54 protein-coding genes, 2 tRNA genes and 1 pseudogene (2 of these 57 cut by a window edge) are annotated in these 56,636 nt (G+C 58.4%); 25 read left to right on the top strand and 32 right to left on the bottom strand.

Annotation, left to right across the window (positions count from 1 at the left end):
* Window positions 1–2,025, top strand: the 3' portion of a protein-coding gene (locus tag BLS87_RS28640; RefSeq protein WP_074758092.1) for a penicillin acylase family protein. The gene continues 375 nt to the left of window position 1, outside the view; 2,025 of the gene's 2,400 nt are visible here — the last part of the coding sequence; its start codon lies beyond the left edge, outside the window; it ends in the stop codon at window positions 2,023–2,025.
* Window positions 2,026–2,301: 276 nt separating this feature from the next.
* On the opposite strand, the gene BLS87_RS28635 is transcribed toward BLS87_RS28640, so the two are convergent.
* The 8 genes from BLS87_RS28635 to BLS87_RS28600 form a co-directional block, all read right to left on the bottom strand.
* Entirely contained in the window at window positions 2,302–3,192 is an 891-nt protein-coding gene (locus tag BLS87_RS28635) for an ABC transporter permease subunit (protein ID WP_074758090.1), read from the bottom strand.
* Window positions 3,189–4,109, bottom strand: a complete 921-nt coding sequence (locus BLS87_RS28630; protein WP_074758088.1) for an ABC transporter permease subunit — start codon at window positions 4,107–4,109, stop codon at window positions 3,189–3,191. Before BLS87_RS28630 ends, BLS87_RS28635 begins: the two co-directional genes overlap by 4 nt.
* Window positions 4,106–5,248, bottom strand: a complete 1,143-nt coding sequence (gene potA / locus BLS87_RS28625) for a polyamine ABC transporter ATP-binding protein (RefSeq protein WP_074758086.1) — start codon at window positions 5,246–5,248, stop codon at window positions 4,106–4,108. The genes BLS87_RS28630 and potA overlap by 4 nt, the downstream gene beginning before the upstream one ends.
* A 55-nt stretch (window positions 5,249–5,303) precedes the next feature.
* On the bottom strand, window positions 5,304–6,398 hold the full coding sequence (locus tag BLS87_RS28620; protein ID WP_074758084.1) for a polyamine ABC transporter substrate-binding protein: 1,095 nt from the start codon (window positions 6,396–6,398) through the stop codon (window positions 5,304–5,306).
* Window positions 6,399–6,665: 267 nt separating this feature from the next.
* Window positions 6,666–7,763 carry a polyamine ABC transporter substrate-binding protein gene (locus BLS87_RS28615; protein ID WP_074758082.1) on the bottom strand — a complete coding sequence of 366 codons (1,098 nt, stop codon included), beginning with the start codon at window positions 7,761–7,763 and terminating at the stop codon, window positions 6,666–6,668.
* A 242-nt stretch (window positions 7,764–8,005) separates the two neighbouring features.
* Entirely contained in the window at window positions 8,006–9,370 is a 1,365-nt protein-coding gene (locus tag BLS87_RS28610) for an aspartate aminotransferase family protein (protein ID WP_074758080.1), read from the bottom strand.
* 72 nt (window positions 9,371–9,442) lie between these two features.
* Window positions 9,443–10,801 carry a glutamine synthetase family protein gene (locus BLS87_RS28605; RefSeq protein ID WP_074758078.1) on the bottom strand — a complete coding sequence of 453 codons (1,359 nt, stop codon included), beginning with the start codon at window positions 10,799–10,801 and terminating at the stop codon, window positions 9,443–9,445.
* Between the two features lie 42 nt (window positions 10,802–10,843).
* Complete coding sequence (locus tag BLS87_RS28600; protein WP_074758076.1) at window positions 10,844–11,638, bottom strand: gamma-glutamyl-gamma-aminobutyrate hydrolase family protein; 795 nt, start codon at window positions 11,636–11,638, stop codon at window positions 10,844–10,846.
* 277 nt (window positions 11,639–11,915) lie between these two features.
* Here BLS87_RS28600 and BLS87_RS28595 point away from each other — a divergent pair, with 277 nt between their 5' ends.
* Both BLS87_RS28595 and BLS87_RS28590 read left to right on the top strand, forming a co-directional pair.
* Window positions 11,916–13,292 (top strand): glutamine synthetase family protein, encoded by a 1,377-nt coding sequence (locus tag BLS87_RS28595; protein WP_074758074.1) that lies wholly within the window; start codon window positions 11,916–11,918, stop codon window positions 13,290–13,292.
* Between the two features lie 279 nt (window positions 13,293–13,571).
* Entirely contained in the window at window positions 13,572–14,210 is a 639-nt protein-coding gene (locus BLS87_RS28590) for a TetR/AcrR family transcriptional regulator (RefSeq protein WP_074758072.1), read from the top strand.
* A 200-nt stretch (window positions 14,211–14,410) separates the two neighbouring features.
* Here BLS87_RS28590 and BLS87_RS28585 read toward each other — a convergent pair whose 3' ends face one another.
* From BLS87_RS28585 to BLS87_RS28560, 6 genes are all read right to left on the bottom strand, one after another.
* Window positions 14,411–14,626 (bottom strand): TOBE domain-containing protein, encoded by a 216-nt coding sequence (locus BLS87_RS28585; RefSeq protein WP_062379390.1) that lies wholly within the window; start codon window positions 14,624–14,626, stop codon window positions 14,411–14,413.
* Between the two features lie 51 nt (window positions 14,627–14,677).
* Complete coding sequence (gene ssuB / locus BLS87_RS28580) at window positions 14,678–15,487, bottom strand: aliphatic sulfonates ABC transporter ATP-binding protein (RefSeq protein ID WP_074758070.1); 810 nt, start codon at window positions 15,485–15,487, stop codon at window positions 14,678–14,680.
* Window positions 15,484–16,272 carry an aliphatic sulfonate ABC transporter permease SsuC gene (ssuC, locus tag BLS87_RS28575; RefSeq protein ID WP_074758068.1) on the bottom strand — a complete coding sequence of 263 codons (789 nt, stop codon included), beginning with the start codon at window positions 16,270–16,272 and terminating at the stop codon, window positions 15,484–15,486. The genes ssuB and ssuC overlap by 4 nt, the downstream gene beginning before the upstream one ends.
* A 27-nt stretch (window positions 16,273–16,299) precedes the next feature.
* The gene (locus BLS87_RS28570; protein WP_074758066.1) at window positions 16,300–17,265 is read right to left on the bottom strand and encodes a sulfonate ABC transporter substrate-binding protein; all 966 of its coding nucleotides are present in this window, start codon (window positions 17,263–17,265) and stop codon (window positions 16,300–16,302) included.
* 278 nt (window positions 17,266–17,543) lie between these two features.
* Window positions 17,544–18,182 carry a peroxiredoxin gene (locus tag BLS87_RS28565; protein WP_074758064.1) on the bottom strand — a complete coding sequence of 213 codons (639 nt, stop codon included), beginning with the start codon at window positions 18,180–18,182 and terminating at the stop codon, window positions 17,544–17,546.
* A 174-nt stretch (window positions 18,183–18,356) separates the two neighbouring features.
* Window positions 18,357–19,691, bottom strand: a complete 1,335-nt coding sequence (locus tag BLS87_RS28560) for an OprD family porin (protein WP_074758062.1) — start codon at window positions 19,689–19,691, stop codon at window positions 18,357–18,359.
* A 946-nt stretch (window positions 19,692–20,637) separates the two neighbouring features.
* On the opposite strand from BLS87_RS28560, the gene BLS87_RS34305 reads away from it, so the two are divergent.
* Both BLS87_RS34305 and BLS87_RS33895 read left to right on the top strand, forming a co-directional pair.
* Window positions 20,638–20,781: a hypothetical protein gene (locus BLS87_RS34305; RefSeq protein ID WP_167362115.1), complete on the top strand. Its 144-nt coding sequence runs from the start codon at window positions 20,638–20,640 to the stop codon at window positions 20,779–20,781.
* Window positions 20,782–21,041: 260 nt separating this feature from the next.
* Window positions 21,042–21,113, top strand: a pseudogene (locus BLS87_RS33895) (hypothetical protein); the annotation flags it as partial.
* 411 nt (window positions 21,114–21,524) lie between these two features.
* Here the strand turns inward: BLS87_RS33895 and BLS87_RS28555 are convergent.
* On the bottom strand, window positions 21,525–21,965 hold the full coding sequence (locus BLS87_RS28555; protein ID WP_074758060.1) for a hypothetical protein: 441 nt from the start codon (window positions 21,963–21,965) through the stop codon (window positions 21,525–21,527).
* Here BLS87_RS28555 and trmL point away from each other — a divergent pair.
* Window positions 21,964–22,419, top strand: a complete 456-nt coding sequence (gene trmL, locus BLS87_RS28550) for a tRNA (uridine(34)/cytosine(34)/5-carboxymethylaminomethyluridine(34)-2'-O)-methyltransferase TrmL (protein ID WP_074758058.1) — start codon at window positions 21,964–21,966, stop codon at window positions 22,417–22,419. The genes BLS87_RS28555 and trmL overlap by 2 nt on opposite strands.
* A 290-nt stretch (window positions 22,420–22,709) precedes the next feature.
* Here trmL and secB read toward each other — a convergent pair whose 3' ends face one another.
* The 3 genes from secB to BLS87_RS28535 are packed head-to-tail and all read right to left on the bottom strand — an operon-like array spanning window position 22,710 to window position 23,910.
* On the bottom strand, window positions 22,710–23,195 hold the full coding sequence (gene secB, locus BLS87_RS28545; protein ID WP_074758056.1) for a protein-export chaperone SecB: 486 nt from the start codon (window positions 23,193–23,195) through the stop codon (window positions 22,710–22,712).
* Between the two features lie 45 nt (window positions 23,196–23,240).
* Window positions 23,241–23,495 carry a glutaredoxin 3 gene (grxC, locus tag BLS87_RS28540; RefSeq protein ID WP_074758054.1) on the bottom strand — a complete coding sequence of 85 codons (255 nt, stop codon included), beginning with the start codon at window positions 23,493–23,495 and terminating at the stop codon, window positions 23,241–23,243.
* Window position 23,496: 1 nt separating this feature from the next.
* Window positions 23,497–23,910, bottom strand: a complete 414-nt coding sequence (locus tag BLS87_RS28535; protein ID WP_074758052.1) for a rhodanese-like domain-containing protein — start codon at window positions 23,908–23,910, stop codon at window positions 23,497–23,499.
* Between the two features lie 145 nt (window positions 23,911–24,055).
* On the opposite strand from BLS87_RS28535, the gene gpmI reads away from it, so the two are divergent.
* The 4 genes from gpmI (at window position 24,056) to BLS87_RS28515 (ending at window position 29,218) form a co-directional block, all read left to right on the top strand.
* Window positions 24,056–25,591 (top strand): 2,3-bisphosphoglycerate-independent phosphoglycerate mutase, encoded by a 1,536-nt coding sequence (gene gpmI / locus BLS87_RS28530; RefSeq protein WP_074758049.1) that lies wholly within the window; start codon window positions 24,056–24,058, stop codon window positions 25,589–25,591.
* A 140-nt stretch (window positions 25,592–25,731) separates the two neighbouring features.
* Window positions 25,732–27,042, top strand: a complete 1,311-nt coding sequence (locus BLS87_RS28525; protein WP_074758047.1) for a murein hydrolase activator EnvC family protein — start codon at window positions 25,732–25,734, stop codon at window positions 27,040–27,042.
* Window positions 27,043–27,072: 30 nt separating this feature from the next.
* Window positions 27,073–28,404 (top strand): S41 family peptidase, encoded by a 1,332-nt coding sequence (locus BLS87_RS28520; protein WP_074758045.1) that lies wholly within the window; start codon window positions 27,073–27,075, stop codon window positions 28,402–28,404.
* Between the two features lie 43 nt (window positions 28,405–28,447).
* Complete coding sequence (locus BLS87_RS28515; protein WP_425262256.1) at window positions 28,448–29,218, top strand: divergent polysaccharide deacetylase family protein; 771 nt, start codon at window positions 28,448–28,450, stop codon at window positions 29,216–29,218.
* A gap of 201 nt (window positions 29,219–29,419) precedes the next feature.
* Here BLS87_RS28515 and BLS87_RS28510 read toward each other — a convergent pair whose 3' ends face one another.
* The 7 genes from BLS87_RS28510 to BLS87_RS28480 form a co-directional block, all read right to left on the bottom strand.
* Window positions 29,420–30,175: a substrate-binding periplasmic protein gene (locus tag BLS87_RS28510; RefSeq protein ID WP_074758041.1), complete on the bottom strand. Its 756-nt coding sequence runs from the start codon at window positions 30,173–30,175 to the stop codon at window positions 29,420–29,422.
* A 280-nt stretch (window positions 30,176–30,455) separates the two neighbouring features.
* Window positions 30,456–31,226, bottom strand: a complete 771-nt coding sequence (gene hisF / locus BLS87_RS28505) for an imidazole glycerol phosphate synthase subunit HisF (protein WP_074758039.1) — start codon at window positions 31,224–31,226, stop codon at window positions 30,456–30,458.
* 121 nt (window positions 31,227–31,347) lie between these two features.
* Window positions 31,348–32,085 (bottom strand): 1-(5-phosphoribosyl)-5-[(5-phosphoribosylamino)methylideneamino]imidazole-4-carboxamide isomerase, encoded by a 738-nt coding sequence (gene hisA, locus BLS87_RS28500; RefSeq protein WP_074758037.1) that lies wholly within the window; start codon window positions 32,083–32,085, stop codon window positions 31,348–31,350.
* A 23-nt stretch (window positions 32,086–32,108) separates the two neighbouring features.
* Entirely contained in the window at window positions 32,109–32,366 is a 258-nt protein-coding gene (locus tag BLS87_RS28495; RefSeq protein WP_074758035.1) for a DUF2164 domain-containing protein, read from the bottom strand.
* Window positions 32,366–33,004 carry an imidazole glycerol phosphate synthase subunit HisH gene (gene hisH, locus BLS87_RS28490; protein WP_074758033.1) on the bottom strand — a complete coding sequence of 213 codons (639 nt, stop codon included), beginning with the start codon at window positions 33,002–33,004 and terminating at the stop codon, window positions 32,366–32,368. Before hisH ends, BLS87_RS28495 begins: the two co-directional genes overlap by 1 nt.
* A complete protein-coding gene (hisB, locus tag BLS87_RS28485; RefSeq protein WP_062379429.1) occupies window positions 33,004–33,597 on the bottom strand; it encodes an imidazoleglycerol-phosphate dehydratase HisB in 594 nt (197 codons plus the stop codon). The genes hisH and hisB overlap by 1 nt, the downstream gene beginning before the upstream one ends.
* Window positions 33,598–33,881: 284 nt before the next feature.
* Window positions 33,882–35,543, bottom strand: a complete 1,662-nt coding sequence (locus BLS87_RS28480) for an OFA family MFS transporter (protein ID WP_074758031.1) — start codon at window positions 35,541–35,543, stop codon at window positions 33,882–33,884.
* A gap of 321 nt (window positions 35,544–35,864) precedes the next feature.
* Here BLS87_RS28480 and BLS87_RS28475 point away from each other — a divergent pair, with 321 nt between their 5' ends.
* The 6 genes from BLS87_RS28475 to BLS87_RS28450 all read left to right on the top strand — a co-directional run bounded on the left by BLS87_RS28475 (window position 35,865) and on the right by BLS87_RS28450 (window position 41,081).
* Window positions 35,865–38,102, top strand: a complete 2,238-nt coding sequence (locus BLS87_RS28475) for an AsmA family protein (RefSeq protein ID WP_074758029.1) — start codon at window positions 35,865–35,867, stop codon at window positions 38,100–38,102.
* A gap of 183 nt (window positions 38,103–38,285) precedes the next feature.
* Window positions 38,286–39,353, top strand: a complete 1,068-nt coding sequence (gene mutY, locus BLS87_RS28470) for an A/G-specific adenine glycosylase (RefSeq protein WP_074758027.1) — start codon at window positions 38,286–38,288, stop codon at window positions 39,351–39,353.
* Complete coding sequence (locus tag BLS87_RS28465; protein WP_074758025.1) at window positions 39,350–39,622, top strand: oxidative damage protection protein; 273 nt, start codon at window positions 39,350–39,352, stop codon at window positions 39,620–39,622. The genes mutY and BLS87_RS28465 overlap by 4 nt, the downstream gene beginning before the upstream one ends.
* A gap of 102 nt (window positions 39,623–39,724) precedes the next feature.
* Window positions 39,725–39,800 (top strand) — tRNA-Phe (locus BLS87_RS28460).
* 156 nt (window positions 39,801–39,956) lie between these two features.
* Complete coding sequence (locus tag BLS87_RS28455; protein ID WP_074758023.1) at window positions 39,957–40,448, top strand: hypothetical protein; 492 nt, start codon at window positions 39,957–39,959, stop codon at window positions 40,446–40,448.
* A gap of 15 nt (window positions 40,449–40,463) precedes the next feature.
* On the top strand, window positions 40,464–41,081 hold the full coding sequence (locus tag BLS87_RS28450) for a cytochrome b (RefSeq protein WP_244165914.1): 618 nt from the start codon (window positions 40,464–40,466) through the stop codon (window positions 41,079–41,081).
* 73 nt (window positions 41,082–41,154) lie between these two features.
* Here BLS87_RS28450 and gabP read toward each other — a convergent pair whose 3' ends face one another.
* Entirely contained in the window at window positions 41,155–42,546 is a 1,392-nt protein-coding gene (gene gabP / locus BLS87_RS28445) for a GABA permease (RefSeq protein WP_074758021.1), read from the bottom strand.
* A gap of 422 nt (window positions 42,547–42,968) precedes the next feature.
* Between gabP and BLS87_RS28440 the strand changes: the two genes are divergently transcribed.
* From BLS87_RS28440 to BLS87_RS28415, 6 genes are all read left to right on the top strand, one after another.
* Window positions 42,969–43,742, top strand: a complete 774-nt coding sequence (locus BLS87_RS28440) for an ABC transporter ATP-binding protein (protein WP_074758019.1) — start codon at window positions 42,969–42,971, stop codon at window positions 43,740–43,742.
* Between the two features lie 13 nt (window positions 43,743–43,755).
* Window positions 43,756–44,520, top strand: a complete 765-nt coding sequence (locus BLS87_RS28435; protein ID WP_074758017.1) for an ABC transporter substrate-binding protein — start codon at window positions 43,756–43,758, stop codon at window positions 44,518–44,520.
* A gap of 69 nt (window positions 44,521–44,589) precedes the next feature.
* On the top strand, window positions 44,590–45,285 hold the full coding sequence (locus BLS87_RS28430) for an ABC transporter permease (RefSeq protein WP_074758015.1): 696 nt from the start codon (window positions 44,590–44,592) through the stop codon (window positions 45,283–45,285).
* On the top strand, window positions 45,282–45,971 hold the full coding sequence (locus BLS87_RS28425; protein ID WP_074758013.1) for an ABC transporter permease: 690 nt from the start codon (window positions 45,282–45,284) through the stop codon (window positions 45,969–45,971). Before BLS87_RS28430 ends, BLS87_RS28425 begins: the two co-directional genes overlap by 4 nt.
* Window positions 45,972–46,131: 160 nt before the next feature.
* The gene (locus tag BLS87_RS28420; RefSeq protein WP_074758011.1) at window positions 46,132–47,367 is read left to right on the top strand and encodes a methyltransferase; all 1,236 of its coding nucleotides are present in this window, start codon (window positions 46,132–46,134) and stop codon (window positions 47,365–47,367) included.
* Between the two features lie 266 nt (window positions 47,368–47,633).
* Window positions 47,634–47,709: transfer RNA gene (locus BLS87_RS28415), tRNA-Thr, on the top strand.
* A 491-nt stretch (window positions 47,710–48,200) separates the two neighbouring features.
* On the opposite strand, the gene BLS87_RS28410 is transcribed toward BLS87_RS28415, so the two are convergent.
* From BLS87_RS28410 to BLS87_RS28390, 5 genes are all read right to left on the bottom strand, one after another.
* Entirely contained in the window at window positions 48,201–49,532 is a 1,332-nt protein-coding gene (locus BLS87_RS28410) for an IS4 family transposase (protein WP_074758010.1), read from the bottom strand.
* 264 nt (window positions 49,533–49,796) lie between these two features.
* On the bottom strand, window positions 49,797–50,405 hold the full coding sequence (locus BLS87_RS28405) for a GAD-like domain-containing protein (protein WP_074758008.1): 609 nt from the start codon (window positions 50,403–50,405) through the stop codon (window positions 49,797–49,799).
* 13 nt (window positions 50,406–50,418) lie between these two features.
* Window positions 50,419–51,756 carry a DUF6861 domain-containing protein gene (locus BLS87_RS28400; protein WP_074758006.1) on the bottom strand — a complete coding sequence of 446 codons (1,338 nt, stop codon included), beginning with the start codon at window positions 51,754–51,756 and terminating at the stop codon, window positions 50,419–50,421.
* Between the two features lie 223 nt (window positions 51,757–51,979).
* On the bottom strand, window positions 51,980–52,360 hold the full coding sequence (locus tag BLS87_RS28395; RefSeq protein ID WP_074758004.1) for a hypothetical protein: 381 nt from the start codon (window positions 52,358–52,360) through the stop codon (window positions 51,980–51,982).
* A 156-nt stretch (window positions 52,361–52,516) separates the two neighbouring features.
* Window positions 52,517–53,158, bottom strand: coding sequence for a BRCT domain-containing protein (locus tag BLS87_RS28390; protein ID WP_074758002.1), 642 nt, complete (start codon window positions 53,156–53,158; stop codon window positions 52,517–52,519).
* A gap of 796 nt (window positions 53,159–53,954) precedes the next feature.
* Here BLS87_RS28390 and BLS87_RS28385 point away from each other — a divergent pair.
* The 3 genes from BLS87_RS28385 (at window position 53,955) to BLS87_RS28375 (ending at window position 56,094) form a co-directional block, all read left to right on the top strand.
* Window positions 53,955–54,254 carry a DUF6124 family protein gene (locus BLS87_RS28385; protein ID WP_074758000.1) on the top strand — a complete coding sequence of 100 codons (300 nt, stop codon included), beginning with the start codon at window positions 53,955–53,957 and terminating at the stop codon, window positions 54,252–54,254.
* Between the two features lie 134 nt (window positions 54,255–54,388).
* A complete protein-coding gene (locus tag BLS87_RS28380) occupies window positions 54,389–55,726 on the top strand; it encodes an SPFH domain-containing protein (RefSeq protein WP_074757998.1) in 1,338 nt (445 codons plus the stop codon).
* Between the two features lie 71 nt (window positions 55,727–55,797).
* Window positions 55,798–56,094, top strand: a complete 297-nt coding sequence (locus tag BLS87_RS28375) for a hypothetical protein (protein ID WP_074757996.1) — start codon at window positions 55,798–55,800, stop codon at window positions 56,092–56,094.
* An 80-nt stretch (window positions 56,095–56,174) separates the two neighbouring features.
* Here the strand turns inward: BLS87_RS28375 and BLS87_RS28370 are convergent, their stop codons facing one another.
* A protein-coding gene (locus BLS87_RS28370; protein WP_074757994.1) for an MFS transporter crosses the window boundary here: on the bottom strand, window positions 56,175–56,636 show its 3' portion. 876 nt of this gene lie beyond the right edge of the window; 462 of the gene's 1,338 nt are visible here — the last part of the coding sequence; the start codon falls outside the window, past its right edge — the gene reads right to left on this strand; the stop codon is at window positions 56,175–56,177.

Here is a 56,636-nt window from a genome sequence, read left to right as displayed (position 1 = left end):
CCTGCCTGGAAGGCCCTAGAAGCCTATCTGGATGGCGTGAACCAGTTTCAGGCGACTCACCCCAGACCCGTCGAATTCGACGTGCTGGGCATCGACAAGCGTCCTTTTACCGCAGAAGACACCCTGAGCATTGGCGGCTATCTGGCGTACAGTTTTGCGGCCGCGTTTCGTACCGAACCGCTGCTGACTTATGTGCGCGATCAGCTCGGGCCGCAGTACTTGAAGGTCTTCGATCTCGACTGGCAAACCCAAGGCGCGTTGGGCCAGGGGCCTGCGCTGAGCAGCAAGGACTGGAGAGGCCTGAGCGACCTGGCGCTGCTCAGCCAGCAAGCGCTGGAGGATGCAGGCCTGCCGCAATTCGAGGGCAGCAATGCCTGGGCGGTGTCAGGCAGTCGCACGCAGAGCGGCAAGCCGTTGCTGGCGGGCGATCCGCACATTCGGTTCTCGGTGCCCGCAGTGTGGTACGAAGCGCAGCTGTCCGCTCCCGGCTTCGAGTTATACGGCCACTTTCAGGCGCTCAATCCGTTCGCCCTCCTCGGCCACAACATGGATTTCGGCTGGAGCCTGACCATGTTCCAGAACGACGACGTCGACCTGATCGCCGAGAAGGTCAACCCCGAGAACCCCAATCAGATCTGGTACCACGGCGCGTGGGCAGAGATGACCTCGCGGCCCGAGCAGATCAAGGTCAAAGGCGAATCGCCGATTACCTTCACGCTGCGCCAGTCGCCCCACGGCCCGATCGTCAACGACGTACTGAACGCCAGAGGTATTCAAGAGCACGCCGATACGCCGGTTGCCATGTGGTGGTCGTTCCTGGAGTCCGAGAACCCGATCCTGCAAGGCTTCTACGAAGCCAACCGCGCCGACACGCTGGACAAGATGCGCAGCGCCGCCGAGAAGATCCAGTCACCGGGCCTGAACGTGGTCTACGCCAACGCCAAAGGCGATATCGGCTGGTGGGCAGCCGCTCAGTTGCCCAAGCGTCCGGCAGGCGTAAACCCGGCCTTTCTTCTCGACGGCAGCACCAGCCAGGCCGACAAGGACGGGTTCTATCCTTTCAGCGCCAACCCTCAGGAAGAAAACCCGGCGCGGGGTTATATCGTGTCGGCCAACTTCCAGCCCGTGTCGCCAACGGGAATGGAAATTCCGGGCTACTACAACCTCGCCGAACGCGGTCGTCAGTTGAACAGGCAACTGAGTGATCCGTCGGTGAAGTGGAACCTGGAAAACAGCCAGGCGCTGCAATTGGGCACCCGGACTGACTATGCCGCGCAGATTCTCAAACCCTTGATTCCCGTGCTGCGTCGGGTCATCACCGATCCTGAAGAGCACGATCTGATCGAACGCCTGGCTGCCTGGAAAGGCGATTATTCAGTCGATTCGGTAGGCGCGACGCTCTTCAACCAGTTCCTCTACAACCTCTGCGACCAGACCTTTCGCGATGAACTGGGAGACGGGCTGTTCGCAACCCTGCTCTCGACGCGCGTGATCGACATGGCGCTGCCGAAACTTGCCGCCGATGCCAATTCCCCCTGGTGGAACAACCGTAACTCGCCCGAACCGGAAAGCCGCGACAACACCGTGAAAGTGGCGTGGCATGCGACGGTGTCTCATTTGAAGTCGCTCTACGGGCTGAACGCAGACGAGTGGACCTGGGGCAAGGCGCACACATTGACACACGAACATCCGCTGGGCCGGCAGCCGCCGCTGGACATGCTGTTCAACGTCGGCCCGTTTGCCGCGCCCGGGACCCATGAAGTGCCGAATAACCTGTCGGCGAGCATCACCACTGCCCCCTGGCCTGTGACCTATGGCCCGTCGACTCGGCGCCTGATCGACTTCGCCGACCCGGCCCATGCGCTGGGCATCAACCCGGTTGGGCAAAGCGGCGTGCTGTTCGATAAGCACTACGCCGATCAGGCACAGCGCTACATCGCCGGCCAGTACGTGCCGGAGCAGTTCAGTGAGGGGGATGTGGCGGGGAACAGCAAAGAGGAGTTGCGGTTGGTGCCGAGTCACTGACGACATCGATCACACGTAGGAGTGTGGCGTGTCCCACGATTAGCGGGGAACCCGTCGCAAACCCGGTACATACGGCCTGTCTGGCAGATCGCATTCACAGGGTTTGCTGCCGGTCCCCGTCAGATCGCGGGACAAGCCACGCTCCTACAGGCTCAACATCAGCTGTGATCTTTGATCGTTCCCACGCTCCGCGTCCACCGATCAACGACGCAAAGCGTCAGCGGATGCATTCCCACGCGGGGCGGGGGAATGATCATGACTTGCTGCTGGACCCGCTCAAACTGACTCAACCACCTGAGCACGGCGCACATCCGGCTGTTTCCAGCCATCCGCCGCTGCCTCTTCGATGGCTTGCTGGATCGCCTTTCTGCGCTTCTCTTCTGCACGACGGCTGAAGAACCACACCAGGAACGTCGCGATCGACACGGCCAGCAGAATCAGGCTGGCAATGGCGTTGATCTCTGGCTTCACACCCAGGCGCACGGCCGAGAACACTTCCATCGGCAAGGTCGTCGAACCAGGGCCCGACACGAAGCTCGCCAACACCAGGTCATCCAGCGACAGCGCGAAGGACATCATGGCGCCCGCGGCCAGCGACGGTGCGATCATCGGGATGGTGATCAGGAAGAACACCTTCCACGGTCGCGCGCCCAGATCCATCGCCGCTTCCTCGATGGACATGTCGAGCTCACGCAGACGGGCCGACACCACTACCGCCACATACGCCGCACAGAACGTCGTGTGGGCGATCCAGATCGTGACGACGCCACGCTCCTGCGGCCAGCCGATCCACTGCGCCATCGCCACGAACAGCAGCAACAGTGACAGACCGGTGATGACCTCAGGCATGACCAACGGCGCGGTCACCAGACCGCCGAAGAACGTACGCCCTTTGAAGCGCGTCACGCGGGTCAGCACGAACGCCGCCATGGTGCCGAGGGCAACCGCCGCGACTGAGGTGTAGCAGGCGATTTCCAGCGAACGGGCCACTGCGCTCATCAGTTGGGTGTTGTCGAGCAGGCCGACGTACCACTTCACCGACCAGCCGCCCCAGACCGTCACCAGTTTGGAGGCGTTGAACGAGTAAATCACCAGGATGACCATGGGCGCGTAGATGAAGACCAGCCCCAGTACCAACATCAGGTTCGAGAATCGGAAGCCTCTCATGCTTTGCCCTCCAGTTCTTTGGCCTGGCTACGGTTGAACAGAATGATCGGCACGATAAGGATCAACAGCATCACCACCGCCAGCGCAGACGCCACCGGCCAGTCGCGGTTGTTGAAGAACTCCTGCCACAGGACTTTACCGATCATCAGCGTCTCGGGGCCGCCCAGCAATTCAGGGATAACGAACTCACCCACCACCGGGATGAACACCAGCATGCAGCCAGCGATGATGCCGTTTTTCGACAGCGGCACGGTGATCTTCCAGAAGCTGTTGAAGGTGCTCGAACCGAGGTCCGACGCGGCTTCCAGCAGGCTTTGATCGTGCTTCACCAGGTTGGCGTACAGCGGCAGAATCATGAACGGCAGGTACGAGTACACCACGCCGATGTAGACCGCCAGGTTGGTGTTGAGAATCTGCAACGGCTCGTGGATCACGCCGAGCCACATCAGGAACGCATTGAGCAGGCCGTTGTTGCTGAGGATGCCCATCCAGGCATACACGCGGATCAGGATGGCCGTCCAGGTTGGCATCATGATCAGCAGCAACAGCACCGTCTGCATTTCCTTGCGGGCGATAGAGATGCCGTAGGCCATCGGATAGCCGATCAACAGGCACAGCAAGGTGCTGAAGAAGGCCATTTTCAGCGAGCCCAGGTACGCCGAAATGTACAGGTCGTCCCCGGTCAACAACGCGTAGTTGGCGAAGTTGAGCACGATGTCGAGCTTCTGCTCGGCGTACGTGAAGATCTCGGTGTACGGCGGAATCGCGACGTCGGCTTCGGCGAAACTGATTTTAATAACGATCAGAAACGGCAGCGCGAAAAACAGGAACAGCCAGAGGAATGGAACCCCGATGACCGCCTGACGGCCATTGGGCGTTATTCGGTTGAGCGCACGTTTGATTTTTCGAATTTTCATGACCGCAGTACCACGCCGCTGTCGTCTTCCCACCAGACGAACACTTCGTCGTCCCAGGTCGGCCGCGCGCCACGGCGCTCGGCGTTGGCAACAAAGGACTGAACCAGCTTGCCGCAGGCCAGTTGCACGTAGAACACCGAGTGACCGCCCAGATAAGCGATGTCGTGGACCTTGCCGCGCGACCAGTTGTATTCGTAGGCCGGCTGCTCGGTGGTGATCAGCAGTTTTTCCGGGCGAATAGCGTAGGTAATGTGCTTGTCTTCCACCGAGGTGCTGACCCCGTGGCCGACGTAGATATTGCGCTCAAGCTCGGGGCTGCGAATCAGCGCGTGACCTTCCATGTCCTCGATGACTTCACCGTCGAACAGGTTGACGTTGCCGATGAACTCACAGACCAGACGGCTGGTAGGTGTTTCGTAGATGTCGACCGGGCTGCCGATCTGGGCGATCCAGCCCAAGTGCATGATCGCGATGCGCTGGGCCATGGTCATGGCCTCTTCCTGGTCGTGGGTCACCATCACGCACGTCACACCGACGCGCTCGATGATCTCCACCAGCTCCAGTTGCATCTGCGAACGCAGCTTCTTGTCCAGCGCGCCCATCGGCTCGTCGAGCAACAGCAGCTTCGGCTTCTTGGCCAGCGACCGCGCCAGCGCCACACGCTGACGTTGACCACCGGACAGTTGGTGCGGCTTGCGCTTGGCGTACTGGGTCATCTGCACCAGCTTGAGCATCTCGGCGACACGAGCCTCGACCTCGGCCTTGGGCAGCTTGTCCTGCTGCAGACCGAAGGCGATGTTCTGCGCCACGGTCATGTGCGGAAAGAGCGCGTAGGACTGGAACATCATGTTGATCGGACGTTCGTACGGCGGCATGTCGGTGATGTCGACGCCGTCGAGGAAGATCCGGCCCTCGGTCGGTCGCTCGAAACCGGCCAGCATGCGCAGGAGCGTGGACTTCCCTGAACCAGAACCGCCAAGCAAGGCGAAGATCTCGCCCTTGTTGATCTGCAGAGACACATCGTCCACAGCAACCGTCTCATCGAACTTCTTCGTGACCCGATCGATTTTGACCAGCACCTGTTTCGGTTGCTGACCACCCTCAAGGGCTTTTTTGTAGGCGCCGGAGGCAACTGCCATGGGTGAAACTCCCAACTGTTTTTGCGCCCGGCCAATACGGCCGGGCGCCAGGTCTTTATTTACCGGATTTGATCTTGGTCCAGCTGCGCGTCATCACACGCTGAATTTTCGGTGGCAACTCGGAGTTCACGTACAGACGCTGCTGTACTTCCTTCGAGGGGTACACCGATTCGTCGTTGCGAATGTCCTGATCCATCAGCTCGCCCGAAGCCGGGTTCGGGTTGGCGTAACCCACCTGGTCGCTGACTTTGGCAATGACGTCAGGCTTGAGGATGTAGTTGATGAAGGCGTGGGCTGCTTTGACGTCTGGCGCATCGGCCGGGATCGCCAGCATGTCGAACCACAGGTTGCCGCCCTCTTTGGGAATCGAATACGCGATGTTCACGCCCTTGCCCGCCTCTTCAGCACGCGCCTTGGCCTGGAACACGTCACCCGAGAAACCGGCTGCGATACAGATGTCGCCGTTGGCAAGGTCCGTGATGTATTTCGAGGAGTTGAAGTAGGTGACGTAAGGACGGACTTTCAGCAGCTTGTCTTCGGCTTTCTTGTAGTCTTTTTCGTCGGTGCTGTTGGGGTTCAGGCCCATGTAATTCAGCACGGCCGGCATCATTTCATCTGCCGAGTCCAGGAAGGCAACACCGCACTTCTTCAGCTTCTTGATGTTCTCCGGCTCGAACAGCACGGCCCAGGAATCGATCGTGTCGACGCCCAGCACTTCCTTGATCTTGTCGACGTTGTAGCCGATTCCGTTAGTGCCCCACAGATAAGGCACGGCGTACTGATTGCCGGGATCGTTCTTCTCCAGGCGCTTCATCAGCTCGGGGTCGAGGTTGGAATAATTGGGGAGTTGCGACTTGTCCAGCTTCTGAAACGCACCGGCCTTGATCTGCTTGCCAAGGAAGTGGTTGGACGGCACGACCACGTCATAGCCTGTGTGCCCGGCCAGCAGCTTGCCTTCCAGGGTTTCGTTGGAGTCGAACACGTCGTATTTGGTCTTGATCCCCGTGCTGGATTCGAAATCCGCCAGGGTCGTGGTGCCGATGTAATCGGACCAGTTATAAATGCGGACGGTGGACTCCGCGTAAGCGCCGACGGCGAACGTCAGGCCGGCTCCCAGTAGCAAGCCTTTGGAAAATAAAGAAATAGACACGTGTGCAGTCCTTTTTTAGTAGGTGGGCCTGTTGCCCGTGCCGACGACAGTAACGACTGCCTGTGACAAATCCGGCGCGCAACTTACCTTCGATAAACCCTGCTCGCAAAAAAACTTTCGTTATGGCTGTCCCGACTTGGGACCTGTAGGAGCGCGCTTGCCCGCGAAAGCGGTGTGTCAATGACGCATCCGATTGCGGCCCAGATCAAGCTCACTCCTACACAGCTATGCACGTGCCGCTGATAAGGCGGCACGCTTTGACCAGGCTTATTTGCCCGATTTGATGTTGGTCCAGGCGCGAGTCATTTCACGCTGGGTCGCTGCCGGCAAATCGGCGATCGCGTACAGCTTGGCCAGAACATCGGCTGGCGGGTAAACGCCTGGGTCAGAGGTGATGTCCTTGTCGACGAACTCGGTCGCCGCCGCGTTACCGTTCGGGAAGTGAACGGCGTTGGTGATTTCAGCCATGACTTTAGGCTGCAGCAGGAAGTTCATGAACTTGTAGGCGCCTTCGACGTTTTCGGCGTCTTTAGGAATGGCGACCATGTCGTAGAAGCTGCCAGCACCTTCTTTCGGAATGTTGTAGCTGACCTTGACCTTGCCGCCTGCTTCTTCAGCACGGGCCTTGGCCTGGTAGATGTCACCCGAATAACCCACGGCGACGCAGATGTTGCCGTTGGCCAGGTCCGAAATGTATTTGGACGAGTGAAAGTACGTGACCGAAGGACGAATTTTCAGGAAAAGATCCTGAGCCTTCTTGATGTCTTCTTTCTTCTGGCTGTCGGTTGGCAGACCCAGGTAATGCAGCGCCACTGGCAGCATTTCGGTCGGCGAATCCAGGAAGCTCACACCGCAGCCTTTGAGCTTGGCGATGTTTTCAGGCTTGAACAGCAGGTCCCAGGAATTGACCGGCGCATCGGCGCCCAATGCGGCCTTGACCTTGTCCGGGTTGAAGCCGATACCGATCGAGCCCCACATGTACGGGAAGGCGTGCTTGTTGTCCGGGTCGCTGACCGAGACGGCCTTGAGCAGCTTCTCGTTCAGGTTTTTGTAGTTGGAAAGCTTGGACTTGTCCAGCTCCTGGTAAACGCCGGCCTTGATCTGTTTGGCCAGGAAGTTGTTCGACGGAACGACGATGTCGTAACCGGACTTGCCGGCCAGCAATTTGGCTTCCAGGGTCTCGTTGCTGTCGAAGACGTCATACACCACTTTGATGCCCGATTCCTTTTCGAAATCAGCGATGGTGTTCGGCGCGATGTAATCGGACCAGTTGTAGACATGCAGAACTTTGTCATCGGCGTGTGCCGCAGCGGACACCACGCCCATCAAGGACAACGCGAGGAGGGTTTTGCCAAATTTCTTCATTCGTACAGCTCCAATGTTTTTTATGTTAGCGGCGACTAAAACAACCGTTAGTCTGGCAATTTCCTGGGCGGGCTTACAAGCGGACCGGCCTGCCTTATTGCATAACTTTCAAAGATTTCATCTGCACGCCAACAACCTCACCCTTCTATGGGAGTGGGCTTGCTTACGATTGCGGTCTGCCTGTGCCGGATACAGTGACTGACACTCCGCTTTCGTGAGCAAGCTCACTCCCACATCCGCCCTCAGCTTTGAAGTGCCTCAAGGGTCAGGTCCAGGCATTTGCGTGCTTTTTCCACCAACTCATCGATCTCGGCGAAGCTGATCACCAGCGGCGGCGAAATGATCATCGTGTCACCCACCGCTCGCATGATCAGTCCGTTATTGAAGCAGAACGTTCGGCAAATCATGCCCGCGCCTTGACCGACATAACGCTCGCGAGTGGCTTTGTCTTTCACAAGCTCGATGGCGCCCAGCATGCCGACGCCACGAACTTCACCCACCAACGGATGATCGCTCAACTCACGCAAACGCTTTTGCAAGTATGGTGCCGTTTCCGATTTCACACGCTCGACAATCTTTTCATCACGCAGGATGCGGATGTTTTCAAGACCGACCGCTGCCGCCACCGGATGACCCGAATAGGTAAAGCCGTGGTTGAAATCGCCGCCTTCGTTCAGCACTTTCACCACCTCATCGCGCACGATCACGCCGCCCATGGGGATATAGCCCGAGGTCAGGCCCTTGGCGATGGTCATCAGGTCAGGCTTGAGGTCGTAGAAATCGCTACCGAACCACTCACCGGTACGACCAAAGCCACAAATCACCTCATCGGCGACGAACAGGATGTCGTACTTGGCGAGGATCTCCTTGATCTTCGGCCAGTAGGTGTCAGGCGGAACGATCACACCGCCCGCGCCCTGGATCGGCTCGGCGATGAACGCGCCGACGTTGTCTTCGCCGACTTCGAGGATTTTCTTTTCCAGCTGCTCGGCCGCCCAGACGCCGAACGCGTCAGGGGTCATGTCACCACCTTCACCGAACCAGTAAGGCTGCGGGATGTGGACGATGCCCGGAATCGGCAGATCGCCTTGCTCATGCATATACGTCATGCCGCCCAGACTGGCGCCCGCCACGGTAGAGCCGTGGTAGCCGTTGATGCGGCTGATGATGACTTTCTTGTTCGGCTTGCCTTTGACCGCCCAGTAGTGGCGAACCATCCGCAAGACAGTGTCGTTGCCTTCGGAGCCGGAACCGGTGAAAAACACGTGGTTCATGCCCTCAGGGGCGACGTCGGAAATGGCTTTGGCCAGTTGCAACGCTGGCGGGTGAGCGGTCTGGAAGAACAGGTTGTAATACGGCAGTTCGCGCATCTGCTTGCTGGCGGCATCGGCCAACTCGTCCCGACCGTAACCGATGGCCACGCACCACAGGCCCGCCATGCCGTCGAGGATCTTGTTGCCTTCGCTGTCCCACAGATAAACGCCCTTGGCGCGGGTGATGATGCGCGGGCCTTTCTCTTTGAGCTGCTTGAAGTCGCTGAACGGCGCCAAGTGATGCTCGCTACTGAGCGCTTGCCATTCGCGGGTTTGCGGGTTGTTGGAACTCATGAAACCACTCCATTGACGGATATCGCGTGTCAGGCGCCACGGACCTTGCAAGGCCGCGTGGCGCCCGTTTCTTCAGACGGCGAAGAGCAGGAATTCCCGCTCCCACGAACTGATCACACGCTTGAAGTTTTCGTGCTCGGCGCGCTTGACCGCGACGTAGCCGGTGATGAATTTCTGCCCCAGGTACTTCTCGATGGTCTTGCTGTTTTCCATCCGCTCCAGCGCGTCTTCGATGGTCAACGGCAGGCGCAGGTTACGACGTTCATAACCGCGACCCACGACAGGCGCGCTCGGGTTGAGGCCTTCGACCATACCGATGAAACCGCACAGCAGGCTCGCGGCAATCGCCAGATACGGGTTGGCATCGGCGCCCGGCAGGCGGTTTTCCACACGGCGGTTTTGCGGGCCGGCATCCGGGACGCGCAGGCCGACGGTGCGGTTTTCTTCGCCCCACTCCACGTTCACCGGCGCCGAGGTGTCCGGCAGGAAGCGGCGGAACGAGTTCACGTTCGGCGCAAACAGCGGCAACAGCTCGGGAATCAGTTTCTGCAGACCACCAATGTGCTGCAGGAACAGCTGGCTCATGGTGCCGTCTTCATTAGAGAAGATGTTCTTGCCGGTCTCGATGTCGATGATGCTCTGGTGCAAGTGCATGGCGCTGCCCGGCTCACCGGTCATGGGCTTGGCCATGAAGGTTGCGGCCACGTCATGCTTGAGCGCTGCTTCGCGCATGGTGCGCTTGAACACCAGGATCTGATCGGCCAGCGACAGCGCATCGCCGTGACGGAAGTTGATTTCCATCTGCGCGGTGCCGTCTTCGTGGATCAGCGTGTCGAGGTCCAGGTTCTGCAGTTCGCACCAGTCATAGACGTCTTCGAACAGCGGGTCGAACTCGTTGGCCGCTTCAATAGAGAAGGACTGACGGCCTGTTTCCGGACGGCCCGAACGACCGACCGGCGGCTGCAACGGATAATCCGGGTCGTCGCTGCGCTTGGTGAGATAGAACTCCATCTCCGGCGCCACGATGGGCTGCCAGCCTTGATCGGCGTAGAGCTTGAGTACTTTCTTCAACACGTTTCGCGGCGACAGCTCGATGGGGTTGCCTTGCTTGTCGTAGGTGTCGTGGATCACCTGCGCAGTGGGCTCTATGGCCCAGGGCACCAGATACACCGCGTTCTGGTCAGGACGGCAGAACATGTCGATGTCTGCGGGGTCCAGCAACTCATAATAAATGTCGTCTTCGACGTAATCGCCGGTCACGGTCTGAAGCAATACGCTTTCCGGCAAGCGCATGCCCTTCTCGGCAATGAACTTGTTGGTCGGAGAGATCTTGCCGCGCGTGATACCGGTGAGGTCGGAGATCATGCACTCGACTTCGGTAATCCTGTGTTCTTTCAACCAATCGGTGAGCTGGTCGAGGTTGGTACTCATAAATACCTCAGGGGTGTTATTTCCTTGTCGCCATCATGGCGATCAGGCGTTCTTTAACGCTTGTGCGTCGCGTTGTGCTGCCCGTTTTCGACAGGCATCGCCAAATGCCTTGAAGATAGAAAGATAGTCGGGGTTTTGCGTGACCTGCCACTCCGGATGCCACTGAACGCCCAATGCGAACACATTGGCTGTAGCAAAAGGCGCGCCTTCCGGCACCGAGATCGCTTCAATCAGGCCATCTGGTGCGGTCGCTTCGACCCGCAGACCCGGCGCGAGACGCTCGACGCCCTGACCATGAATTGAATTGACACGAATTTCTTCTCGCAACCCCAGACCTGCCAAGACACCACCCGGCTCGATGTGCATCGGATGGCTGGGAGCGTATTGAATTTCAACAGGTTCGTTGTCTGGCTCACGATGATCCATGAAGGTTCCCGTCTCGTGAACCTTCTGATGCAGACTGCCGCCAAACGCCACATTCAGCTCCTGAAACCCACGGCAAATGCCCAGTACAGGCACGCCCGCGGCCACAGCTGCACGAATTAGAGGTAAGGTGGTGTGGTCGCGTGCAGGATCATGAGCAGTTCCCGGCGCGCTGGCAGGACCACTATAGTGATAGGGTTCGACGTTGGATGGAGAACCGGTGAAGAGCAAACCATCGACCGCTGCGAGTATGTCGGCTGGATCGATCAGCTCTGCCAGTGACGGCAGAATCAGCGGCAGGCCCTTGGCAGCGACGGCGACTGCGCGGACGTATTTGTCACCACTGATGTGATAGGCATGCGAGCCGATTGGCTGAGTGCAGGCGGTGACGCCGATCAGCGGAAGGCGAGACATGTGACCCCCGGTATTATTGCTGTTATGGGTTGCGACCGAGCTTAGCGTTGTTCATTTTTTTACACAACAGCCCCGTAAAAAATAAAATACGCCCCGCTCAAGATCGCAGTTCCCAACACCTCCAACGGCTGAAATCCGCCCTAAAGTGCGGCAAAAACGGCCTCACGGCGCCTTTTTAGGGCAAAACAGGGCTCTCTTGACTTCATCTGGGCTTTCGGATTGACTGAACCCCGTAATGCTCGATGATTGATATTTTCAACAACAAAGGTGTTGCATCATGTCGGTACCCCCGCGTGCCGTTCAGCTCAACGAAGCGAACGCGTTCCTTAAGGAACATCCTGAGGTTCTATACGTTGACCTTCTGATTGCAGATATGAATGGAGTGGTGCGCGGCAAGCGCATTGAACGCACCAGCCTCCATAAGGTTTACGAAAAAGGCATCAACCTCCCAGCTTCTCTTTTCGCACTGGATATCAATGGCTCGACGGTGGAAAGCACCGGCCTTGGCCTGGACATCGGTGACGCTGACCGAATCTGTTATCCAATCCCCGACACTCTCTGCAACGAACCGTGGCAGAAGCGTCCTACCGCACAACTGCTGATGACCATGCACGAACTGGAAGGCGAGCCGTTCTTCGCCGATCCTCGTGAAGTGCTACGCCAAGTGGTCAGCAAGTTCGACGAGATGGGTCTGACCATCTGCGCGGCATTCGAGCTTGAGTTCTACCTGATCGATCAGGAAAACGTGAACGGCCGTCCACAGCCTCCGCGCTCGCCGATCTCCGGCAAACGCCCGCACTCGACACAGGTCTACCTGATCGACGACCTCGACGAATACGTCGATTGCCTCCAGGACATTCTGGAAGGTGCGAAAGAGCAAGGCATCCCTGCCGACGCGATCGTCAAGGAAAGTGCTCCGGCGCAGTTCGAAGTGAACCTGCACCACACCGCTGACGCGCTGAAAGCCTGCGACTACGCGGTTCTGCTCAAGCGACTGATCAAGAACATCGCCTACGACCATGAGATGGACACCACCTTCATGGCCAAGCCTTACCCAGGCCAGGCGGGCAACGGACTGCACGTCCACATCTCGATCCTGGATCGCGATGGCAAAAACATCTTCACCAGTGAGGATCCCGAGCAGAACGCCGCATTACGTCATGCGATCGGCGGTGTGCTCGAGACCCTACCGGCGCAGATGGCGTTCCTTTGCCCGAACGTCAACTCGTATCGCCGGTTCGGTGCTCAGTTTTACACGCCCAACTCGCCTACCTGGGGTCTGGACAACCGTACAGTGGCCGTTCGTGTCCCTACCGGCACCGCGGACGCCGTGCGTATCGAACACCGGGTTGCCGGTGCAGACGCCAACCCTTACCTGTTGATGGCATCGGTTCTGGCAGGCATCCACCACGGCATGACCAACCAGATCGAACCGGGCGCGCCTGTTGAAGGCAACTCCTACGAGCAGAACGAGCAGAGCCTGCCGAACAACCTGCGCGATGCATTGCGTGAGCTGGACGACAGCGAAGTCATGGCCAAGTACATCGATCCGAAGTACATCGATATCTTCGTCGCGTGCAAGGAAAGTGAGCTGGAAGAGTTCGAACACTCCATCTCCGACCTTGAATACAACTGGTATCTGCACACGGTTTGACGGTGTGAAATAGCGGTGTGAAATAAAAAGAACGCCCCCAACCGAACGGCTGGGGGCGTTTTTTATTTTAGACGGGGAGTTTGAATCGATTTCGGTAGCAGTCTGGCTTGCCGGGACTGCGAAACACTGTAGGAGCACGCTTGCCCGCGATGGCGTTGCGTCAGGCATGACGCATCAACGGACATCACGCTATCGCGGGCAAGCGCGCTCCTACACCGAACATAATCTGCTCAATGATCTCGCGTACAATGCCCGGACTTTCGCCCTCGAGACGCTTCGATGACCCGCCCCGCCACACCCCGCAAACCCCGCGCACGCAGTCAGGCCCGGATCGATTCGATCCTTGAGGCCGCGCGTACGTTATTGGCGTCTGACGGTGTGGCGAGCCTGTCGATTTACAGTGTGGCCGAGCGCGCAGAAATTCCGCCGTCCTCGGTCTATCACTTTTTCGCCAGCGTCCCGGCATTGCTGGAAGGGCTGACCGCCGATGTACACGCCGCCTTTCGCGAAAGCCTGCAACAACCGATCGACCACGCCCGACTCAACCACTGGCAAGACCTGTCACGCCTGGTCGAGGCACGCATGCTCACGATCTACAGTGAAGACGCTGCCGCTCGCCAGTTGATCCTGGCGCAGCACGGCTTGACCGAAGTCACCCAGGCGGATCGTCAGCACGACGTCGAACTGGGCAACCTCATGCACGCACTGTTCGCCAAACACTTCCAGCTGCCCGCCTTGCCAGACGACATCGAAGTGTTCGCCCTCGCCCTCGAACTCGCCGACCGGGTCTATGCACGCTCGGTACAGCTGCACAACGCGATCACGCCGCGCATGGCCGAAGAAGGCCAACGGGTGTTCGACGCTTATCTTGGCCTTTACCTGCCGCCCTTCTTGCCCAAGCGCGTGCTTGAGTCCTGACGCATATCCCTGTGGGAGCGAATTCATTCGCGAGACGCCCGTGCAGCCCCCGCATATCTGGCGCCCGATAAATACCATCGCGAATGAATTCGCCCCCTCAAGAAAGCGCCTCGGCCTGCCGAGCAAGCTGCCGCGTCAAATCCCACACAGCAAAAACCCCGAAGGGCTCGCACCCTTCGGGATTGATCACACCGCATCGATCACAACTTGGCGATCGACACCTCGGTGGATTTCACGAAGGCAATCACTTCGCTGCCGACCACCAGCTCAAGTTCTTTCACTGAACGCGTGGTGATCACCGAAGTGACGATGCCAGACGCGGTCTGCACGTCGATTTCGGACAGCACGTCGCCAGTGACGATTTCCTTGATGGTGCCTTTGAACTGGTTACGAACGTTGATGGCTTTGATAGTCATGGTCTGTCTTCCTTTGAGTGATCAGTTCCAGAGGCAACATTGCACCTGGATTCAATTGGCCCAACGCAGTTGCGTGGGCAGGGGTGATGACGGTTCGGGTTCGGGCGGGCTGCCTGGCAGCGACAGCACGCGGTTAAGGACTTCGGTTTCCAGCGCGGCAAGCCGGTGTGAGCCACGTGCACGAGGTCGCGCCAGATCGACCTGTAAATCAAGCCCGATGCGGCCTTCTTCGATCAGCAACACACGGTCAGCAATCGCCACGGCCTCGCTGACGTCGTGCGTCACCAACAGCACCGTGAAGCCGTGCTTCTGCCAGAGGTTTTCGATCAATTGCTGCATCTCGATACGGGTCAAGGCATCGAGCGCGCCCAACGGTTCGTCCAGCAGCAACAGGCGCGGTTGGTGAATCAACGCACGCGCCAGCGCCACACGTTGTTTCTGGCCGCCGGACAACGACGCGGGCCACTCATTGGCGCGCTCGGCCAAGCCGACGGCCTCCAGTGCTTCCAGCGCTTTGCCACGCCAGTCTCCGCTGAGCCCCAGCCCGACGTTGTCGATGATCTTTTTCCATGGCAGCAGACGCGCTTCCTGGAACATCAATCGTGTGTCTTCTCGTGCATCGGCCAGCGAAGCGGACCCTGCGAGCAACTGACCGCTCGAGGGTTGATCAAGGCCGGCAAGCAAGCGCAGCAAGGTACTTTTGCCACAGCCGCTGCGACCGACTACGGCCACGAATTGCCCGGCCGGAATGTGCAGGTCGATGTCTTTGAGGACTTCCCGCGAGCCAAAGGTTTTCTTGAGCTTGCGCACTTGCAGGGGAATCCCGCGCAACAGGTTTGCCGGTTGTTGGAGATTGCTCATCGCGCGCCACCTTTTGCCACTTGATACGCCGGGTGCCAACGCAGGCAGACCCGCTCCAGACCCCGCGCGGCGAGGTCCGCCAATTTACCGAGCACGGCGTACAACACGATCGCCAGCACCACCACGTCAGTCTGCAAAAACTCCCTGGCATTCATCGCCAGATAGCCGATGCCGGAGCTGGCGGAGATGGTTTCAGCCACGATCAGCGTCAGCCACATGAAGCCCATTGCGAAGCGCACACCCACCAGAATCGAAGGCATCGCACCCGGCAATATGACGTGCCAGAACAACGCAAAACCGGACAAACCATAACTGCGCGACATCTCCACCAGCGCCGGGTCGATATTGCGAATCCCGTGATACGTGTTCAGATAAATCGGGAACAGCGTGCCCAACGCCACCAGAAAAATCTTGGCGCTTTCATCAATGCCGAACCACAGGATGACCAGCGGGATCAGCGCCAGATGCGGCACATTGCGGATCATCTGCACCGAGCTATCGAGCAGGCGTTCGCCCCATTTCGACAAGCCTGTGATGAACCCCAGGGCCAGACCGATACCACCGCCGATGGCAAAGCCGATACCGGCACGCCAGCCACTGATTGCCAGATGGGTCCAGATCTCGCCACTGCGCACCAGCGTCACGCCGGCTTCGATCACCGCACTGGGCGCGGGCAGAATTCGGGTCGACAGCCAACCGGCGCTGACCGCCAGTTGCCAGATCGCGAGCAATACAACCGGTAGCAGCCAGGGCGCCAGTTTGTGGGTTACTTTTTCCACGCTCATGGAGTTGTCTCCTCTCAAGGCCCAGGCTTACTGCGCTTTCGCAACAGCAGCGGGTGGCGTCCAGATCACATCGGCGATGCTGAGCGGTTTGGGGATCAGCTTGAGCTGATAAAACGTGTCGACGATCTTCTGTTGCGCCGCGACGGTTTCAGGCGTGATGAACAGCGCACCGTAACCTTGTCGCTTGACCGGAATCCTGGTGATGTCTTCCGGCAGGCCCAACAATGGCGCGACCTGTTGTGTAACCGCGTCGGGGTTGGCCTTGGACCACTCACCCACGGCGCGAACTTCTTCGACCAGGGTCTGAATCACTTTGGTGTGCTGTTGTGCGTAGGGCTTGGTCGCCAGATAAAACTGGTTGTTGTCGACGATGCCTTTGCCATCACGCAGCGTGCGCGCTTGCAACTGTTGTTCGGCGGCGGCCTGGTACGGGTCCCAGATCACCCAGGCATCGACACTGCCGCGCTCGAAAGCGGCACGCGCGTCGGCGGGCGGCAGAAAGACGGTCTGAATGTCGGTGTATTTCAGACCCGCGTCTTCCAGCGCCCGCACCAACAGGTAGTGAACGTTAGAGCCTTTATTAAGGACGACCTTCTTGCCTTTCAGGTCTTTGACCGACGTGATCGCCGAGTCCTTGGGCACGAGAATCGCTTCACTGGTCGGCGCCGGTGGCTCGGACGCCACGTAGAGCAGATCAGCGCCAGCGGCCTGAGCAAAAACGGGAGGCGTCTCGCCGGTGACCCCGAAGTCGATGGAGCCGACATTCAAGCCTTCAAGCAACTGAGGACCACCCGGAAATTCGGTCCATTGCACGTGCACGCCCTGCTCTGCGAGTTTTTTCTCCAGCGAACCTTTGGCTTTGAGCAGCACCAGCGTGCCGTACTTCTGATACCCGATGCGCAAGGTATCGGCTTGAGCTTGTGTTAGGACGCCGAACGACACCGCCGCAGCAAACAGAGCGACCAGGCCTCGACGCAAAATGACAGTGCGCATGGCACGCTCCTTTGCTGTGTAGCTAACAGGTGGCACCTGCTTGCCCGATAGCGGACGAGTAAGGCGTTTGGGGATTCATGACCGGCTACGTATCGCCAAGACGGAGAGACCATAACAGGGGTTTGTTATTCACTAAAATCATATTTATTCATTTGATTAGCACTTAATCGAATATAAGCCTATTTACGTCACGGCTCACTGCAGGAGCCGGCTTGCTGCGGGGCGAAATAAAAAAGGTCCGATAAATCGGCCCGAATGTCGTGGTTGAAATCGGTGTATCAGCGATTGGGCTGCGGCGTCAGGCGCAGGTAAGGCGTGACGGCTTTATAGCCTTTAGGAAAGCGTTCCTTGATCTCGGCTTCGTCTTTGATCGACGGCACGATCACAACGTCTTCACCGTCCTTCCAGTTCGCAGGGGTGGCGACTTTGTAGTTGTCGGTCAGTTGCAGCGAATCGATCACCCGCAGGATCTCGTGGAAGTTGCGACCGGTGCTGGCGGGATAGGTGATGGTCAGGCGCACTTTCTTGTTCGGGTCGATCACGAACAGCGAGCGTACGGTCAGCGTTTCGCTGGCGTTGGGATGAATCAAGTCATAGAGCTCGGAAACTTTGCGATCGGCGTCCGCCAGGATCGGAAAGTTGACGATCGTGTTCTGGGTGGAATTGATGTCATCGATCCACTTGATGTGCGAGTCGACCGGATCCACCGACAGGGCGATGGCTTTCACATTGCGCTTTTCAAACTCATCCTTGAGCTTCGCGGTGAAGCCCAATTCGGTGGTGCAGACTGGCGTAAAATCGGCGGGGTGAGAGAACAGAACCGCCCACTTGCCACCCAGCCACTCGTGAAACCTGATGAGGCCTTCGCTGGAGTCCTGTTCGAAGTCCGGGGCGATGTCGCCCAGCTTTATGCCCATACCGTCGTGCTCCTTTGGTTAGATTTTATGAATCTACTTTGCATGTCATCGCGTTAAAACTGAAAGACCGAATGGCAATGGCAAGCGTCCTTTTCGCTATAAAAAGCGGCGATTTAGTTTTTTCAGGCATAAAAAAGCCCCGCCGAAGCGGGGCTCTTTTCAACCAACCAGTGCTTATTTGAAAGCGTAGGTGTAGTTGAAGATCAGACGAGTCTGGTCTTGGTCAGGAATACCGGAAGCATCGCCACGGTAGTTGGCGCGACGCAGGGTAGCGCCGAAGCCTTTGAGCAGGCCGTCCTGCACCACATAATCCAAGCGCATGTCGCGTTCCCACTCGGACGAATCACCACCGACGCCGTTGGTGGCCTTGATGTCGGTACCGTGCAGGTAGGCAAATGCAGCCTTCAGGCCTGGAACACCCAAACGGGCGAAGTCATAAGAGTACTGACCGAAAGTGGTGTTTTCGCCGGCACGGGAGAACGAGTTAATCATCGAGTCTGTGAACAGGTAGAAGCTGGAGCCACCTTCACCCTCTGGACGGTTGTTGCCGTCACGCACCGAACCTTGGTTCAACCAGACCATACCGCCATCGTCGTTCACACGCTGGTGACCCAGCATCAGAGCATGGCCGCCCAGTTGGTAAGTGAACATCGCAGACCACGTTTTGTTATCAACTTCGTTAGCGTGTTTGGCATAACCGCCATTGTTGTTGAAGTTGTAGCCCGAAGCGCCCTGACCGTTCTTTCCATCGGAGCTGCTGTCGAAGTAGCGCAGGTCAGTCTTGAACGACTGGTCTTCGCCGATTGGCAGAACGTGTACCAGACCCAGGAAGTGCTGCTTGTAGAAATCTTCCAGGTTGGCGTAGTAGTACTGCAACGTCAGATCTTTGGTGACTTTATAGTCAACGCCACCGAACATAAAATTGTTCGAATCGCGAGCTGCGCCGTTGACCGACAGACCCGAGTAGTTGCTCGAAGCACGAGCAGCCTGATGCTCCAGCTTACCGGCGTTGAAAGTCAGGCCATCGATTTCTTTGGACTGGATGGTGCCGCCGGTGAAGCTCTGTGGCAGCACCCGGCTATCGTTGGCAACCAGGATAGGCAGGTTAGGCTGCAGAGCGGTACCGATTTTCACCTCGGTCTTGGAGAACTTGGCCTTGGCGTTTGCACCGCCACGAGCCCAGTCGGCTACCGCCGAACCATCGCTGTCGCTTGGGAAGAAGCTGTTGTTGTCAGGGTGACGACCTTTACCACCGTCAAGGTGCAAACCGTACATACCCTGTACGTCCAGACCGAAACCTACGGTGCCCGGGGTGTAGCCAGAGATGAAGTTGAACAGCAGGCCTTCAGCAGCTTCGCGCTGGTCGGCACCACCGTCACGGTTGTCGCTTTCAAACCACATGGTACGGGAACTGATGGTTGCCTTGCTGTCTTCAAGGAAACCAGCTGCACCTGCCTGAGAGGCCAATACGCTTACAGAAACGGCCAAGGCCAGGGTGGACTTCTTCATTGTGTTTCGCTCCTCTTGAATCTAATTTTTGTAGTTCCTTGGTTCTGAGACCTAAGGCTCAAGACCGCGGATGCGCGATTAGCGCTGGCCCGACTCTATGAGTCAATGACCCCAAGACTAATTGACTAGACCGCGTTCACAGCTGGCTGCAAGGTAAGGTAAATCCTTTAAACCCAAAAAGACTTTGTGAGCCTGCTTTTATGCCAAGCAGTTATATGTCACAAGCCGTTTCAGCCGTCCGTTGCGGAGTGTATCGGCGTCTTAACCTAATTCCCAAAAAATATTTCGACTCCGTTCGTCAGATCGATCCGTTTCGGCGCTTCGCAAGACCGGAACTTGACTGCCCAGTCACGGTCACCGTGCGAAACAGCATGAGAACTCACGCTATAACCCTTTGAAACTGATGACTTTACAAGACGCGTAGACGCGATTGTTACCGTTGTCACCCTGTTCACCGTCAGTTTTTCACCGAGGTGACGAACAGGCTCATCAGTTAACCGGTAAAGCCGACTTTCGCGATTGTCTGGCCGCTATTCTGCTCACCACCCATGCCTCCGTTGCTGGCTTTTACCAGACAGACACGGGGCGAAGCACAGACAGTCTTGGCAAGCGGACCGATCCTATTTACAGATTGTGACAATTCGATGAACGGTCACGGGTCTACCGATGATTTTTCGGTTGACGCCCTCAGAAAGACCCGTTCAAGAAAGAATCTTCTCTAAGCTCATACCAAAACGTTATTTATTTCGCATTTCTTAGATCATTTACGCTCCTCATCATTCGGCCCTCGGTCTGCCTTGCATCGGAGCCTCACCATGAAACGATTCAACCTTCTTCGCGTGTTGGCGGCGTTGTCGCTGGCAGGCTCTGCCTTGATTGCCCAAGCGGCGGATTTCACCGTTGCCTATCCTTTCTGATCGCAACCCACATCAGAGCCGCTGAAGCATTGGTCGCGCGCAATGGTCGAGCTGGACGCGCCGGCCTCCAAACCATCGGCAAGACCGCGGCGTTCCTCAAGGAACAAGGCAAGGTCGATGCCGTGCTGGCTGATTACACGCCTTACGTCAGCGCCAAGTTTGTCACTCAGTAAGCACACGTGAGAACGGTATCTATGGAACCTGTAGGAGCCGGCTTGCTGGCGAATGCGGCGGATCAGTTATCCAGATATCGACTGAAACGCCGCGTTCGCCAGCAAGCCGACTACAGGACCTCGAGTGAACCATCCGAGGATATCTTGCAGCCGCTGCGTCGCGAGCGCAGTGCAGCCCAACCGAATCGTCTATATATAGAAGCGGATTCATTGCCATGGCCTTGTTGCAGCGGGAGCGCATCAGCGCACAGTATCCCGGTGCGGTGGACGACTACCGACCGCAGCGTCGGGTGATGCACCGCGCGACGATTCTGGGGGATGTGCCGTTTTAATCCAGCAATCAACGCCCCCTGTGGGAGCGACCTTGCTCACGAACGGGCCCGTACATTCAGTCCTTTTTTGATGGGCTTGAATGCAGCATTCGTGAGCACGCTCACTTCCACAGGTTTACCAGCGAAGATCGTCGCAGGCTGCCCCGTGCATCACTTTGGTAACCCCTCACCCAAAAATGCGCGAATAGCGTGCAAAACTGATCAATAAACACCCAAATGTGAACGCCGATCCGAACGATTAACCCTGGCCCACTTGTTCAAGGCGCCTCGATCAGGGCTTTAAATAAGGGTCCTACGAGATACTTTCATCTTTCCTACAGAGAATTCTCAAAACTGGCACGCAGGCTGCAATAGGTTAAGCATCACCAGTTTTGGGGACCTTGGTACAGGCAGGCCGGGGATTCCCCTCTTTTATTCCTCTCGGAGACTCACCTCGAGTCTCCAGCGCCCGTCCAGCGCTGCGCCGTGCCACTCACCGCGCAACGGACGGGCCGCCAGCAGGTTCAGCAACAATCCCTTATCGCTTTTCTGCACCCTCCAGCGCACATCCCGACCGTTGAGCTTCAGTTCGCCTCGTTGCGCTTCGCCTTTGGCGTTGAACAGCAGCGCCACCGCGCCATCGACGATTTCACCGTGCAGCTGCGGCTCGCGGTTAAACCACACCGCGACGCCATTGGGCAGCGGCTCGATCTGCTGGAGCGCGATCGGGTCCGGCGTGGTGACACGGCCGATCATCAAACCCACCATGACCCCGAAAATCGCGATCGAACCCAAAAACCGCGGCCATAGCTTCGGCCTCGGGTCCTCTTCGGGGGTAGAATGCATCCCGTCCTTATGTTCGGAGCCGTGCATGTTTCACGTGATCCTTTTTCAACCAGAAATTCCGCCGAATACCGGCAACATCATCAGGCTCTGCGCCAACAGCGGCTGCAGCCTGCATTTGATCGAGCCGCTGGGCTTCGAGCTGGATGACAAACGCCTGCGCCGTGCCGGCCTCGATTACCACGAGTACGCCACCCTGCATCGCCACGCCGACCTGGCCAGTTGCCTGGAAAGCATCGGTCATCCGCGCCTGTTCGCTTTTACCACAAAGGGCTCGAAGCCTTTCCATGACGTGGCGTTCCAGGAAGGCGACGCCTTTGTGTTCGGCCCTGAAAGCCGTGGCTTGCCGCCCGAGGTGCTGGACCCGCTGTCCAGCGACCAACGCCTGCGCCTGCCCATGCGCGAAGGCTGCCGCAGCCTTAATCTGTCAAACACCGTGGCGGTGGCCGTCTACGAAGGCTGGCGGCAGTTGGGTTTTAAATAAACCCTCCGGCGCGGGATCGCTACACGGATGCCCGGCGGGCCTGATCGCGAGCAAGCTCACTCCTACACCGATCGCATCCACACCGGTAGGAGCGTGGCTTGTCCCGCGATCTGCCGGGCACCGGCAGCAAATGCAGCGCCCACGGTATTTTTGGTACGCCGCACATCACACGGATTTACGACGGGTTCCCCGCCGATCGCGGGACAAGCCACGCTCCTACAGTTTTTAGCGTCCGCCCATACAAAAAAAGCGCCCATCACAGGCGCTTTTTTTCATTCAGGCCGCAAGGCTTACTGAACGGTCGGCGTTTCGCCGGATTCCTGCATGCGCTGCAGCTCTTGGGCGTACAGGGCGTCGAAGTTCACCGGAGCCAGCATCAGCGCAGGGAACGAGCCGCGGACAACCAGGCTGTCGATGGTTTCACGGGCATACGGGAACAGGATGTTCGGGCAGAACGCGCCGAGGGTGTGGCTCATCGATGCCGCGTCCAGGCCCTTGATCAGGAAGATACCGGCTTGCTGGACTTCAGCGATGAAGGCGATTTCTTCGCCGTTCTTCACTTCGACCGACAGCGTCAACACGACTTCGTAGAAGTCATTTTCCAGCTGCTTCTGACGGGTGTTCAGGTCCAGGCTCACGCTTGGGGTCCATTCCTGACGGAAGATCGCCGGGCTTTTTGGCGCTTCGAAGGACAGGTCACGAACGTAGATGCGTTGCAGGGAGAATTGTGGTGCTTCTTCGTTGGAAGTGGCGCCGTTATTCGTTTGATCGGTCATCTCAGATCCTTCTTACTTTTAAGGTCTTGTACGTAGGGTTCGAATTCAGGCGCTCAACAGTGCGTCGAGCTTGCCAGCGCGTTCCAGGGCGAACAGGTCGTCGCAACCTCCGACATGGACCGAGCCGATCCAGATCTGAGGAACCGACGTGCGGCCAGCCTTTTTAGTCATTTCAGCGCGAATCTGTGGCTTGCCATCGACTTTGATCTCCTCGAAGTCGACGTTCTTGCTCTCGAGCAGGTACTTGGCGCGCGAGCAGTAAGGGCAATAATCGCTGGAGTAGACGATGACTTCAGCCATTTCACTTCACCAGCGGCAGGTTGTCACCGCGCCACGACGACACACCACCGGACAGCTTGGCGGCAGTGAAGCCGGCCTTGAGCAATTCGCTGGCAATGTGTCCTGCGTGCTGACCGGCGGCATCGACGATGATCAGGGTCTTGGGTTTGTACTTCTCAAGCTCCGAAGTACGGGACATGACCTTGTCCTGCGGGAAGTTCAGGGAGCCGACGATATGACCGGTGGCGTAGTCCTTCTTGGGACGCACATCGATGACCACCGCCTCGTCACGGTTGACCAGCGCGGTCAGTTCACCGGTGCTCAGGCTCTTGCCGCCCTTGTTGAGTTCTGTCGCGATCAGCAGTGCCAGCAGGATGACGAAAGCGCCAGAGATCAAATAGTGATTAGTGGCAAATGCAATCAGGTGATCAACCATCATTAGGTTCCAGGGCGTTAAAATGTCGGCCAGTATACACAGCACCCAAGGTCGGCCAAAGCCCGTACGGCAGTGACGCCGTCTGAACTTGTCCCTAAACTGTCGATCTTTCCTCTACTTCATCTTTTCACCAAGAGTGGGATTCATGACTACCACGCCTAAACCTTTGGTTCTGATCATCCTGGACGGCTTCGGTCACAGCGACAGCCATCACGGCAACGCGGTCTATGAAGCGAAGATGCCGGTCTTCGATCGCCTCTACAAAACCATGCCCAACGGCCTGATTTCGGGCTCCGGGATGGACGTCGGTCTGCCGGACGGCCAGATGGGCAACTCCGAAGTCGGCCACATGAACCTGGGCGCCGGTCGTGTTGTGTATCAGGACTTCACGCGCGTGACCAAAGCGATCCGCGACGGTGAGTTCTTCGAAAACCCGACAATCTGCGCAGCGGTGGACAAGGCCGTTGGCGCTGGCAAGGCCGTGCACATCATGGGCCTGCTGTCCGATGGCGGCGTGCACAGCCATGAAGATCACCTGGTCGCGATGGTTGAACTGGCGGTCAAACGCGGCGCCGAGAAGATCTACCTGCACGCGTTCCTGGACGGCCGCGACACGCCGCCACGCAGCGCGCACAAGTACCTCGACACCATGGAAACCGCCTACAAGCGCCTGGGCAAAGGTCGCACTGCAACGATCATCGGCCGTTACTTCGCCATGGACCGCGACAATCGCTGGGACCGTGTCGAATCCGCCTACAACCTGATTGTCGACGGCACATCTGAATTCCAGGCTGACACCGCCAAGGCCGCGCTGGACGCTGCTTACGCGCGCGACGAGAACGACGAATTCGTCATAGCCACCCGCATCGGCGAGAAAGTCACAGTCGAAGACGGCGACGCCGTCGTGTTCATGAACTTCCGTGCCGACCGCGCCCGTGAGCTGACCCGTGTGTTCGTGGAAGACGACTTCAAGGACTTCGCCCGTGCACGTCAGCCAAAACTCGCCGGCTTCGTGATGCTGACCCAGTACGCCGCCACGATCCCGGCACCGGCTGCATTCACCAAGGAAGGCCTGCACAACGTACTGGGCGAGTACTTGGCGAACAACGGCAAAACCCAGCTTCGCATCGCTGAAACTGAAAAATACGCGCACGTGACCTTCTTCTTCTCCGGCGGCCGTGAAGAACCCTTCAAAGGCGAAGAGCGCATCCTGATCCCTTCGCCGAAAGTCGCCACCTACGACCTGCAGCCAGAAATGAGCGCGCCGGAAGTCACGGACAAAATCGTGGACGCCATCGAAAACCAGCGTTTCGACGTGATCGTGGTCAACTACGCCAACGGCGACATGGTCGGTCACAGCGGCATCATGGAAGCCGCGATCAAGGCCGTTGAATGCCTCGACGTCTGCGTCGGTCGCATCACCGAAGCGCTGGAAAAAGTCGGCGGCGAAGCACTGATCACCGCTGACCACGGCAACGTCGAGCAAATGACCGACGACGCCACAGGACAGGCGCACACGGCGCACACCACTGAGCCCGTGCCCTTCGTCTACGTCGGCAAGCGTGACCTGAAAGTCCGCGAAGGCGGCGTGCTGGCGGACGTTGCTCCGACCATGCTGACGCTGTTGGGCATGGACATTCCGAAGGAAATGACCGGCAAATCGATTCTGGTTGCCAAGTAAGTCGTCTAAACCGGCCTGTCTTACGCGGACAGCGCCGGTTTTTGTATGAAATGTCTGAAAGCGGCGCCCTATGAGCGTTTTTTTTGCAGCCACCGCCGGGCATACTAAGCCCGTCTTCACTCCTGGTATCGCCCAACTCCATGCTCCGCGCCCTGATCGCCCTCGCTTTGATTTGTCTGCTTAACCCGGCCTTTGCCGACGATGAGCGCGCACAAACCCAAAAACAGTTGGATGCCACACGTCAGGACATTACCGAACTGAAGAAGGCGCTGAGCCAACTCCAGGAGGAAAAGTCCGGGGTTCAGAAAGATCTGCGCTCGACCGAAACCGAAATGGGCAAGCTGGAAAAGCAGGTGGAGGCCCTGCAAAAAGAACTAAAAAAGAGTGAAACCGAGCTTCAACGGCTCGATGGAGAGAAAAAAAAACTCCAAAGCGCACGCGTTGAACAGCAACGCCTGATCGCGATTCAGGCCCGCGCCGCCTATCAGAACGGGCGTCAGGAATACCTCAAACTGCTGCTCAATCAGCAGAACCCCGAGAAATTCGCGCGCACCCTCACCTATTACGATTACCTGAGCCAGGCCCGCCTGGAGCAGCTGCGCAGCTTCAACGAAACGCTGCGCCAACTGGCCGAAGTCGAAAAAGACATCGACCTGCAACAAGCCCAGCTCTTGGTGCAAAAGAGCTCGCTGGATGACCAGAAAGCCCAGCTCGACACCGTTCGCCAGCAACGCCAGGTCGCCTTGGCCAAGCTGAATCAGGACTACAAGGCTCGCGACCAGAAACTGCAGTCTCGCCAGCAAGATCAGGCAGACCTGACTAAAGTCCTCAAGACAATCGAAGAAACCCTTGCGCGGCAAGCCCGCGAAGCCGAAGAGGCGCGTCAGAAAGCGCTACTGGCTCAGCAGGAAGCCGAGAAACGCCAGCGTGAGCAAGAAGCGCTGGCCAAGAGCCGAGGAAAAGACGACAGCGACGAGGCACCGCGTCGCCCCACAAAAGCCCCCGGCGCACTGGTTTCCAGCGCCGGTCAGTCGTACGGCGGACCTTTTGACCAGGCAAAGGGAAAACTTCCTTGGCCTGTTGATGGTCGATTGTTGGCGCGTTTCGGTGAAACCCGCGGCGATGACGAGCGAACCAAGTGGGATGGCGTGATGATCAGTGCTGCCGCGGGCAGTCAGGTACACGCTGTGCATGGTGGTCGTGTGGTCTTCGCCGACTGGTTGCGAGGCGCCGGGCTGCTGGTGATTCTCGACCACGGCAACGGTTATTTGAGTCTGTACGGTCACAACCAGAGTCTGTTGAAGGAAGCTGGGGACGTTGTAAAAGCCGGAGAGGCGATCTCCACCGTCGGTAACAGTGGTGGCGGTCAGGACACTCCGGCGCTGTATTTCGCTATTCGTCAGCAGGGTCGCCCTAGTGATCCGGCCCAATGGTGTCGCACTCAAGGATAAGTCGACACCTCACTCAGGAGTTCGTAAGACATGCTGTTTTCGTCCCGCCTCACCTCGCTGGCCCTGACTATCGCCGTTGTTATCGGCGCGCCTCTTGCGCAGGCCGCCGGTGCCGCTCCCGCTGCGGCGCCTGCTGCTTCCGCACCTGCCAATGCCGCGAACATCAAGGCGCCGCTGCCGCTCGACGAGCTGCGCACCTTTGCCGAGGTGATGGACCGGATCAAAGCGGCGTATGTCGAGCCGGTCGATGACAAGACCCTGCTGGAAAACGCCATCAAGGGCATGCTCAGCAACCTCGACCCGCACTCCGCCTACCTGGGCCCTGAAGACTTTCAGGAGCTGCAGGAAAGCACCAGCGGCGAGTTCGGCGGCCTGGGCATCGAGGTTGGCGTAGAAGACGGCTTTATAAAGGTCGTCTCGCCGATCGACGACACGCCTGCTTCCAAGGCGGGCATCGAAGCCGGCGACCTGATCGTCAAGATCAACGGCGCGCCGACCCAGGGCCAGACCATGCAGGAAGCGGTCGACAAGATGCGCGGCAAGATCGGCGAGAAGATCACCCTGACGCTGGTGCGCGACGGCGGCAACCCGTTCGACGTGACGCTGGCCCGCGCGACCATTCAGGTCAAGAGCGTGAAGTCGCAGATGCTGGAGCCTGGCTACGGCTACATCCGCATCACGCAGTTCCAGGTCAAGACCGGTGAAGAAGTCGGCAAGGCACTGGCCAAGCTGCGCAAGGACAACGGCAAGAAGATGAACGGCCTGATCCTCGACCTGCGCAACAACCCTGGCGGCGTGTTGCAGGCAGCGGTCGAAGTGGCTGACCACTTCCTGACCAAGGGCCTGATCGTCTACACCAAGGGCCGCATCGCCAACTCCGAACTGCGCTTCTCGGCAGACCCGGCCGACGCCAGCGAAGGCGCGCCTCTGGTGGTGCTGATCAACGGCGGCAGCGCCTCGGCTTCCGAGATCGTCGCCGGCGCCTTGCAGGACCAGAAACGCGGCATCCTGATGGGCACCGATTCGTTCGGCAAGGGCTCGGTGCAAACCGTTCTGCCGCTGGCCAACGACCGCGCACTGAAGATCACCACCGCGCTGTATTACACGCCGAATGGTCGTTCGATCCAGGCACAGGGCATCAACCCGGACATCGAAGTCAAACGTGCCAAGGTCACCACAGAGGCCGACGGCGAGAACTACAAAGAGGCCGACCTGCTCGGCCACCTGGGCAACGGCAACGGCGGCGCGGACAAACCGACCACCAAGTCCAAGGCTGGCAAGGCGCGTCCACAGGACGACGATTACCAGCTGAACCAGGCCCTCAGTCTGCTCAAGGGATTGAGTGTCACACGCGGCAATTGATATGCGCTTCTGGTTGACCGGGCTCGTCAGGGCCCTTGCAGTGATGGCTGTTGTTCTGACGGATGCCGCACAGGCGGCATCCGCCGAACCCTCGACAACCGACGGCAAGTCGCCGAAGGTCGCTTACATCAGTCTGATCATCGATGACCTCGGACAGAGTCCCGACAAGGACAGCCGCGCGCTGGCCCTGCCCGGCCCCGTGACGCTGGCGATCATGCCCGACACCCCGCACGCCACCGACTTCGCGCGCCAGGCCCACAAGGCAGGCAAGACGGTGATGCTGCACATGCCCATGGACCCGGCCACCGGACCGTACGCCTGGCGTCCCGATCTCCCGCTGACCGAGCTCGAATCGAGGCTCAACGCGGCGCTGTTGAAAGTGCCGTATGCAGCGGGGATCAACAACCACGAAGGCAGCCGCATGACCGCCGAGCCGGTAGCGATGAACTGGCTGGTGGGTGAACTGCAGCGGCGCCATCTGTTTCTGGTCGACAGCCGCACCAGTGCCAAGACCGTCGCCGCAGCCGAAGCGCAAAAGATCGGTCTGGCCAGTCTTTCCCGGGACGTGTTTCTCGATGACGAGCGCACCGCCGAGGCCATCAGCGGTCAGCTGCAGAGCGCGGTCAAACTGGCGCACAAGCAGGGTTCGGCGGTAATGATTGGCCATCCGTACCCGGTGACCATGGAGGTGCTGGAACGTGAACTGCCCAAGCTCAAGGCCCAAGGCATCGACTGGATCGAACTGCGCCACATGATCAGCATCCGTGGCAATCAGGCGATGAGCGGACACGGGAAGGATGGGGTTTATCGGTAGATCTTCCGGCTTGCACAAACCCCTGTAGGAGCCGTCCGAGGTTACGAGGGCCGCGAAGAGGCCGGTACATTCGATAAATCCCCAGCGCCTGACAGTCCGTATTCGCGGCCCTCGTAACCTCGGACGGCTCCTACAGGGGGTAAGCGATTTTCCAGGACTGCTTGTACAGGGGCAGGCGATGTCAGGGATGGCCTCAACAGGTCAGAGGTATTTACCCAAAATGCTGTCCACCGTGCCTTCCTTGCGCAGCTGATCCAGCGCGGTCTGCAGCTTCTTTACCACCTCATCCGGCGTGTCTTTGTTCAGCGCCAGGAACAACTCGGCGCTGTTGAACCGCAGCACGGTTTTCAACCCCGTTACGCCCTCTTGTCGCGCCAGGTAACGCCCGGCCGGGTCGCCCGTGGCCCAGAGGTCGATTTGACCGTCGACCAGCTTCTTGGCGTTGTCCTTGTCGCTGAGCACCACAATAGGGTTCATGCCCTGACGCCCCAGCTCTTCGGCGATCGCATCGCCCTTGTAGGCGCCGATCTTGTACTGACGGGCTTCGTCCAGGGTATTCAACTGAATCGGGCTGTCGGCTTTGGCCAGCATGATCCAGTCATCCGGGCCAATGGGGCCGACCCACTTGAAGAGCTTTTCGCGCTCAGGCAAACGCGCAGTCACGAACACGCCGTAACCGGGCTTTTCCAGCGCAAGTTTGTAAATGCGGTCCCACGGAAAACGCAGCGTCATGTTGTAGCCGACGCCCGCACGCTTGAAGGTTTCGCGCACGATTTCGACGGCAATGCCCTGGATATTGCTCTCCTGGGCGAAATTTTTGCCGTCGATGGCCATGTTGTAGGGCGGGAAATTCTCGGTGAGCAACACCATCGAATACGCCGGCGCATCCTCTGCCCGGGCGGTTCCTGTCAGCAATGTGGCCACGCTGATCAGCGCAAGAAAAACACCTTTGAACATATCCCTGGCACCCGATCCTGACGTCGGCAAGAGAGTGCCGTTAACACAGGGCGTTGTCCAGTTCGGGAATGGGTGGAGTCGCTTTCAGGACAGAGGTGTCTCGAAGCGCCTGGGGCGGGAGATGTGGCGGACTATCACCGACCTTTTTGATCGTTCCCACGCTCTGCGTGGGAATGCAGGGCAGGACGCTCTGCGTCCCTGTGACGCAGAGCGTCACGCAAGTCACTCCCACGCAGAGCGTGGGAGCGATCATCCACAGATGAAGTGTTCACATACGGGATCAGCGAACCACAATCCCTTGTTTGGCCATGAACGCCTTGGCTTCCGGCACCGTGTATTCGCCGAAGTGGAAAATACTCGCGGCCAGAACGGCACTTGCGTGGCCTTCGAGCACGCCGTCGGCCAGATGCTGCAGGTTGCCCACGCCACCCGACGCAATGACCGGGATACCCAGCGCATCACTGATCGCCCGGGTCACGCCCAGATCGAAGCCGTTCTTCATGCCGTCCTGATCCATGCTGGTCAGCAGAATCTCACCAGCGCCCAGGCTTTCCATCTTCATGGCCCACTGCACCGCGTCCAGACCGGTGGGCTTGCGACCGCCGTGGGTGAAGATCTCCCAGCGCGGTTCTTCGCCCGGCCCGGACACCTTCTTGGCGTCGATTGCCACGACGATGCACTGCGAGCCGAAACGCGCAGCCGCCTCACCGACAAACTCGGGGTTGAACACCGCAGCGGTGTTGATCGACACCTTGTCGGCACCGGCATTGAGCAGGTTACGAATGTCCTGCACGGTCCGCACACCGCCGCCCACGGTCAGCGGGATGAACACCTGACTGGCCATGCGCTCTACGGTGTGCAACGTGGTGTCACGACCATCGACACTGGCAGTGATGTCGAGAAACGTAATCTCGTCGGCACCCTGCTCGTCATAGCGACGGGCGATCTCCACAGGATCGCCAGCGTCACGAATGTTCTCGAACTTAACGCCCTTGACCACGCGACCGTTGTCGACATCGAGGCAGGGGATGATGCGTTTGGCGAGCGCCATGGGCCTAATCTCCGAAAGTTTAAGCACCTGTAGGAGCGCGCTTGCCCGCGATGAGGCCCGTACATCCGACAGGTCGTTGTCGGGAAATACGGACAATCGCGGGCAAGCGCGCGCCTACAAATTAGACCGAGTATTGATCGCAGAAAGCCTGGGCTTCAGCGACGTCCAGTGTGCCTTCGTAGATCGCACGACCGGTGATTGCGCCGATAATGCCCGGCGCTTTCGCGTCCAGCAGCGCCTTGATGTCGCCCAGGTTGTGGATGCCGCCAGAGGCGATGACCGGAATCTTCGTCGCCGCCGCCAACGCAGCGGTAAACGGTACGTTGCAGCCCTGCATCATGCCGTCTTTGGCGATGTCGGTATAAACGATGGCCGAGACGCCGTCCGCTTCGAAACGCTTGGCCAGGTCGATCACCTGAACCGAGCTGACTTCAGCCCAGCCGTCGGTGGCGACGAAGCCGTCTTTGGCGTCCAGACCGACGATCACCTTGCCCGGAAACGCGCGGCAGGCTTCAGCGACGAATTCAGGCTCTTTGACCGCTTTGGTGCCGATGATCACGTAGCTCACGCCCGCCTTGACGTAATGCTCGATGGTTTCCAGCGAGCGAATACCGCCACCGATCTGGATCGGCAGGTTTGGATAACGCTTGGCGATCGCAGTGACCACGTCACCGTTGACCGGCTGGCCTTCGAACGCGCCGTTCAGATCGACCAGATGCAGACGACGGCAACCGCCTTCAACCCACTTGGCAGCCATGCTCACCGGATCGTCGGAGAACACTGTGGAATCTTCCATGCGACCCTGACGAAGGCGCACGCAGGCACCGTCTTTGAGGTCGATAGCGGGAATAATCAGCATCTGGAAACCTACTTAATCGGAAATTAGTTTTTCTCGAGCGCCCAAACGTCGCTTTCGATGCTTTCGAAGCGCTCTTTCAAATGCGCCTGCACATCGAAAATCGCCCGGTTGTAATAGTGCGGGGCAATTTCGCGAGTGAACAATTCAAGGATTTCAGCCGCTTCGAACGAACCCAGGTCCAGTTCGAAACGGTCTTCCATGAACCGCTTGATTGTGTGACACGCCTCGTTCTCCTGCTCGGGAGTGAGGGTCAGGATCGGCGGCTTGTTCTTCTTGCTCATTACCAGCGGCCGTCCCACGCAGCGAAGTTCTGCAGCAACTGCAGGCCATGGGTGTGGCTCTTCTCAGGGTGGAACTGCACCGCGAAACGCGAGCCGTCCGCCAATGCGGCAGCGAAGTCATGGCCGTAATGACCGCGACCGACGATCTGCCGAGGGTTCGGCGACTCGATGTAATAGCTGTGCACGAAGTAGAACCGCGCCTGGTCCGGAATGTTGTGCCACAGCGGGTGATCCACCGCCTGCGTCACTTCGTTCCAGCCCATGTGCGGGACTTTCAGGTGCTGGCCGTCTTCGTGGAGATCCTTGCCGAAAAACCTCACCTGACCGGGGAAGACACCGATGCAGTCGACGCCATCGTTCTCTTCACTGCGGTCCATCAGCGCCTGCATGCCGACGCAGATGCCGAGAAACGGACGGTCCTGGCTGACTTCACGCACCAGGGCGTCGAAGCCCAGACGACGGATTTCAGCCATGCAGTCGCGGATCGCGCCCACACCGGGAAACACAACCCGGTCGGCTTCGCGAATCACGTCGGCGTCGCTGGTAATCAGCACACGGCCAGCGCCTACGTGCTCGAGGGCCTTGGCCACCGAGTGCAGGTTGCCCATGCCGTAGTCGATAACGGCAACCGTCTGCATTACAGCACGCCCTTGGTCGAAGGCATCTGGCCAGCCATGCGGTCGTCCAGCTCAACGGCCATGCGCAGCGCGCGGCCGAATGCCTTGAACACCGTTTCGATCTGGTGGTGAGTGTTGTGACCGCGCAGGTTGTCGATGTGCAGCGTGACGTTCGCGTGGTTCACGAAGCCCTGGAAGAACTCCTGGAACAGGTCCACATCGAAACCGCCTACGGTGGCGCGGGTGTACGGCACATGCATCTGCAGGCCAGGACGACCGGAAAAGTCGATGACCACGCGCGACAGCGCTTCATCCAGCGGGACATAGGCGTGGCCGTATCGACGGATGCCTTTTTTGTCGCCAATGGCTTTGCTGAAGGCCTGACCGAGGGTGATACCGACGTCTTCCACGGTGTGGTGGTCGTCGATATGCAGGTCGCCTTTGCTTTCGATATCCAGATCGATCAACCCGTGACGGGCGATCTGGTCGAGCATGTGTTCAAGAAAAGGAACGCCGATATCGAATCGGGCCTTTCCGGTGCCATCCAGGTTGATCGAGGCTTTGATCTGGGTTTCCAGGGTGTCGCGCTCGACGAACGCCTTACGTTCGGCCATCACCAGCTCCGCAAAATCATTGGGCGAAAAGGCGGACATTATAGGCGTGTAGGAGGGAAACAGAAACACGAAGGGAGATATCGCTGACGGGCTGAATCCGCCGCCGCGAGCGTTAGACATGTGCATACAAGCACATACGAGATGACGCCAAACCCTGTAGGAGCGCGCTTGCCCGCGATTACGGTGTGTCAGACAGCCAATCAATGCCAGACAAATTGCAATCGCGGGCAAGCGCGCTCCTACAGGTTCGATGTCGGCCCAATCAGGCCGACATCGAGAGCGGCTTAGTGAAACAACACCGCAGTCTTCTGCAGGGTGATCCACACGCCCCACGCCAGCGGGATGCCCACGGCCAGCCAGGCCAGGATCGCCAGCGGCTTGGTGCCTGCGTCCGCTTTCCACTCAAGGGAGGTGGTGTGGTCAGCGCCAGCGTCGTGACCGATGGCTTGTTCAGCCTTCAATTGCGCGTCGGTCATGAAGTACTTGTCGGCCACCGGGCGCACCAGCATGTTGCAGATGAAGCCCAGCACCAGCAGGCCAGCGAGGATGTACAGCGTGATGTCGTAAGCGTCGGCACGTGCAACGCCGTGGCTCAGTTGGTATTCACGCAGGTAGTTCACCAACACCGGACCCAGCACGCCAGCGGCAGCCCAGGCAGTCAGCAGACGACCGTGGATCGCACCGACCATTTGCGTACCGAACAGGTCAGCCAGGTACGCCGGAACGGTCGCGAAACCGCCGCCGTACATCGACAGCACGATACAGAACGCAGCAACGAACAGCGCAACGCTGCCCAGGTGGCTCAGGGTCGGCACCGATGCGTAGAGCAGGAAGCCCAGCGCGAAGAACACGAAGTACGTGGCTTTACGGCCGATGTAGTCCGAGAACGACGCCCAGAAGAAACGGCCGCCAATGTTGAACAGGCTCAGCAGACCGGTGAAGCCGGCTGCAATGGCGGCGATAGCGGCCAGTTGCGAAGCGTCCAGCTGACCGAACGCCTGATCGGTGCCCAGCAGCTTGCCGCCGAACACTTCCTGCAGCAGTGGCGAGGCCATGCCCAGGATGCCGATACCCGCCGAAACGTTCAGGCACAGCACCAGCCACACCAGACGGAATTGCGGGGTTTTCCACGCAACGCTCACGTGCACGTGGCGGTTGGTGATCATCGCGCTGTTGGTTTTCTTCGCAGGAGCGGTCCAGCCTTCAGGTTTCCAGCCGGTTGGCGGAACGCGGTACGCCAGGGCGCCACCGATCATGAAGACGAAGTAGATCGCAGCCATGGCGACGAAGCTTTGCCATACGCCCACGCTGTCAGGCGTTGCAAAGTGGCTCATCAACGCGGTCGCCAGTGGAGCACCGACCATCGCGCCACCGCCGAAGCCCATGATCGCCATGCCGGTCGCCATGCCGCGCTTGTCCGGGAACCACTTGATCAGGGTCGAAACGGGCGAGATGTAACCCAGGCCCAGACCGATACCGCCGATCACGCCCGAACCAATCCACATCAGCCAGATCTGGTGGGTATAGACACCCAGCGCCGAGATCAGCAGACCGCCACACCAGCACAGGGCCGAGACGACACCGGCTTTACGTGGTCCGGCGTGTTCCAGCCAGCCGCCCCAGATGGCCGCCGAGCAACCCAGGAAGATGAAGAACAGGGTGTAGATCCAGCCGAGCATGGAAATCGGCCAGTCACAGCTGGACGAGAAGACTTGCTCGAAGAACCCCATGTCCGGTGCACAGGCAACGGCGGTTTTGATCCCGATCGCCTTGGACAGCGGCAACCAGAACACCGAGAAGCCGTAAGCCATACCGATACAGAGGTGAATGGCCAGTGCGGCCGGTGGAACGAGCCAGCGGTTGAAACCGCGCTTGGCGATAATGCGCTCTTTGGACAAGAACGCAGGCTGAGCGATAGAGCCGCCCAGAGCAGTGCTTGTAGTCATCTAAGTTTTGCCCCTATTTATAGTTGTGTCCCGCAAGAACAACGGCATTGCTTCCGCCACCCCTCTTCATGCACGCAAGCATCGGGAGTTTTATCGGCAGAAAGCCTCATTACGTGACATTTCGACGCAGCATGACCCGCGAACGGCGAGAGATTACCATCTGATGCATGACAGGAAGCATTCTGCTACTACGATTTTTCTACCGTTTGTCACTGCATGAACTTCACTAAAGTGCATAAGGCCATCCAAAGCCCGTCGTCTGCGTGAGAACGCTATACTCGCGGGCTAAATTTTGAACGACTCGATTACAAGGACTCGCCCATGAAAGCGTTCGGCAAAATCCTGGGACTATTCATTCTCGGGCTGTTGCTGATCATCGTGGCTCTCGGCTTCGCCTTGACCCATCTGTTTGATCCCAACGATTACAAAGACGAGATTCGTAAACTGGTCCGCGACCGGGCACACGTCGAGCTGACGCTCAATGGCGACATCGGCTGGAGCCTGTTCCCCTGGCTGGGCCTGGAGCTGCACGACGCCAGTGTCGCCACGCTGACCGAGCCGTCAAAACCGTTTGCCGACCTGCAGATGCTGGGCCTCTCGGTCCGTGTCCTGCCCTTGCTGCGCAAAGAAGTGCAGATGAGCGACGTGCGGGTCGAAGGCCTCAACCTGATGCTGACCCGAGACGAAAACGGCCACGGCAACTGGGAAGACATCGGCAAGGTGCCTGCCGCTGCGGCCAACCCCGCGCAGCCTCCCGTCGCCCAGACCTCGCCGGATACCGCACCGGACGCAGCCGCCGCCAAGCCAGACAAAGCCTGGCAACCGCTCAAACTGGACATCGACAGCCTGACCGTGAACAACGCACGCATTGACTTCAATGATGTGCAGAAAGCCCGGCAGTTCACCGCCGAGAGCATCCAACTGAGCACCGGCCCGGTCCACAACGCCACCGACATTCCGGTGAAGCTGACGGCATTCCTGAGCACCAACCAGCCGGTGATCCGCACCAAGACAGAACTGACCGGCAAACTGCGGTTCGACCGCGCGCTCAAGCGGTATCAGTTCGACGACATGCGGTTCTCCGGCGAGGCAGCAGGCGATCCGCTGCAAGGCAAGACCCTGACGTTCTCCGCGCAAGGCCAGCTTCTGGCTGACCTGTCGGCCAACGTTGCCGAGTGGACCAACCTCAAGTTTTCCGCCAACCAGCTACGCGCCCTGGGCGAGCTGCACGTACGCGACCTGGACAAGGCGCCACAACTGAGCGGCGGCATTTCCATTGCCCAGTTCAACCTGCGCGAGTTCCTCGACAGCGTCGGCCAGACCGCGCCAACCTTGGGCGACAACAGCCTGACCCGACTGGAAATGGTCAGCCGCATCGCCGCAACGCAGAACAGTGTCTCGCTGGACGATCTGACGCTGCGACTCGATGACAGCACCTTCACCGGCCGAGTCGCCGTGGATGATTTCGCCAAGCAGTCCCTGCGCCTGAAACTGAAAGCCGACACGTTTGATGCGGACCGTTATCGTCCGCCACAGAGCGAACAGGCCAAGGCCGCAGGCGCTGCGCGCAAAACCGAAGTTCAGGGTAACGAAGCCGAGGCGATGGCCGCATCGGGCACCAGCCCGCTGCCGAATCAGCCCACTCAGGTCGCCTGGAGCGACACAAAGCTGTTGCCGCTGGAGCGCATGCGCAAGCTCGACGTCGATGCCGATCTCAATTTTGGCAAGCTGACCGTCGAGAAGCTGGCGATCCAGAACGCAGCGCTCAAGACCTCGGCGCTGGACGGCATCATTACGGTCGACAGCCTGCGCGGCGACCTCTACAACGGCAACTTCGAAGTCAAAGGCAATCTGGACGTGCGCCCGGAAGTACCGCTGGCCAGCGTGCAGACCCACATCGCCAAGGTGCCGGTCGAGCGCTTCATCCAGAGCCAGGGCACCACGCCTCCGCTGCGCGGCCTGCTGAACTTGAACAGCGACGTCACCGCCAAGGGCAACAGCGAGAAAGCGCTGGTCGAAAGCCTCAATGGCACCGCCAGCTTTGCGCTCAACGACGGCGTGCTGGTCAACGCCAACCTCGAGCAGCAGCTGTGTCGCGGCATCTCGGTGCTCAATCGCAAGACACTGAGTGGCGATCCACGCGGCAAGGACACGCCTTTCCAGCAGCTCAACGGCAATCTGACATTCCGTAACGGGGTGGCGAGCAACCCGGACCTCAAAGTCCGCACGCCGGGCCTCACGGTCAACGGCGACGGCGACATCGACTTGCGCGTGCTGGGCATGAATTACCGCGTCGGCGTGATCATCGAAGGCGACAAGAGCGACATGCCGGACCCGGCCTGCGAAGTGAACCCGCGCTTTGTCGGCATCGAATGGCCGATCCTCTGCCGTGGCCCGCTGGAGCTTGGCGCCAAGGCTTGCCGTCTGGATAACGAAGGGTTGGGCAAAGTGGCCGCAAAACTCGCCACCGATCGTATCGGCGACAAGATCGACGAAAAGCTGGGGGACAAGGTCAGTCCTGAGCTCAAGGACGCCATCAAGGGATTGTTCAAGCGTTAACCGTTGGCTGCCGGTCCCAGATCGGCAGAACGACACAAAACGTGTGGGAGCTGCCGGAGGTTACGACGGTGGCGAACGCGGTCTGCCTGATCCACCGCTTTCGCCACCGTCGTAACCTCCGGCAGCTCCCACAGGGATCGGGGGTGACCCGACCTCTACCTTTTCCTGAACACCGGAACCATGATGCAACCCGAGCAGTTTTCCTCCGCCGTCCTCGACTGGTACGACCGTCACGGCCGTCACGATCTTCCCTGGCAACACGACATCACGCCCTACCGCGTCTGGGTGTCGGAAATCATGCTGCAACAAACCCAGGTCAGCACCGTGCTGGGTTATTTCGACCGGTTCATGGAAGCGTTGCCCAGCGTTCAGGCCCTCGCCGAGGCGCCGGAAGACGAAGTCCTGCACCTGTGGACCGGCCTGGGTTACTACACCCGCGCCCGCAACTTGCAGAAGGCCGCGAAAATCGTCGTCGCCGAACACGGTGGCGAGTTTCCGCGCAACGTCGAAACGCTCACAGAGCTGCCTGGCATCGGTCTTTCCACCGCAGGCGCCATTGCCAGCATCAGCATGGGCATTCGCGCACCGATCCTCGACGGCAACGTCAAACGCGTTCTGGCGCGTTTTACGGCGCAAGAGGGTTATCCGGGTGAGCCCAAGGTCGCGAAGCAAATGTGGGCGACTGCAGAGCGCTTCACGCCTCACAGCCGGGTCAATCACTACACCCAGGCGATGATGGACCTGGGCGCCACGCTCTGCACGCGCAGCAAACCCAGTTGCCTGCTGTGTCCGCTGGAACGGGGCTGCGAAGCGCACATGCTCGGCCAGGAAACGCGCTACCCGATCCCCAAGCCGCGCAAGACCGTCCCGCAAAAACGCACCTTGATGCCGATATTCGCCAACGATCAAGGCGAGATCCTGCTTTACCGTCGCCCCTCGACCGGTTTGTGGGGCGGGCTCTGGAGCCTGCCGGAACTGGACGCCTTCGACGACATGCAGCATCTGGCCGATCAGCATTCCCTGGAGATGGGCGAGCATCAGGCACTGCCTGGGCTGGTCCACACGTTCAGCCATTTTCAACTGACCATCGAACCCTGGCTGGTCCGGGTCGAGGAGTCCGGCCATCACGTGGCCGAGGACGACTGGCTCTGGTATAACCTCGCCACCCCGCCGCGCCTGGGCCTCGCTGCCCCGGTGAAGAAGCTGCTGCAAAACGCAGCCGACGTATTGAACGCAGGAGAGTCGTCATGACCCGCACCGTAATGTGCCGCAAGTACAAAGAAGAATTGCCCGGCCTGGACCGCCCACCGTACCCAGGCGCCAAAGGCGAAGACATCTACAACCACGTTTCCCAGAAGGCCTGGGCCGACTGGCAGAAACACCAGACGCTGCTGATTAATGAGCGCCGCCTGAACATGATGAACGCCGAAGACCGCAAGTTCCTGCAGGCCGAGATGGACAAGTACCTCTCGGGCGAGGAATACGCCAAGGCCGAAGGCTACGTTCCACCGGCCGAATAACCCTTTGCAGACGGTGTTAATCGTAAGCGGAGGAAATAATTCAAATTTTTTTAAACAACACGCTTGACGACCTCCTGAAAAACACGTCTAATGCGCCCCGTTGCCCAGATAGCTCAGTCGGTAGAGCAGGGGATTGAAAATCCCCGTGTCGGCGGTTCGATTCCGTCTCTGGGCACCAAAATACCGAAAAACCCCTGCATCGAAAGATTCAGGGGTTTTTTATTGGCTACGATTTTTCGGGACAATCACGCCCGGCTACCCTTGGTAAATTCCGGCGGCTGCGATTCAATAGCCCACCGCAAAATCACCCTCGCCTGCAAAAGGACCGACGCGCATGGCCTCCCCAGACAAACAGCAAAAACGCGCCCAGCGGGCCAAAGCGAAGGCCAAGCAGAACCGTTCCGGCAAAGGCAAGCCGAGCCCGGTGCATCCGGTGCTGAACCACCCTTCCGTGAATGAGCCGTTCGACGACGTTTTCCTCGACCTGAGCAAATTCGACTTCAACGACATCATGGAGAACGGCTTCGAGCCCGCCGACTACGACGACCTGTTCCAGGCGATGAAAGCTGCAGAATCGATCAGCCTGCTGGCGATGTGCGTTGTCTTCCTGCAATACCCGGTGCTGGAACTGGTGATTGCCGAGGAAGAAGAAGACCCGGCCACCGACTTCCTGATGGCCTTGCTGATCGTTTACCGCGGCATCTTCCACGACGAAGAGGAAGAGGTGACTGTCGAATGGCTGGGCAGCGACGAATTCCAGGACGCCTACAACCTGGCGTCGGACATCCTTCAGCGCAAAAACGCTCGCGACGCCGGTCGCCGCTAACCCGCCAGTTTTAATTTGCATGACACCGGTCAAGACGGTAGCTTTGCGCCATTACGAGAATGCAACTCCTTCTCAATAAAGGCTTCCGTTTTGACAGATATTCACTCCTCTTCGTCGGCCGCCTCGGCGGACGAAGCGAACGCTTACTCCAAACCCCGAATTGTCCTGCATTGGCTGTCTGCTGCCGTCATCCTGTGGGCGACCTTCAGCGGCTTCGGCGTGGTGCTGCTCGATCCCAATCATCCCTTCCGGCAATGGGTCGAGTCGTTCAATCCGCAGCTGACCAGCCTCTTCATCCCGTTTTTTGCCTGGCGGCTATGGCTGGCCCTACGCGCCGAACCGCGCACCTCACGCAAACCGCAGGAAAGGCTGGCCCACACCGTCCACATGGGCATCTACGCCGCCGTCTCGGGCGTGCTCATCACCGGCGTGTTGATGATGACCCACCCTGTGACGCTCCTGGCGCTCATAACGCTGCCACAGCTCATTCACTCGAATATCGCGCTGCTGCAACTGCATGAACTGCATCACGTCCTGTGCGCGATTTTGGCGGGGCTGGTGACCCTGCACCTGGCGGCGGTGGTGTTGCATCACGTGCGGGGGAAGTCGGTGCTGGGAAGGATGATCAAATAGCAAAAAAAACGGCCACCCTCATCACTGAGGGCAGCCGCCTTTATCTCGCCAGCAACGCCGGCTCAATTACTGATCAATTGAGCACAACCTTGCCCGCTTTTACCGCTTTGCGACGGCTCGATACGATCAAGCCGGCAGCGACGACGAGGAGGCTGAGCAGGCCGGTGGCGATGATTTCCATGCGGTGGCCTTCCTGGAACAGCATGATGGTCAGCACCGCGACGATGAACACGATCACTGCCCAGGTCAGACCCGGGAACAGCCACATGCGGAAGTCGATCGGCTCACCGGCAGATTCACGCTTGCGGCGCATGCGCAGTTGGGAAACGGCGATCACCAGGTACACCAGCAGCGCAATGGCGCCGGAGCTGGCCAGCAGGAAGTCGAACACGGCAGCCGGTGCGACGTAGTTGGCGAACACGGCGGCAAACGCGGCGCCGGTCGACAGCAATACAGCCCAGTAAGGCGTACCCGCTTTGCTGGTGCGCTGCGAAATGGCAGGCGCGTCGCCGCGTTTGCCGAGGGAGAACAGCATGCGCGAAGCGGTGTAGAGCGCCGAGTTCAGGCAGCTGGTCACCGCAACCAGCACGACCAGATCCACGATCAGTTTGGCGTTCGGAATGCCCATCATGTCGAGCACGGTCTGGTACGAACCGACTTCGGCCAGACGGCTGTCGTTCCAAGGCACCAGCGCGACCACCAGGAAAATCGACAGCAGATAGAACAGGCAGATCCGCCAGATCACCGAGTTGGTGGCCTTAGTGATTTGCTGTCCCGGGTTCTTCGATTCCGCCGCCGCGATGGTGACGATCTCGGTGCCCATGAACGAGAACATGGTCGTCAGCATGGCGGCTAGAACGGCGCCCATGCCGTTCGGCAGGAAGCCCTGTGTGTCATACAGATGGCTGACGCCGCTGACCTGACTGTTCGGCAGCAGGCCAAACACGGCCGCCACGCCCAGCACGACAAAACCGATGATCGCCAAGACCTTGATCAGCGCGAACCAGAACTCGAACTCACCGTAGTTCTTCACGCTGAACAGGTTGGTCGCCGTGAGCAACAAGGTAATGATCAGCGTGAACGCCCAGATCGCAATGTTCGGGAACCACGCATGAAGAATGGTGGCGGCGGCGTTGGCTTCCAGCGGAATCACCAGCACCCAGAACCACCAGTACAACCAACCGATGGTGAAGCCCGCCCAGTGACCGATCGCGCGGTCGGCGTAGGTCGAGAACGATCCGGTGTCCGGCGACGCAACGGCCATCTCGGCCAGCATGCGCATCACCAGCACCACCAGCGTACCGGCTGCGGCGTAGGCCAGCAGCACGGCTGGACCGGCTTCGGCGATGGCGTGACCGGAACCGACGAACAAACCGGCGCCGATAACACCTGCAATCGACAGCATGGTGATGTGCCGTGGTTTGAGCCCTTGATCGAGATTTGAAGCGTTTGCGGTACTGCTCATGAAAGCAACCTTTGAGGATTTTTTATACGGATCAGGACTGTTTGCGATCACTCGTAAAAAGATCACAACAGCACTGTTATTTATTTTTTACGCAAGAAGTACGCCAAAATATTTCAAAAACGACGTCGTGCGTGGATAGGCCCGTTGCAGAGGCATTCGGTAAGTCTCTGAAGGGAATAGCATTTCGCCATTCACGTAGGAATTGTTACCGAGCGCAACAGGATAGAGACGTTTACCTGCACCGAAAATACACAGAGGCGACCGATTAGCACCAAATAAGCGCACGAAAGTGACCTTTGATCGTAACAGTGGCCGAAATACCCTTCACGACGGCGTTTAAAGCTGGCACCATCGCGCCCTTTTTGCGCAAAGCCAGCTCAATGGCCGCGCGCGGCAGACACACCGACACATGAGGAGTCCACATGGCCGAGGCCACGCCCGCCCTGGAAATCCGCAACCTGCATAAACGTTACGGTCAGCTGGAGGTGCTCAAGGGCATTTCGCTGAGCGCGCGCGATGGCGACGTGATTTCGATTCTGGGCTCATCCGGCTCCGGCAAATCCACGCTGCTGCGCTGCATCAACCTGCTGGAAAATCCGCATCAGGGTCAGATCCTGGTCGCCGGCGAAGAACTCAGGCTCAAAGCCACCCGCAAGGGTGAACTGATCGCCGCCGACAACCGTCAGATCAATCGGCTGCGCAGCGAGATCGGCTTCGTCTTTCAGAACTTCAACCTTTGGCCTCACATGAGCGTGCTCGATAACATCATCGAGGCGCCGCGTCGTGTGCTCGGTCAAAGCAAGGCCGAAGCCACTGAAATGGCTGAAGCCCTGCTGGCCAAGGTCGGGATCGCGGACAAACGCCACGTGTATCCGGCGCAACTGTCGGGCGGTCAGCAACAACGCGCCGCCATCGCGCGCACGCTGGCAATGCAGCCTAAAGTCATCCTGTTCGACGAACCCACTTCAGCGCTGGACCCGGAGATGGTGCAAGAAGTGCTAGGTGTGATTCGTGGTTTGGCCGAAGAAGGCCGGACCATGTTGATGGTGACCCACGAAATGAATTTCGCCCGGCAGGTATCCAGTGAAGTGGTTTTCCTGCATCAAGGGCTGGTAGAAGAACAAGGATCGCCGCAGCAGGTCTTCGATGACCCGCAATCGGCGCGCTGCAAACAATTCATGTCCAGCAATCGCTAACGGAGCAACATCGATGCAGACCCTGAAAACATTCCTGTTGGCCGCTGCCGCTACCCTGGCCGTCGTCACCAGTGCTTTTGCTGCCGACACCCTGAAAATGGGCATCGAAGGCGCCTACCCGCCGTTCAACAACAAGGACGCCAGCGGTCAGGTCGTGGGCTTCGACGTCGAAATCGGCAACGCCCTGTGCGCGAAGATGAAGGTCACCTGCGAAGTCGTGACCTCCGACTGGGACGGCATCATCCCGGCCCTGAACGCACAGAAGTTCGACTTCCTGATCTCCTCGATGTCGATCACCGAAGAACGCAAGCAGGCGGTTGATTTCACTAACCCGTACTACTCGAACAAGCTGCAGTTCATCGCACCCAAAGCGACCAACCTGGGCGCGGACAATGAGTCCATCAAGCAAGCGCTGAACGGCAAGACCATCGGCGCACAGCGCGCGACCCTGTCCGGCACCTGGCTGGAAGACAACTGGGGCGATGCCGTCACCGTCAAGCTCTACGACTCGCAGGAGAACGCCTTTCTGGACCTCGCTTCGGGCCGTGTAGACGCGCTGCTGGGCGACAAATACGCCAGCTACGAGTGGCTGAAAAGCAAGGAAGGCCAAAACTTTGAGTTCAAAGGTGAGCCATTGCCGGGTGACGACAAGATCGGCATCGCCGTGCGCAAAGACGATCCCCTGCGCGAGAAGCTGAACGAAGCGCTGAAGGAAATCATCGCCGACGGCACCTACAAGAAGATCAACGACAAGTATTTCCCGTTCAGCATCCTCTGATCTGCCCGACCGACGCCGCCGCGCTGTATCTCTAGCGCGGCGCTGCCCGTCCTCTGACCAAGCAAAGCCATGAACCTCGATCTACAAGGATTCGGCCCGGCCCTTGCGGCTGGCGTGCTGATGACGATCCAACTCGCCCTGTCCGCCCTTTGCCTGGGCCTCGTCCTCGGACTGCTGGGCGCACTCGCCAAGACGTCGCCGAACCGTGCCCTTCAATGGATCGGCATGACTTACTCGACCCTGGTGCGCGGCATCCCCGAATTGCTGTGGGTGCTGCTGATCTACTTCGGCACCATCAGCAGCATGCGCGCCCTCGGCCATCTGTTCGGCATACCCAACCTGTCGCTCAGCGCGTTCGCCGCGGGCGTCATCGCGCTGGGGCTGTGCTTCGGCGCGTACGCCACCGAAGTGCTTCGCGGCGCCATCCTGTCGATCCCGAAAGGTCATCGCGAAGCGGGATTGGCATTGGGCATGTCGCGCTCACGGATCTTCATCAAGCTGGTCATGCCGCAGATGTGGCGGATCGCACTGCCAGGGCTCGGCAACCTGTTCATGATCCTTATGAAAGACACCGCGCTGGTGTCGGTCATCGGTCTTGAGGAAGTCATGCGCCACGCACAAATCGCCATCACCACCACCAAACAGCCGTTCACCTTCTATATGGTCGCGGCCTTCCTGTACCTGGGCATGACGGCGGTGTCGATGATCGGGCTGGCCTGGCTGGAGAAACGGGCCTCGATCGGCTTCGTGAGGAGTGCATCATGAGCTGGGAATTCGCCCTCAAATGGCTGCCCAAGCTGCTGCAGGGCGCCACGCTGACGCTGGAGCTGGTCGCCATCGCCGTCGTTGCCGGCCTGATCCTGGCCATCCCGATGGGCATCGCGCGCGCGTCGCGTAACGTCTACGTACGCGCCCTGCCCTTCGCCTATATCTTCTTCTTTCGTGGCACGCCCTTGCTGGTGCAGCTGTTCCTGGTCTATTACGGCTTGGCGCAATTCGAGGCCGTGACCCAAGGCCCGCTATGGCCTTATCTGCGCGAGCCGTTCTTCTGCGCCGCCCTGATCATGACGCTGCACACCACGGCCTACATCGCCGAAATCCTGCGTGGCGCCATCCAGGCCGTTCCACCGGGCGAAATCGAAGCGGCCCGCGCCCTCGGCATGTCCAAGGGCAAGGCGCTTCTCTACATCATCCTGCCCCGCGCCGCCCGCATCGGCCTGCCCGCCTACAGCAACGAAGTCATCCTGATGCTCAAAGCCAGCGCCCTGGCCAGCACCGTCACCCTGCTCGACATCACCGGCATGGCCCGCACCATCAACGCCCGCACCTACATGCCCGAACAGAGCTTCTTTCTGGCGGGCCTGATCTACCTCGTGATGTCCTTCGTGCTGGTGCAAGGCTTCAAACTGCTGGAGCGTTACCTGCGGGTGGATGCGAGCCAGGGACGCTAAGCACCGCCCGACCTGACGCCAACCCACCTGTAAGAACGTGTTCGTTCGCGATGCAAGGTTCAGACGACTGACCCCACTTCGCGAACGACCGACTGTAGGAGTGAGCTTGCTCACGATTCGCCGTATCCTGCGCTGCATACCCCGACGGTCATAAACCTCGATGCCCTTGCACTCCGACGAACTCAAAAGCCGCTTCCACGCCCTCGACGCCTTCCTGCTCAAGCATCAGGCGCTGTGGCGCCCAAAACCCTTCACCCATCGCCACCTGCCATGGGAAGCGCAACACCCCGAGTTATCCACCTGGCTGCGCCAACGCTCGCTGGAACAAGCAGAAGCCGCCCACAATCACCCCGAACACCTCGACGCCCCCCAACCGTTCGCAGCCATCGCCCAGCAATCCAAAACCCTGAGCGACATCGACGCCCTGCCCCGCATCGACCTGGAACACGTGTCATCCCGCATGAGCGTCGACGTACCCGGCCGCAAATGGCAACAGATCGAAGCCTTCGCCAGCAGCCTCAGCTTCAAAGACACACCCACACACTGGCTCGACTGGTGCGCCGGCAAAGGCCACCTCGGCCGCCGCCTCGCCCATCACGGCCAAGCCCTCACCTGCCTTGAATACGATGCAAAACTGGTAGAAGCAGGCGAACAGCTCAGCCACAAGCTCGGCATCACCGCCCAGCACCTGCACCAAGATGTCATGGCCGCTGACGCCGCCACCCGATTAAACGCGACCCACACCCCGGTCGCCCTGCACGCCTGCGGCGATCTCCACGTGCGCCTCATGCGACTGGCCAGCGACGCCCGTTGCCAAACCATGGCCATCGCCCCGTGCTGCTACAACCGCATCGCCAGCGACCACTACCAGCCGTTATCGACCGAAGGCCTGGCATCGTCGCTTCAACTGTCCCTCGACGACCTCGGCCTCCCGCTGAGCGAAACCGTCACCGCAGGCGCCCGCGTCCGTCGCCAACGCGACACCTCCATGGCACGCCGCCTCGCCTTCGACCTGCTGCAACGCCAACTGCGCGGCATCGACGACTACCTGCCCACCCCATCGCTCCCCAGCGCCTGGCTCGACAAACCCTTCGCCGACTACTGCCGCGACCTCGCCGAACTCAAACAACTGCCCGACCCCGGCACACAGAACTGGTCCGAGCTCGAAGCCGCCGGATGGCAACGACTAGCCGAAGTCCGCAACCTCGAACTGCTGCGCAACCTCTTCCGCCGCCCCCTCGAACTCTGGCTCATCCTCGACCGCGCCCTCTACCTGCAACAGCGCGATTACCACGTCCGCATCGGCACCTTCTGCGACAGCCACATCACACCCCGCAACCTGCTCATCCTCGCCGAACGAAAACGAACCACTTCGAGCGTACTGCCCTGTGGATAACTCTGTTGACTAAATTCCGCCGAACCTACAAACCACGCGCCTCGCAAACGATTTAACAAATTGTTCACTTTTTATACAGGTGTTAAATTTTCGACAAATCAGTAGCTTGCGAACCAATGAGAACCGTTCCACAAAACCGCCCTTTGCCGCCATGCGCATGGAGCGATTGTGAATAACGGTCATCGCGATTCGACATAAGCACCGCAAAAAAAGTGAAATTAAGGCTTTACTCGACAAACCAAATCCCTATAATCAGCGCCCACAACGCCGGTATAGCTCAGTTGGTAGAGCAACTGACTTGTAATCAGTAGGTCCCGGGTTCGACTCCTGGTGCCGGCACCATACAAGGTTCCATAGAAGGCTTTCAAAATCTCTGGAATCCCCGAAAAACCCGCCTTCTGGCGGGTTTTTTCGTTTTGGCGTTCCATTGCTGTGCGTCAAACCGCTCATCTGGTCCCCTTGTCGCCGCGAGCATCCGTAGGAACAGCAGGCACTGGCTGCCATGGAGCTTCCACACGAGCAGCTTCAATTACGACTCGCAGAGGTGGAAGCTTCCTGTAAGGACCTTGGGGCTTGTAGAGGAGGTTGCATGTATGTGGAAAGCGCAACTTGGCAACCCAAATGGACCGGGTGCAGAGGTCGGCCTTCCACGCCAAATCTATGGAGAGGAACAGATAGGCTAGTCCATTCATATTGTCTCTATTACGCCGGTTGTATAGGATTCGCTCCATTGGCGGGGATTTTGGAGCAGCGCCGAAACCTCGCGACAGCGCTCGCGCTTTGCTGCAGTAGAAAACGAAATGAAAAAACCGTCTCATTGAGGCTAATGCTGTTCACTTAAGCGGAGCAGCCTTGCGGTCTACCGGAAATCGGGTTTTTGAAATCTTCACCGTCCTTGGCCTCGAAGGCCTCGGGTGGTGATCCAGAAACATTCCCCCAACACCCGCTCGTAGATCAGCCAGTCGCCTTCCCATCGCTGAAATGGGGTTGGCCGCCGCCATCACGATCAACTGAACAGCAATGTACTGACAAGCGGGCTTGAACCGAATGTCCGACGGCGCTCGGCCAAAGGCGACAGCCGCTTGGCTCGCCTCCCGTCGAATCATGTTGTAAGCCAACAGCAAACCCCAGACTTCCTGATAAACCAAGTCGATCTTCTTGCTGCGCAAGGTCATTGCGTTCTGCTGCATCGAGCTTTTGATATCTCTGAAACCCAGCTCGATTTCCCAACGCTCCTGATAAAGCTTGGCGACGGCGTTGGCGCTGTACGTGGCTGCCGGCAGCGATGTCATGATCGTTTTCAGCTTGCCCTGAATCTCGTAACTGACCTCTCGAACTTCCCAATGCGTCGGCAAGTCCGGGTTTCGCTTTCTTGCCTGCGGCGACACTTTCATCCGTACCAAACGGTCGTTTTTGCCATAGCGAACCACTTCTTCGCTGACCAGATTCTTGCGTGCCGGGGTCAGCCAGTGGCGACTAATCCCCTGACCACTCAGGCGAAGCATCAGATCTGCACTCCAGAAACCCTTGTCGAACAGGGTGACCGACTGGTTGGGTACCTGCTCTAGAAACTCATCAGCCAAACGCATTTCGCTACGTCGATAGGGGCTCAGTTGCGCATCCAGGATCACATGCGAACGTACATTCATCAGCGCTACCAGACGTAGCATTGGAAAAGGGGTCTGGCGTTCGGTCGGTGTATTTCCAGAGCCGAAATGATCGCGCAGCTCGGGCGTATCCGGGGTGCGCAGCAGCGCTCCGTCCACGGCAAAGACCTGCAACCCCTGCCACGAATCATCGCGGTAACGCTCCCCGCCCCATTGGTTGCCTGTCTTGCGAAACAGCCATTCGACGGGACCCGAGCCGAGGCGTTTGCGGGCTTCGGTCACGCCGCTACGGGCGAGTAGGTGGTCTGTCGCCAAGCCTTGAGCGCAGATATTGAGTCGTCTGGCGACCTCGTGCACAGGCTCGTCGCGGAACAGCGCCATGCCCAGTACTAACCAGAGCACTTGGTCTGCGGGCAGGCGGCGACGCCTGATAGTGGCCTGGCTGGAGAGGTCCAAGGCCGACGCCACCCATTCAATGGGGATATTTTGAGTGAACGTACTGAGGTCTGAAAAGTTGAAGAGGTCGCCAAGATCGAGCAGGTGCTGTTGAACAGACATAAAAAATCCGATGCCAGGTATCTGGCATCGGATTTTCTAAGAACCCCGGCTGTGGTTCAGATGCTTAAGTGAACAGCATTACACCGAAAGGTGGGCCTTTTTTGTTCGGGAATTGACGCATGCAGGGCAGCAATCACCATGTGGCTGATTGCTGCCGGATCTTCGCTTGCTGCGGGGTGTGCTTGGCATTCCATGCTCACAGCCTAGGTCAAGGCAATGTGTCTTTAATGGTTGCTCACTGACCCATTAGAGGGATCACAGTCATTAAAAATGGTAAGGATCGAGCTCGGCCAGCTGTGAAAGCAGTATCAAATGCTCTACAGCCTTGAGCTTTTCCAGATGATCTAGGGTCGGTTCTCCTCCGAGCATCAATGCTGGAACAAAACCATACATTTCGTCGTGACGTAGAGTCCCGAATTTGTTTCTTGCTCTGTCGAACAAATCTTCCAGGTCGTTGGATTCAACTTTTCGAGACACGATAAAATCTTGGAGTTTACGATCCATTTGTTCGGGGGTAGGTTCCAAATCATGAATGACGCATCGGGAAAAGACGCTGGTAATTTTCAGCGAAAATCCGGTTTTTTCACCCCAAAGATACAGGTCTCCAAAAGCGCCACGTGCTATCAGGTGATAAGTATCGCGCTTTCCAAATTTCGTCCCTTCTATCCAAGAGGCAACCACACCCTCGTAATCCTGAGGATTTACTATCCAAAAGATTCCATTGCCATATCCACACCAGCCGTGCTCAGCCCAATACTCCAGAAGCTGGTTTGGCAGTTTGCCCCTATAGCGCTCGATACTGGACTCCGGAACGTCCCGGCGATCAACAGGGCTACCAAACTTTTCTAGGAACCTAGCAAATACCTTGTCCACGGGTGTCTCTCCTTTAGCATTTATGCAATTTCACGTTAAGAAAGGTTGAACCTCGCAAGGATTCTGGTACTTTCTCAGCAGACGCTTTAAGTTTTTGAATTTTTGGTCTCCACTGAGGACCAATGCTTGAGTTAACCCGTCGGTCGCCGAAGTCACTGATGATATCGTTGCCGCCAGCCTTAAGGTCGGGGTTGTGCAGTCCAGCCAGGCTTGCCATAGTTTCCTTGGCTTTTTTGATTGCAGCCTCCTCTGCTTCGAGTACACCCAAGTCTGGAAAATCATTTTGAAAACGCTCTTCCAATTGGTCTTGCAAATCCTTGCGAGCTTTTTTGGCGGCAGCCGCACTCCGTTTCACCGGATTAGCGATATTCGCTAGATAATCCTCGACCGTGAGTCGATTTAATCCCTCTTCCTGCCCTTTCAGTTGCCGCTCGAACTCGCCAATTTTGGAGGCTGGCATTTTATCTGCCTTGAAACATTCAACCTCATGCAGCGGCATGGCGTTTGACTTACCCTTCGCGGCCTCTTTGCCTCCTTCTGAACGATTCGGGGGTGGCTCTTGGCCCGCCACCGGCCCTCTGTGCGGCTCAGCCTTTTGCAGGTCAGGTCTTCCCTTCAATGCATCTTCATGCTCAACCATCCACTGGCCAATTCTTGCGCCTTTCGGACTGGCTCGCATCTCTTGGGCCAACCTGCCAGCGTTACCCCGACCACGAGTCAAGTATTCAACGATTGCGCCCAGCAATAGAATGACGACCTCGACGTGGCCAAGCGCGATGTTATGGGCCGCGCTGGTCACCGCTAGGGGATCGTCCTGGCTGAACGGGGTTAAGCCCTCCTCACCTCGGGTGCCTTCCCACGCGGTATTGATGCCTGTCAGGTAATACCCGCCAATGCGCGGCAGACCTTCGACAAAGAACTCTGCAATGGACTGCAGGCCAAGCACACCCAGTATCCAGGTGCTGACCTGCAATCCTATGGCAGCGCCTGTAGCCCCCATTGGGATGGCACCGGCACCTCCGAAGAATACGCCCACACCGGCACCGATGGCACCTCCGGTCAACGTACTGCCTGCGACGATCATTGCCATCTGAGTGACGACATCGATCAGGTCTTTGAGGATTATGGAAATGTCGAGATCGGAGAAACGTTGGCGAAGTAGGTCACTCGCTTGCCATTCAGCCTGATGAAACGCAGAGCGGACGCTTGCGACCCGACGGATATTGAGGCTCAGGGACGGGGCGGGTTCACCCCGGTGGTTTTGATGCCGGGCACCATCTTGGTAGCCCATTTCGTCCCTTATCCGATCTTCAATTTGCTGCCACGATGGCACGATATGCCATAAAAACATTCAATGTCTCCCTGACAACTTACCTGCCTGAACGGGGCAATAGTTTGCTTCTTGGTCTTGGATAAGATAAGGATAAACGGTATTGGAACATAGCCCGAGAGGGTATCTTAAGCAAGACCGAAAAAGTTTGGCCGGATCGGGAGGTGGATGGCATATCTGAGATAGATGGGTTCCACGTACGCTTACGGTTGCTTTAGTCAACTGCAAGGCAACCCACTCATGGTCACAACGAATTAACATACTTAATATAACCACCAACAAGTATTAGAGCCCCAAAACACAAGGCACACATCCCCCACGTCACGAACAGTATTCGCTTCAACCCCGTCGGAAAATCTCGGACTTCTGCGAGATTTACAACACCTCTCTTATGAGAAATATCAGGTATCATGAGAACCATAGTTAACAAACCATTACGAATAACCTTTCCAATTATTCCTGCTTGAGAGTAATTATCTATGTTTGCTTTCACAAAACTACTCTTGGGCATCAAACGTTCAGATTTTTCTGTATAGACGTTAACAACATAGATCAGGCATATCGTGATGAGTATCATCGGTATTCCAATGACCCCACTGATAATGCCTAAGGTATCCGGGCTCATTACAATGTTTCCCTATAAATACAATCGCTCACCCTAAACGTGCCGATCAGTGCGCCCCACTCTGGGCCGCAGCGGAAAGCTAGACACAGGTCACCAAGTCCTTTATCGCTTATTACCACGACTGATCGCTGCAACCTCTCCTCGCGACATTACACGTCAACCAAACATCCCACGCTGCCAATACGCCTCACCCACGATAGCAATCGATGCCCCCGCCTCTCGCAACTCAACGGCCTTCATGATCTTGGTGCCATAGGTGCTGTGTCGCCACTGCTCGTTGCCGATGCTCCCGACCACCAGATAGTGAACCTTATTACTCACGCCGCCGCCGATCACGCCGCCCTTCTCTTCGATCAAAGCCTGACAATCCTTTCGCGGCCCATAAGCCATGACGCCGGTGAACACAAACACTCGGTCTGCCCATACCAATTCAGGCTCTGGGGTATTGAAGGGTAAGTCGTTCGGGGCGACGGCGCTGCGCTGGGAAGGGGTTGGCTGACTGATCGGCAATCCGGCGAAGCTATGCAACAAATTGAGCAGTTCGTGCGACTCGTCTTCATCCAGCACGTTGTCCTGCAGCATGCAGGCGAGCCTGGAATAAAGAAGGTTGATTACGGGGTCGTCCAAATGCGCGACTTGGCTCTCAAGCCACTGCTTCAGAAAAACTGCCTCACTGGTGTTGACCACGCCATCCGCAATGAGGCCGGCAGCAATGCCGACCAACGCGTCGGCGGAGCGGCGGTCGATGCGGGCGGCATGAAAAAATCGACTGTTGGTGAATTCGTTGTGCAAGTCCATGCAGAAGCTTCCCTTTGAAGACGTAACGAAGTGCGTCAAGGTTTAGCTCGTTATGGCGGAACGAGCAAGTCACACTGGACGCACGCTAGCCCTTAGCAGCCTTCGCCAACGCCCGACGCAGTCTGTCGTTGTCCACAGCAAGCAGCACCAGAATGGAAGCCGTGAACACATCAATCGCATCCCGCCCGAGGAAATGCCAGAAGCACCACGCCGTTAGCGATAGCACTCCGGCTGTCAGGAGGAACAGCAGCGACCTTTTCATCCCGTCTCCAGTCTGGTTCGACGTATTTCTGATTAGAGACCCCACGCCTCTTAACGGGAGAAGCTTGAAGCGTTCACCTGTTACCGAATACAGGAAATCTCCTAGGGCCGCGTAAGGTAATTCCAAACCAAGCGCAGCTCCTTTCTTACAATTGGTCCTGCTGGGCCTTGTGCACTTATTTACCTCCTACATCCCCCAACCAGACACATTCCCCCACAAAACAAACCAGATCCTGTAGGACGCTTCTGAATTTAATCGCTATCCTCCCCGGCGCGTTGCGACTCTCTGGTTCGCGGCATACCCTCCTCCGCGTCGCTATCCGGCGACCGGTTTTGACAGACCGTATGGAGAGAACGTAACGCCCGCCCCGGACCAATCGATCATGGATCTGTTGGCTCTGATATGGCGGCTGTTCGCGGGGCACATTCGTGTGCGCCAGTTGCTCTCCATTGGTCTGTCAACCCGCGTACAGCTGCCACCCAATCTGATTGACAGCAGAACGGGCGTCGGCTCAAACGTTTTTGGAGAGCCCTGATGATCAGATCCACCCCACACCCACCCGAAATCCCCCTCACCAAAGCCACGCCCTTCAGCGTCAATCTCGGCAACCTGAGTCTCTTCCGCGTCCAGCCTGAAGTGCGGGTCGATGATGCGCTCGCCCTCGCTTCCGAATACCTGTCCTGCGCAGCGGCCACGGCTTATGAAGCCGCTGATAACAGCTCGGCAGAGTTCCGGCCCTTGGCCAGAGCAGTGGTGCATCAAATTGAGGCGGCTAAAGCGTTGGTGGAGGCGTCGATTGCTGGCTTGTCGAATGGCGCGGACGTTACGCCTTAGCTCGGAGTTGAGCCGTCGTAGATCAGACGGCTTTGACGAACCGGTCATCCCCCACATATCTCTCAGACTTTTCCGACAGAACCTTTGAGCGTTCGCTGAAACCATGCGTCCCTTTGCTCACAAGGACTCTGGACATGCTGAAACTGACGCTCAACAAGCCCCTGCTGAAATACCTGCTGCCACCGGTAGCAGCGCTTATCGCGATTCCCGTGCTGTTCACCAGCGTTTTTTTCTACAACGAAGCCGGGTACATGACGCATGTGCGGACGATCTTCGGCGACGAGAAAATTGTGGATGACGTCGGTTATTCGACGAAATGGTTCGGTCGGGCCACCGCCTGGAAGAAAGCTGTCAGCGTGCAGTCCGTTCTCGTTATCGATAAGGACGACAGCAATCCGGAGAACGATGCGCTGGGCGCGACCATTGAAGCCTTTCCGATTGTGTTTTTGGGCAATGTCGATGCAAAGGTCGAGTCGTCCGCGCGCTTCCGGCTGCCGAGCGGGCCAGCGTTTCTGACCATCGCTCAGGAATACCGTAACCCTGACAACTTCATCCGCACGGCACTGCTTCCGGCGATCAAGGAAACACTGCAGGCCACCGCGTCGCTCATGACCGCCGACGATTACTACGCCGGGGCCCGCAGTGAGTTCGCTGCGGAGTTCGAGAATCAGCTCAATGAAGGTTTGTATCTGATCAAACGCCGGGAAGTTCGCGGCCCACGCGGCGACATTCCTCAACAAACGGCGATTCTGCAATCGGGAACCCAGCAAGGAAGTTTCGGGAGCAATACCGGTAGCCAATACGTGACCGAGAAGGTCGTCGACAGCAAGAACATTCCCATCCGTAAACAGCAGCAATTCCGCAAGTTCGGCGTAGAGGTGGTTGAAGCGCGGATCACCAATACCGACCCGAACCCGCAGTACAAGCAACGCATGGTCAAGGTCCAGCAGGCACTCGCCGAGCTGGCGGTTGCGCGGCAGAACCGTTTGAAAGAGGAGGAGGAAAAGCGCCTTGTCACTGCTCGCGGCGAGAAAGAGGTAGAAGCCAAACGGCAGGAAACGCTTCGCGATCAAATAGAGCGCACGACGCAGGCTGAAACAGAGAAGCAACTGGCGGTGATCAATGCCGAGCGCGAGCGTCGGCGCGCAGAGATCGAGAAACAGACCGCCGAATTGCTGCGCGACAAAGCCGCGACGACCGCACAGGCGACCACCATCACCGCAGACGCCGAAGCCCACGCTCGAGAAGCGACGATCAAAGCGGATGGTGCGCTGCAATCCAAACTCGACGCGCTTGTGGAAATCAACAAAGTCTGGGCTCAGGCAGCCGCTCAAGCGCCTGTGCCGAGTGTGATGATGGGCGGCGGGCAATCCGGCGCAACAGGGCGTCAGGATGAGCTGAGTCAATTCATGAGCGTACTTGCCGCGAAGTCTGCGCGAGACCTCGCGATTGATTTGAAGGTGGTGAAATAAAAGTCTTATACACAAGAGAAATGAGGCACCAGGGCAGTTTGGACAGACTTCAGAACAAGGAAACATAAGAAATGAAAACTTTGCTCACTGTTCTAGCAAGTGTCATTGCCACTCTCGCCCTGACGTCATTCCTCGCAAAGACAACCATAACCTCAGGCTTTGCCGACGATGTCCTGCGCACAGAAGTAGGTCAGGTCGTCTATCGGTGGCTGTGGAAATCTTTAGGGATTGTCGGTGGTGAGGATGGGGAGCTGCTGCTGATCGGTGTCGTGTTTTGCTTGATGCTGATCCCGTCGGCCTTGCTCTGCTTTTTCCTGATCGGGTGCCTGAAAAAGGCCATGGCGAGTCAGAACACGCTGGACGAATAAAAGATCATCCTGGGCGTCGGCGTTGGCATTTCAAGAATGCCAACGCCGACCAGCCGTGCCGCTAGGCAATCGGATAATTCCTAACCCTCGCTCTTATCCAACGTCCGCAACTTCTGCGGCAAGCCCCACATCAACAGCCCCGCCGCGATCACGCTCGTCACGCCGATCACGTACAGCGCGGGTGTGGTGCTGCCGGTGATGTCTTTGATGTGCCCGACCATCACAGGGCTGACGATGCCGCCGAACTGGCCGAGGGTGTTGATCAGGGCGATGCCGCCTGCGGCACCTGCGCCAGCACCGGCGAGGAGTTTGGGTGGCAGGGTCCAGAAGGCGGGGATGGAGGCGACGATGCCGCCGCCGAGCATGGCCAGGGAGACGATCAGCATGCTGGTGTGTTGGGCGAAGATGCCGGCGCTGAAGAAGCCGATGGCGCCCAGCACGACGAGGCCGCAGACGAATTTGCGGCGTTCGCCGCTGGCGTCGGAGAGGCGACCGACGACGACCATGCTGATAGCGCCGCAAATGTAAGGGATGGCGGTGAG

Origin of the sequence: Pseudomonas abietaniphila (assembly GCF_900100795.1) — a bacterium.
Taxonomy (GTDB): domain Bacteria; phylum Pseudomonadota; class Gammaproteobacteria; order Pseudomonadales; family Pseudomonadaceae; genus Aquipseudomonas; species Aquipseudomonas abietaniphila.
The sequence above is the reverse complement of the archived record's forward strand: the minus strand, read 5'-3'. Positions and strand labels throughout refer to the sequence as shown.

Excerpts from the sequence above, each read along its gene's own strand:
- grxC (WP_074758054.1), bottom strand. The coding sequence starts at position 23,495 with ATGGCTGAAGTCATCGTCTACTCCAGCGATTATTGCCCTTACTGCTCG.
- BLS87_RS28590 (WP_074758072.1), top strand. The coding sequence starts at position 13,572 with ATGACCCGCCCCGCCACACCCCGCAAACCCCGCGCACGCAGTCAGGCC.
- BLS87_RS28585 (WP_062379390.1), bottom strand. The coding sequence starts at position 14,626 with ATGACTATCAAAGCCATCAACGTTCGTAACCAGTTCAAAGGCACCATC.
- BLS87_RS28440 (WP_074758019.1), top strand. The coding sequence starts at position 42,969 with ATGGCCGAGGCCACGCCCGCCCTGGAAATCCGCAACCTGCATAAACGT.
- BLS87_RS28390 (WP_074758002.1), bottom strand. The coding sequence starts at position 53,158 with ATGGACTTGCACAACGAATTCACCAACAGTCGATTTTTTCATGCCGCC.
- BLS87_RS28400 (WP_074758006.1), bottom strand. The coding sequence starts at position 51,756 with ATGTTTTTATGGCATATCGTGCCATCGTGGCAGCAAATTGAAGATCGG.
- gabP (WP_074758021.1), bottom strand. The coding sequence starts at position 42,546 with ATGAGCAGTACCGCAAACGCTTCAAATCTCGATCAAGGGCTCAAACCA.
- gpmI (WP_074758049.1), top strand. The coding sequence starts at position 24,056 with ATGACTACCACGCCTAAACCTTTGGTTCTGATCATCCTGGACGGCTTC.
- BLS87_RS28375 (WP_074757996.1), top strand. The coding sequence starts at position 55,798 with ATGAAAACTTTGCTCACTGTTCTAGCAAGTGTCATTGCCACTCTCGCC.
- BLS87_RS28480 (WP_074758031.1), bottom strand. The coding sequence starts at position 35,543 with ATGACTACAAGCACTGCTCTGGGCGGCTCTATCGCTCAGCCTGCGTTC.
- BLS87_RS28455 (WP_074758023.1), top strand. The coding sequence starts at position 39,957 with ATGGCCTCCCCAGACAAACAGCAAAAACGCGCCCAGCGGGCCAAAGCG.
- BLS87_RS28565 (WP_074758064.1), bottom strand. The coding sequence starts at position 18,182 with ATGGGCATAAAGCTGGGCGACATCGCCCCGGACTTCGAACAGGACTCC.
- BLS87_RS28525 (WP_074758047.1), top strand. The coding sequence starts at position 25,732 with ATGCTCCGCGCCCTGATCGCCCTCGCTTTGATTTGTCTGCTTAACCCG.
- BLS87_RS28495 (WP_074758035.1), bottom strand. The coding sequence starts at position 32,366 with ATGAGCAAGAAGAACAAGCCGCCGATCCTGACCCTCACTCCCGAGCAG.
- BLS87_RS28520 (WP_074758045.1), top strand. The coding sequence starts at position 27,073 with ATGCTGTTTTCGTCCCGCCTCACCTCGCTGGCCCTGACTATCGCCGTT.
- hisA (WP_074758037.1), bottom strand. The coding sequence starts at position 32,085 with ATGCTGATTATTCCCGCTATCGACCTCAAAGACGGTGCCTGCGTGCGC.
- BLS87_RS28395 (WP_074758004.1), bottom strand. The coding sequence starts at position 52,360 with ATGAGCCCGGATACCTTAGGCATTATCAGTGGGGTCATTGGAATACCG.
- hisH (WP_074758033.1), bottom strand. The coding sequence starts at position 33,004 with ATGCAGACGGTTGCCGTTATCGACTACGGCATGGGCAACCTGCACTCG.
- secB (WP_074758056.1), bottom strand. The coding sequence starts at position 23,195 with ATGACCGATCAAACGAATAACGGCGCCACTTCCAACGAAGAAGCACCA.
- BLS87_RS28420 (WP_074758011.1), top strand. The coding sequence starts at position 46,132 with ATGCCCTTGCACTCCGACGAACTCAAAAGCCGCTTCCACGCCCTCGAC.
- hisF (WP_074758039.1), bottom strand. The coding sequence starts at position 31,226 with ATGGCGCTCGCCAAACGCATCATCCCCTGCCTCGATGTCGACAACGGT.
- BLS87_RS28605 (WP_074758078.1), bottom strand. The coding sequence starts at position 10,801 with ATGAGTACCAACCTCGACCAGCTCACCGATTGGTTGAAAGAACACAGG.
- ssuB (WP_074758070.1), bottom strand. The coding sequence starts at position 15,487 with ATGAGCAATCTCCAACAACCGGCAAACCTGTTGCGCGGGATTCCCCTG.
- BLS87_RS28555 (WP_074758060.1), bottom strand. The coding sequence starts at position 21,965 with ATGCACGGCTCCGAACATAAGGACGGGATGCATTCTACCCCCGAAGAG.
- BLS87_RS28595 (WP_074758074.1), top strand. The coding sequence starts at position 11,916 with ATGTCGGTACCCCCGCGTGCCGTTCAGCTCAACGAAGCGAACGCGTTC.
- BLS87_RS28465 (WP_074758025.1), top strand. The coding sequence starts at position 39,350 with ATGACCCGCACCGTAATGTGCCGCAAGTACAAAGAAGAATTGCCCGGC.
- BLS87_RS28600 (WP_074758076.1), bottom strand. The coding sequence starts at position 11,638 with ATGTCTCGCCTTCCGCTGATCGGCGTCACCGCCTGCACTCAGCCAATC.
- hisB (WP_062379429.1), bottom strand. The coding sequence starts at position 33,597 with ATGGCCGAACGTAAGGCGTTCGTCGAGCGCGACACCCTGGAAACCCAG.
- ssuC (WP_074758068.1), bottom strand. The coding sequence starts at position 16,272 with ATGAGCGTGGAAAAAGTAACCCACAAACTGGCGCCCTGGCTGCTACCG.
- BLS87_RS28535 (WP_074758052.1), bottom strand. The coding sequence starts at position 23,910 with ATGGTTGATCACCTGATTGCATTTGCCACTAATCACTATTTGATCTCT.
- BLS87_RS28615 (WP_074758082.1), bottom strand. The coding sequence starts at position 7,763 with ATGAAGAAATTTGGCAAAACCCTCCTCGCGTTGTCCTTGATGGGCGTG.
- BLS87_RS28570 (WP_074758066.1), bottom strand. The coding sequence starts at position 17,265 with ATGCGCACTGTCATTTTGCGTCGAGGCCTGGTCGCTCTGTTTGCTGCG.
- BLS87_RS28560 (WP_074758062.1), bottom strand. The coding sequence starts at position 19,691 with ATGAAGAAGTCCACCCTGGCCTTGGCCGTTTCTGTAAGCGTATTGGCC.
- mutY (WP_074758027.1), top strand. The coding sequence starts at position 38,286 with ATGCAACCCGAGCAGTTTTCCTCCGCCGTCCTCGACTGGTACGACCGT.
- BLS87_RS28475 (WP_074758029.1), top strand. The coding sequence starts at position 35,865 with ATGAAAGCGTTCGGCAAAATCCTGGGACTATTCATTCTCGGGCTGTTG.
- BLS87_RS28635 (WP_074758090.1), bottom strand. The coding sequence starts at position 3,192 with ATGAGAGGCTTCCGATTCTCGAACCTGATGTTGGTACTGGGGCTGGTC.
- BLS87_RS28435 (WP_074758017.1), top strand. The coding sequence starts at position 43,756 with ATGCAGACCCTGAAAACATTCCTGTTGGCCGCTGCCGCTACCCTGGCC.
- BLS87_RS28380 (WP_074757998.1), top strand. The coding sequence starts at position 54,389 with ATGCTGAAACTGACGCTCAACAAGCCCCTGCTGAAATACCTGCTGCCA.
- BLS87_RS28610 (WP_074758080.1), bottom strand. The coding sequence starts at position 9,370 with ATGAGTTCCAACAACCCGCAAACCCGCGAATGGCAAGCGCTCAGTAGC.
- BLS87_RS28515 (WP_425262256.1), top strand. The coding sequence starts at position 28,448 with ATGGCTGTTGTTCTGACGGATGCCGCACAGGCGGCATCCGCCGAACCC.
- BLS87_RS28630 (WP_074758088.1), bottom strand. The coding sequence starts at position 4,109 with ATGAAAATTCGAAAAATCAAACGTGCGCTCAACCGAATAACGCCCAAT.
- BLS87_RS28410 (WP_074758010.1), bottom strand. The coding sequence starts at position 49,532 with ATGTCTGTTCAACAGCACCTGCTCGATCTTGGCGACCTCTTCAACTTT.
- BLS87_RS28510 (WP_074758041.1), bottom strand. The coding sequence starts at position 30,175 with ATGTTCAAAGGTGTTTTTCTTGCGCTGATCAGCGTGGCCACATTGCTG.
- potA (WP_074758086.1), bottom strand. The coding sequence starts at position 5,248 with ATGGCAGTTGCCTCCGGCGCCTACAAAAAAGCCCTTGAGGGTGGTCAG.
- BLS87_RS28385 (WP_074758000.1), top strand. The coding sequence starts at position 53,955 with ATGATCAGATCCACCCCACACCCACCCGAAATCCCCCTCACCAAAGCC.
- BLS87_RS28425 (WP_074758013.1), top strand. The coding sequence starts at position 45,282 with ATGAGCTGGGAATTCGCCCTCAAATGGCTGCCCAAGCTGCTGCAGGGC.
- BLS87_RS28430 (WP_074758015.1), top strand. The coding sequence starts at position 44,590 with ATGAACCTCGATCTACAAGGATTCGGCCCGGCCCTTGCGGCTGGCGTG.
- trmL (WP_074758058.1), top strand. The coding sequence starts at position 21,964 with ATGTTTCACGTGATCCTTTTTCAACCAGAAATTCCGCCGAATACCGGC.